This is a genomic window from Tindallia californiensis, from assembly GCF_900107405.1.
In the GTDB taxonomy this organism is placed as follows: Bacteria; Bacillota; Clostridia; order Peptostreptococcales; family Tindalliaceae; genus Tindallia; species Tindallia californiensis.
In genome coordinates this window covers 1-57,671 of sequence record NZ_FNPV01000002.1, presented here as the reverse complement: position 1 = coordinate 57,671, position 57,671 = coordinate 1, and the positions used below count along the sequence as shown (strand labels likewise).

Annotated in this window: 50 protein-coding genes, 1 tRNA gene and 1 pseudogene (1 of these 52 running past the window's edge); 38 read left to right on the top strand and 14 right to left on the bottom strand. The window is 36.3% G+C overall.

What is annotated here, in order from left to right; genetic code table 11:
• From der to BLV55_RS02410, 5 genes are all read left to right on the top strand, one after another.
• Positions 1-287, top strand: partial view of a ribosome biogenesis GTPase Der gene (der, locus tag BLV55_RS02430; RefSeq protein WP_093310713.1) — the 3' portion only. The gene continues 1,039 nt to the left of window position 1, outside the view; only the last 287 of its 1,326 coding nucleotides appear in the window; the start codon falls outside the window, past its left edge; the stop codon is at positions 285-287.
• Positions 284-901 carry a glycerol-3-phosphate 1-O-acyltransferase PlsY gene (gene plsY, locus BLV55_RS02425; protein WP_093310711.1) on the top strand — a complete coding sequence of 206 codons (618 nt, stop codon included), beginning with the start codon at positions 284-286 and terminating at the stop codon, positions 899-901. The genes der and plsY overlap by 4 nt, the downstream gene beginning before the upstream one ends.
• The gene (locus BLV55_RS02420) at positions 898-1,935 is read left to right on the top strand and encodes an NAD(P)H-dependent glycerol-3-phosphate dehydrogenase (RefSeq protein ID WP_093310708.1); all 1,038 of its coding nucleotides are present in this window, start codon (positions 898-900) and stop codon (positions 1,933-1,935) included. The genes plsY and BLV55_RS02420 overlap by 4 nt, the downstream gene beginning before the upstream one ends.
• Positions 1,936-2,000: 65 nt before the next feature.
• Positions 2,001-2,077, top strand: a tRNA-Pro gene (locus BLV55_RS02415).
• Positions 2,078-2,214: 137 nt separating this feature from the next.
• Positions 2,215-3,477 carry an L-lactate MFS transporter gene (locus tag BLV55_RS02410; protein WP_093310707.1) on the top strand — a complete coding sequence of 421 codons (1,263 nt, stop codon included), beginning with the start codon at positions 2,215-2,217 and terminating at the stop codon, positions 3,475-3,477.
• A gap of 156 nt (positions 3,478-3,633) precedes the next feature.
• On the opposite strand, the gene BLV55_RS02405 is transcribed toward BLV55_RS02410, so the two are convergent.
• Positions 3,634-3,912, bottom strand: coding sequence for an acylphosphatase (locus tag BLV55_RS02405; protein ID WP_093310705.1), 279 nt, complete (start codon positions 3,910-3,912; stop codon positions 3,634-3,636).
• Between the two features lie 130 nt (positions 3,913-4,042).
• On the opposite strand from BLV55_RS02405, the gene BLV55_RS02400 reads away from it, so the two are divergent.
• The 9 genes from BLV55_RS02400 to BLV55_RS02360 all read left to right on the top strand — a co-directional run bounded on the left by BLV55_RS02400 (position 4,043) and on the right by BLV55_RS02360 (position 10,145).
• Positions 4,043-4,516, top strand: coding sequence for a peroxiredoxin (locus BLV55_RS02400; RefSeq protein WP_093310703.1), 474 nt, complete (start codon positions 4,043-4,045; stop codon positions 4,514-4,516).
• Positions 4,517-4,627: 111 nt separating this feature from the next.
• Positions 4,628-5,938: a biotin/lipoyl attachment domain-containing protein gene (locus BLV55_RS02395; RefSeq protein WP_093310700.1), complete on the top strand. Its 1,311-nt coding sequence runs from the start codon at positions 4,628-4,630 to the stop codon at positions 5,936-5,938.
• A gap of 30 nt (positions 5,939-5,968) precedes the next feature.
• On the top strand, positions 5,969-6,661 hold the full coding sequence (locus BLV55_RS02390; RefSeq protein ID WP_093310697.1) for a YggS family pyridoxal phosphate-dependent enzyme: 693 nt from the start codon (positions 5,969-5,971) through the stop codon (positions 6,659-6,661).
• A gap of 15 nt (positions 6,662-6,676) precedes the next feature.
• The gene (locus BLV55_RS02385) at positions 6,677-7,129 is read left to right on the top strand and encodes a cell division protein SepF (RefSeq protein ID WP_093310695.1); all 453 of its coding nucleotides are present in this window, start codon (positions 6,677-6,679) and stop codon (positions 7,127-7,129) included.
• 14 nt (positions 7,130-7,143) lie between these two features.
• Positions 7,144-7,419 (top strand): YggT family protein, encoded by a 276-nt coding sequence (locus BLV55_RS02380; protein ID WP_093310692.1) that lies wholly within the window; start codon positions 7,144-7,146, stop codon positions 7,417-7,419.
• Positions 7,420-7,452: 33 nt separating this feature from the next.
• A complete protein-coding gene (locus tag BLV55_RS02375; RefSeq protein WP_093310690.1) occupies positions 7,453-8,235 on the top strand; it encodes a YlmH family RNA-binding protein in 783 nt (260 codons plus the stop codon).
• A gap of 18 nt (positions 8,236-8,253) precedes the next feature.
• Positions 8,254-8,793 (top strand): DivIVA domain-containing protein, encoded by a 540-nt coding sequence (locus BLV55_RS02370; protein ID WP_093310688.1) that lies wholly within the window; start codon positions 8,254-8,256, stop codon positions 8,791-8,793.
• The gene (gene lspA, locus BLV55_RS02365; RefSeq protein ID WP_093310686.1) at positions 8,790-9,236 is read left to right on the top strand and encodes a signal peptidase II; all 447 of its coding nucleotides are present in this window, start codon (positions 8,790-8,792) and stop codon (positions 9,234-9,236) included. The genes BLV55_RS02370 and lspA overlap by 4 nt, the downstream gene beginning before the upstream one ends.
• 3 nt (positions 9,237-9,239) lie before the next feature.
• Positions 9,240-10,145: an RluA family pseudouridine synthase gene (locus tag BLV55_RS02360; protein ID WP_093310683.1), complete on the top strand. Its 906-nt coding sequence runs from the start codon at positions 9,240-9,242 to the stop codon at positions 10,143-10,145.
• A 108-nt stretch (positions 10,146-10,253) separates the two neighbouring features.
• Here the strand turns inward: BLV55_RS02360 and BLV55_RS02355 are convergent, their stop codons facing one another.
• Positions 10,254-11,492 carry an FprA family A-type flavoprotein gene (locus BLV55_RS02355; RefSeq protein ID WP_093310680.1) on the bottom strand — a complete coding sequence of 413 codons (1,239 nt, stop codon included), beginning with the start codon at positions 11,490-11,492 and terminating at the stop codon, positions 10,254-10,256.
• A 141-nt stretch (positions 11,493-11,633) separates the two neighbouring features.
• On the opposite strand from BLV55_RS02355, the gene BLV55_RS02350 reads away from it, so the two are divergent.
• Positions 11,634-12,164 (top strand): nitroreductase family protein, encoded by a 531-nt coding sequence (locus BLV55_RS02350; protein WP_093310678.1) that lies wholly within the window; start codon positions 11,634-11,636, stop codon positions 12,162-12,164.
• Between the two features lie 48 nt (positions 12,165-12,212).
• Here the strand turns inward: BLV55_RS02350 and BLV55_RS02345 are convergent.
• A pseudogene (locus BLV55_RS02345) lies at positions 12,213-12,854 on the bottom strand (polysaccharide deacetylase family protein); the annotation flags it as partial.
• A 44-nt stretch (positions 12,855-12,898) separates the two neighbouring features.
• Positions 12,899-13,201, bottom strand: coding sequence for a hypothetical protein (locus BLV55_RS02340; RefSeq protein ID WP_093310671.1), 303 nt, complete (start codon positions 13,199-13,201; stop codon positions 12,899-12,901).
• A 260-nt stretch (positions 13,202-13,461) separates the two neighbouring features.
• Here BLV55_RS02340 and BLV55_RS02335 point away from each other — a divergent pair, with 260 nt between their 5' ends.
• The 7 genes from BLV55_RS02335 to BLV55_RS02305 all read left to right on the top strand — a co-directional run bounded on the left by BLV55_RS02335 (position 13,462) and on the right by BLV55_RS02305 (position 21,770).
• Positions 13,462-14,616: an MFS transporter gene (locus BLV55_RS02335; RefSeq protein ID WP_093310669.1), complete on the top strand. Its 1,155-nt coding sequence runs from the start codon at positions 13,462-13,464 to the stop codon at positions 14,614-14,616.
• Between the two features lie 129 nt (positions 14,617-14,745).
• Positions 14,746-15,810, top strand: coding sequence for a GerMN domain-containing protein (locus BLV55_RS02330; RefSeq protein ID WP_093310665.1), 1,065 nt, complete (start codon positions 14,746-14,748; stop codon positions 15,808-15,810).
• Positions 15,811-15,987: 177 nt separating this feature from the next.
• Entirely contained in the window at positions 15,988-17,709 is a 1,722-nt protein-coding gene (locus tag BLV55_RS02325) for a 2-oxoacid:acceptor oxidoreductase subunit alpha (protein WP_093310662.1), read from the top strand.
• Positions 17,710-17,712: 3 nt separating this feature from the next.
• Positions 17,713-18,576 (top strand): 2-oxoacid:ferredoxin oxidoreductase subunit beta, encoded by an 864-nt coding sequence (locus BLV55_RS02320; RefSeq protein ID WP_093310659.1) that lies wholly within the window; start codon positions 17,713-17,715, stop codon positions 18,574-18,576.
• 184 nt (positions 18,577-18,760) lie between these two features.
• A complete protein-coding gene (locus tag BLV55_RS02315; protein WP_093310656.1) occupies positions 18,761-19,147 on the top strand; it encodes an FMN-binding protein in 387 nt (128 codons plus the stop codon).
• Between the two features lie 25 nt (positions 19,148-19,172).
• A complete protein-coding gene (locus tag BLV55_RS02310) occupies positions 19,173-20,186 on the top strand; it encodes a sodium:calcium antiporter (RefSeq protein WP_093310653.1) in 1,014 nt (337 codons plus the stop codon).
• 15 nt (positions 20,187-20,201) lie between these two features.
• Positions 20,202-21,770: an NAD(P)H-hydrate dehydratase gene (locus tag BLV55_RS02305; RefSeq protein ID WP_207646009.1), complete on the top strand. Its 1,569-nt coding sequence runs from the start codon at positions 20,202-20,204 to the stop codon at positions 21,768-21,770.
• 109 nt (positions 21,771-21,879) lie between these two features.
• Here BLV55_RS02305 and BLV55_RS02300 read toward each other — a convergent pair whose 3' ends face one another.
• The 3 genes from BLV55_RS02300 to BLV55_RS02290 are packed head-to-tail and all read right to left on the bottom strand — an operon-like array spanning position 21,880 to position 23,876.
• Positions 21,880-22,386 carry a ferritin-like domain-containing protein gene (locus BLV55_RS02300; protein WP_093310647.1) on the bottom strand — a complete coding sequence of 169 codons (507 nt, stop codon included), beginning with the start codon at positions 22,384-22,386 and terminating at the stop codon, positions 21,880-21,882.
• A gap of 10 nt (positions 22,387-22,396) precedes the next feature.
• Entirely contained in the window at positions 22,397-22,846 is a 450-nt protein-coding gene (locus BLV55_RS02295; protein WP_093310645.1) for a flagellar basal body-associated FliL family protein, read from the bottom strand.
• Positions 22,847-22,880: 34 nt separating this feature from the next.
• Positions 22,881-23,876, bottom strand: coding sequence for a dihydroorotate dehydrogenase-like protein (locus BLV55_RS02290; RefSeq protein WP_176968221.1), 996 nt, complete (start codon positions 23,874-23,876; stop codon positions 22,881-22,883).
• A 198-nt stretch (positions 23,877-24,074) separates the two neighbouring features.
• On the opposite strand from BLV55_RS02290, the gene BLV55_RS02285 reads away from it, so the two are divergent.
• From BLV55_RS02285 to BLV55_RS02265, 5 genes are all read left to right on the top strand, one after another.
• A complete protein-coding gene (locus tag BLV55_RS02285; protein ID WP_093310640.1) occupies positions 24,075-25,025 on the top strand; it encodes a DnaJ C-terminal domain-containing protein in 951 nt (316 codons plus the stop codon).
• 11 nt (positions 25,026-25,036) lie between these two features.
• Positions 25,037-27,652 carry an ATP-dependent chaperone ClpB gene (gene clpB, locus BLV55_RS02280; RefSeq protein ID WP_093310637.1) on the top strand — a complete coding sequence of 872 codons (2,616 nt, stop codon included), beginning with the start codon at positions 25,037-25,039 and terminating at the stop codon, positions 27,650-27,652.
• A gap of 86 nt (positions 27,653-27,738) precedes the next feature.
• A complete protein-coding gene (gene amrS, locus BLV55_RS02275) occupies positions 27,739-28,584 on the top strand; it encodes an AmmeMemoRadiSam system radical SAM enzyme (RefSeq protein ID WP_093310635.1) in 846 nt (281 codons plus the stop codon).
• A gap of 30 nt (positions 28,585-28,614) precedes the next feature.
• On the top strand, positions 28,615-29,931 hold the full coding sequence (gene amrA / locus BLV55_RS02270) for an AmmeMemoRadiSam system protein A (RefSeq protein WP_176968220.1): 1,317 nt from the start codon (positions 28,615-28,617) through the stop codon (positions 29,929-29,931).
• A gap of 28 nt (positions 29,932-29,959) precedes the next feature.
• Positions 29,960-30,706 (top strand): DUF368 domain-containing protein, encoded by a 747-nt coding sequence (locus BLV55_RS02265; RefSeq protein ID WP_093310629.1) that lies wholly within the window; start codon positions 29,960-29,962, stop codon positions 30,704-30,706.
• A gap of 2 nt (positions 30,707-30,708) precedes the next feature.
• Here the strand turns inward: BLV55_RS02265 and BLV55_RS02260 are convergent, their stop codons facing one another.
• Positions 30,709-31,647 carry an OmpA family protein gene (locus BLV55_RS02260; RefSeq protein WP_093310626.1) on the bottom strand — a complete coding sequence of 313 codons (939 nt, stop codon included), beginning with the start codon at positions 31,645-31,647 and terminating at the stop codon, positions 30,709-30,711.
• Between the two features lie 37 nt (positions 31,648-31,684).
• Entirely contained in the window at positions 31,685-32,629 is a 945-nt protein-coding gene (locus BLV55_RS02255) for a hypothetical protein (RefSeq protein WP_093310623.1), read from the bottom strand.
• A gap of 123 nt (positions 32,630-32,752) precedes the next feature.
• On the opposite strand from BLV55_RS02255, the gene BLV55_RS02250 reads away from it, so the two are divergent.
• The 4 genes from BLV55_RS02250 to BLV55_RS02235 all read left to right on the top strand — a co-directional run bounded on the left by BLV55_RS02250 (position 32,753) and on the right by BLV55_RS02235 (position 39,637).
• A complete protein-coding gene (locus tag BLV55_RS02250; protein WP_207646008.1) occupies positions 32,753-33,493 on the top strand; it encodes an NAD-dependent deacylase in 741 nt (246 codons plus the stop codon).
• The gene (recJ, locus tag BLV55_RS02245; protein ID WP_093310621.1) at positions 33,490-35,226 is read left to right on the top strand and encodes a single-stranded-DNA-specific exonuclease RecJ; all 1,737 of its coding nucleotides are present in this window, start codon (positions 33,490-33,492) and stop codon (positions 35,224-35,226) included. Before BLV55_RS02250 ends, recJ begins: the two co-directional genes overlap by 4 nt.
• A 104-nt stretch (positions 35,227-35,330) precedes the next feature.
• Positions 35,331-36,608, top strand: coding sequence for an amidohydrolase (locus tag BLV55_RS02240; protein ID WP_093310618.1), 1,278 nt, complete (start codon positions 35,331-35,333; stop codon positions 36,606-36,608).
• Positions 36,609-36,703: 95 nt separating this feature from the next.
• Entirely contained in the window at positions 36,704-39,637 is a 2,934-nt protein-coding gene (locus tag BLV55_RS02235; RefSeq protein WP_093310617.1) for an insulinase family protein, read from the top strand.
• 23 nt (positions 39,638-39,660) lie between these two features.
• Here BLV55_RS02235 and BLV55_RS02230 read toward each other — a convergent pair whose 3' ends face one another.
• Genes BLV55_RS02230 through BLV55_RS02220 form a run of 3 tightly spaced genes read right to left on the bottom strand, consistent with a single transcriptional unit; the run spans position 39,661 to position 46,896 of the window.
• The gene (locus BLV55_RS02230) at positions 39,661-40,710 is read right to left on the bottom strand and encodes a flavodoxin family protein (RefSeq protein WP_242870005.1); all 1,050 of its coding nucleotides are present in this window, start codon (positions 40,708-40,710) and stop codon (positions 39,661-39,663) included.
• A complete protein-coding gene (locus tag BLV55_RS02225; protein ID WP_093310614.1) occupies positions 40,710-41,981 on the bottom strand; it encodes a Rossmann-fold NAD(P)-binding domain-containing protein in 1,272 nt (423 codons plus the stop codon). The genes BLV55_RS02230 and BLV55_RS02225 overlap by 1 nt, the downstream gene beginning before the upstream one ends.
• Positions 41,982-41,997: 16 nt before the next feature.
• Positions 41,998-46,896, bottom strand: a complete 4,899-nt coding sequence (locus tag BLV55_RS02220; protein ID WP_242870004.1) for a cytidyltransferase — start codon at positions 46,894-46,896, stop codon at positions 41,998-42,000.
• A 252-nt stretch (positions 46,897-47,148) separates the two neighbouring features.
• On the opposite strand from BLV55_RS02220, the gene BLV55_RS02215 reads away from it, so the two are divergent.
• The 4 genes from BLV55_RS02215 to argS all read left to right on the top strand — a co-directional run bounded on the left by BLV55_RS02215 (position 47,149) and on the right by argS (position 52,214).
• On the top strand, positions 47,149-49,533 hold the full coding sequence (locus tag BLV55_RS02215) for an endonuclease MutS2 (RefSeq protein WP_093310612.1): 2,385 nt from the start codon (positions 47,149-47,151) through the stop codon (positions 49,531-49,533).
• A 23-nt stretch (positions 49,534-49,556) separates the two neighbouring features.
• On the top strand, positions 49,557-49,751 hold the full coding sequence (locus BLV55_RS02210) for a 2-thiouracil desulfurase family protein (RefSeq protein WP_093310610.1): 195 nt from the start codon (positions 49,557-49,559) through the stop codon (positions 49,749-49,751).
• Between the two features lie 85 nt (positions 49,752-49,836).
• On the top strand, positions 49,837-50,463 hold the full coding sequence (locus BLV55_RS02205; protein ID WP_176968219.1) for a GerMN domain-containing protein: 627 nt from the start codon (positions 49,837-49,839) through the stop codon (positions 50,461-50,463).
• 41 nt (positions 50,464-50,504) lie between these two features.
• On the top strand, positions 50,505-52,214 hold the full coding sequence (gene argS, locus BLV55_RS02200) for an arginine--tRNA ligase (protein WP_093310607.1): 1,710 nt from the start codon (positions 50,505-50,507) through the stop codon (positions 52,212-52,214).
• A 60-nt stretch (positions 52,215-52,274) separates the two neighbouring features.
• Here argS and BLV55_RS02195 read toward each other — a convergent pair whose 3' ends face one another.
• Together BLV55_RS02195 and BLV55_RS02190 are read right to left on the bottom strand one after the other, a co-directional pair.
• Positions 52,275-52,472: a hypothetical protein gene (locus BLV55_RS02195; RefSeq protein WP_093310605.1), complete on the bottom strand. Its 198-nt coding sequence runs from the start codon at positions 52,470-52,472 to the stop codon at positions 52,275-52,277.
• Between the two features lie 86 nt (positions 52,473-52,558).
• Complete coding sequence (locus BLV55_RS02190) at positions 52,559-53,155, bottom strand: zinc dependent phospholipase C family protein (protein ID WP_176968218.1); 597 nt, start codon at positions 53,153-53,155, stop codon at positions 52,559-52,561.
• 102 nt (positions 53,156-53,257) lie between these two features.
• On the opposite strand from BLV55_RS02190, the gene BLV55_RS02185 reads away from it, so the two are divergent.
• From BLV55_RS02185 to BLV55_RS02175, 3 genes are all read left to right on the top strand, one after another.
• Positions 53,258-55,087 (top strand): B12-binding domain-containing radical SAM protein, encoded by a 1,830-nt coding sequence (locus BLV55_RS02185; RefSeq protein ID WP_176968217.1) that lies wholly within the window; start codon positions 53,258-53,260, stop codon positions 55,085-55,087.
• A gap of 39 nt (positions 55,088-55,126) precedes the next feature.
• Positions 55,127-56,263: a tetratricopeptide repeat protein gene (locus tag BLV55_RS02180; protein ID WP_093310599.1), complete on the top strand. Its 1,137-nt coding sequence runs from the start codon at positions 55,127-55,129 to the stop codon at positions 56,261-56,263.
• 67 nt (positions 56,264-56,330) lie between these two features.
• Complete coding sequence (locus BLV55_RS02175) at positions 56,331-57,245, top strand: bifunctional enoyl-CoA hydratase/phosphate acetyltransferase (RefSeq protein ID WP_093310597.1); 915 nt, start codon at positions 56,331-56,333, stop codon at positions 57,243-57,245.
• Positions 57,246-57,671: the final 426 nt, after the last annotated feature.

The window sequence follows — 57,671 nt, the reverse complement described above, 5'->3', positions numbered from 1 at the left end:
TTTCCAATCAACACACCATGAGGGTACAAACAGGCGTGCTAAATGAGGTGATAGCGGAAGCCACACTGATGAACCAACCACCTTCTGATAAAGGAAAAAGACTAAAAATTTATTATGGTACCCAGGTATCCGTGAGACCTCCTTCCTTTGTACTATTTGTTAATGATAAAGAATTAATGCATTTTTCCTATCTTCGCTATATTGAAAATAAAATCAGGGAAAGCTTTAGTTTTGAAGGAACGCCGATTAAAATGATTTGCCGAGAAAAACCTGGGGGAAGCAGATGATGATCGCCTTAGTTATTATTCTTATTTCTTACGGAATTGGAACGATTTCACCAGCCTATATACTTGTGAGGCTATGGACAGGAAACGATATTCGTGAATACGGTAGTGGCAATGCAGGAACAACAAATGTCATGAGAATTTTAGGCGCCAAGGCAGCTGTTTTTGTACTTTTAATGGATCTGCTAAAAGGCGTCATTGCCGTTTATTTGGGACGTTATATGGGAGGAGAAGCCTTAGCGGCTACAGCTGGATTATCGGCTGTAATTGGGCATAATTGGCCAGTTACAATGAAGCTAAAAGGAGGGAAGGGTGTTGCGACAAGTATTGGCGTAGGGTTGATGATCAATCCTTTCTACGTATGGATTTGTATTGCCCTATCAATCTTTATCATCACTTTTTCTAAATATGTGTCATTAGCATCCATAACGGCCATACCCCTATGGACGGTTTTATTGGCAATCACCGGTTCACCCATTGAACATGTGATATTAGGCATCGCCTTAAGTAGCCTTGTGATTTATAGACATTATGCTAATATCTTAAGAATTTATAAAGGAACAGAAAATCGATTTTCATTAAAAACGAAACTTAGCAAAGAGGAGCGTTCAAAATGAATTCCTATCAGGTGACGATTTTAGGAGCTGGTAGCTGGGGAACGGCATTAGCAACAGTATTGAATAAAAATGGACACAATGTAAAACTTTGGATGAGAAATGAAGATCAAAAAGAAAATATCTTAAAAAATCGTGTTAACCATGCTTATCTTCCGGACGTTTTACTCTCGGAAAAGATTTGCCCTGAAACAAATATTAAAAAGGCTTTGAAGAATGCAGAAGTTATTATTATTGCAATTCCAACACAACAGATTAGGGAAGTTCTTCGAGAAAACAAAAGTTTGTTCCCTGAGAATGCATTGATCATTAATGTTTCAAAAGGAATTGAAAAAAACACTTACTTTACCATATCTCAGATTATCAAAGAAGAATTAGGAAGTTATGATTTTTGCGTTGTTTCAGGTCCTTCACATGCAGAGGAGGTGGCGATGAAACTACCAACAACACTCGTTGCGGCATCTTCCAGAAGAATACTAGCTGAAAAAGCACAGAATATGCTTATGAATGAGTATCTGCGTGTTTATACAAACCCTGATGTAACTGGTGTTGAACTAGCCGGTGCTCTTAAAAATGTCATTGCTTTTGGTGCAGGAGTGATTGATGGCATCGGATATGGTGACAATGCAAAAGCAGCACTAATGACGCGTGGAATTACAGAGATGGCTAGATTAGGAAGTGTTATGGGGTCAAGTTTGAACACGTTTGCTGGTTTATCAGGCATTGGTGACTTAATTGTAACGTGCACTAGCATGCATAGTCGTAATCGAAGAGCTGGTATTTTAGTTGGTCAAGGAAAGTCTATGAATGAAGCTCTAGAAGAAGTAGGAATGGTTGTAGAAGGTGTATCAACAGCACAAGCCGTTTATGAGTTGGGAAAGAAATACCAGATAGATCTTCCCATTACCAGTGCTATTTATCAAGTTCTATATGAAAATAAAAACGTTGAAGAAGCCGTATTGCATCTAATGACTCGAAGTAAGAAAAACGAGATGGAAGAAATTGTTGAGTATAGACCTGTTGAATGGGATGTATAAAAAGTCCTTGCATCTTAACGAGAATTCATTTATAATATCCTTGTGTTCAAAATGCAATGCCAGCTCGGGCTGTGGCGCAGTTTGGTAGCGTGCATGACTGGGGGTCATGAGGTCGCAGGTTCAAGTCCTGTCAGCCCGACCATTATTATTATTTAAGCTGCAAAGCGGAATGTTTTGCAGCTTTTGATGTTTAAAGTTTCAATTATCTTTTACTTTTCTAGTCAAAGATTTTCTGGTATGATAGCTAAGAAACAAAACTAATTTACTAGGAGGAGTTTGATGGGAGAGAAAAAGTTTCATCCGGGTTGGCCTGTTACCATAGCAGGCGTTGGAGTTAACTTGATGTTAGGAGTATTGTATACATGGGGCGTTATTTCAGCTGCTTTGATCGATCAACTAGGTTGGACAGCAACCATATCTCAGGTGCCTTATATGTTTGCCTGTGCAATGTTTGCTTTTTCTATGGTTCCGGGTGGCAGACTTCAAGATAGGCTTGGGCCTAAACCGGTTATTATGGCATCAGCTGTTATGGTAGGGATAGGGTTTATTATTTCTGGGTTATTTCTTACTCCGGTCGGTCTGACTATTTTTTTTGGAATTATAGCCGGTATGGGGATTGGGACAGGTTATGCAGCACCAACACCGGCCGCTGTAAAGTGGTTTAGTGCAAAAAAGAGAGGGCTTATTTCAGGAGTGGTTGTCAGTGGATTCGGACTAGCACCTCTGTATATTGCACCATTAACCAATTTTTTATTAAGCACTTATGGAATCCAAAGAACTTTTTTTATACTGGGTGGAGCTTTTTTAATTCTTATCATGATTTTAGCACAATTCATTAAAAACCCTCCTCATGGATATAGTCCGCCGGATGAAGAACCTTCTGAAATCCAGCAGAAAGTTTCAGTAGAATCAGCTAAAGTAAAAGTAGATTACGAATGGCATGAAGTGTTAAAAACAAAACAATTTTACCAGCTTTGGATCATGTTTTCTTTTGGTACTTTTGCCGGACTGTTGATTATCGGTCAGCTTTCTAAAATAGGCTTGGAGCAAGCTGGAATGCAAAATGCCTATATACTCGTCGGAATTTATGCGATTTTCAACTTTGCTGGTAGAATCGGTTGTGGAGTTTTATCGGATAAATTTGGTAGAATGCGGACACTCTTAGCAATGTTTGTTTTGCAGGTAATTGTATACGCCTTTTTTGCGACATTCACTACTCCACCAATTTTAATGATGGGAGTATCGGTTGTAGGATTTACTTTTGGAGGAATGTTGACGTTGTTCCCTTCGGCAACCGTAGATTATTTTGGAATTAAAAACTTTGGCATGAACTATGGAATGGTTATTACGGCTTGGGGAATCGGTGGTGTTCTTGGGCCTTTATTGGGGGGGATCGTCCGTGATGTTACAGGAACTTATGGGATTAGCTATTTAGTATCAGGAGTACTGAGCGCGACAGGGGCTATTCTAACACTCATTACAAAGCCACCTAAAGAAGAACCTATCAAAGAGGAAATAGAGCCAGAAACAGTAACTCCATAACTGGCAAATGACGGAGAAGTGGCTATAGATGATCGCGGCTGAAATGAGCGGCAAAAAATACGGCTGGGGATCATCTGTAGACACTTTTTTGCAAGACAGACTTTGTTAAAAGGCTGGCTTACTCATAGGTGAGTAATGATATTTGCGGATCATTGCTTAGCAGGTTGCACGCACAATAAAGCCATGGATGCTTTCGTCACGTTTTTGAGGCGATACAGTTAAATCCTCTATAACGGCTTGTGATGGCCCTGTTTTTACCCAAGACTTCATTAGGTTGACCTGTTCTTTATCTCCCTGAACAAAAATCTCAACAGATCCATCCTTTCTATTTCTAACCCATCCTTCAAGATTTAAATCGAGAGCTCGCTCTCTTGTGCTATATCTAAAAGCAACGCCTTGAACGGTTCCTCTGACAATCATATGCAGTGCTGGCATTTTTTCATCTCCTAACTATTTTACTATACTGATGTATCTATACCCTTTCTGTTACTCAGTTCACTTTTTGTTTTTGGTTGAATATCTTCGTTTATAGAGGGTAATAGATAGCATCAGGAGGTGTGTTGGTATGAAAAAAATAGAACTAATGGAAAAAGTGCCTGATTTTGAAAGGCTAGATCAGGAAGAAAACAAGATTAAACTAAGTGATTTTGAAGGAAAAAAAGTATTGCTGTACTTTTATCCAAAAGATAACACACCGGGATGAACAACAGAAGCCTCTGAGTTCAGAGACTTATACGAACAGTTTCAGTCATTGAATACAGTCATACTAGGTGTGAGTCGGGATTCATTAAAATCACATCAGAAATTTTCACAAAAACACAATCTACCATTTTCTTTACTGGTAGATGATGATGAGTTTTTACACAATCAGTTTGATGTTATTAAAGAAAAGAAACTATTTGGAAAAAAGGGGTTAGGGACGGAGCGTTCAACTTTCTTGATAAATGAAATGGGTATATTGATAGAGGAATACCGAAAAGTCAAAGCGAAAGGCCATGCAGAAGAAATGCTGAAAAAGATTGAAATAATGGAAAAATAGAATGAGAGACAGGATTGTTTAACGAAATTATCGGTTAAACATACCTGTCTTTTTTATTATATGGTACAATAGGTTCGGTAACTAGTATTACAAAGTAAGTGGTGATAATTAATGGCAGAAAAAAAACATAAAACCTCCTCAAAACCAAGAAAAAAGAAGTATGCTGTTTTCATTTTAGTGATAATGCCTGCTATCCTAATTGTAAGCATGTTTTTTGTATTGCGATTGGGACCTGTCATTAGTCATTTTCGAGTAAATACAACGATTGTTGAATTCGGAACGTTGGAAACAATACTACAGGTGGAGGCTGTTGTTGCGAGAGAAGAAACGCGATATTCATTTCCGTCGACCGGACGGATTAACTGGAATGTAGTTAGTGGAGAAAAGGTAGGAAAACAACAAAAAATAGCCGATATCATTGTATCGGAATCGGATCAATCGATGTTGATGGAGATTGAAATGATAGATATGAGAATTCAGACATTGGAATCAGGAGAAGAGGTAGAATCATTTTCTGAAAATGCTACACATCAATTGAATAATCGTATCGATCACTTAGTGTCTGATTTATCACAAAATGTACAAATGAATCAATATGAACTTGCATTTAAAAATCGGTATGTTCTTGAAGAAACAGTTCAGCAACTAAAAACGATACAGGCTAGCAAAGATCTTCCTGAAATGAGTATTGAAGAGTTAAAACGACGGAAGGAAACGATTCAGCAAGAAATTCAGTCTCAATCTAATGAAATAAGAGCCGAAGAATCCGGCGTATATTCTTTTGGGAGTGATGATTTAGAAAAAAACTTATCAGTAGAAGGATTAGATCAAGAAGCAATAGTAGACATTTTTTCCAAAAGCCCGCCGGATATCAAAAGTATGCAAGAAAACGATGAGTACTATCGAATTATCCATCAGCATAATTGGAAGTTAATTGCGAGAGTTCCTGAAGATTATCTGCCATTTTATGAAGTCGGGGTGCGGGCACAAATTAGAGATATTTATCAACAAAGAGTCATTAGGGGTACGGTGAAGGATGTTATCGAATCGGAAGAAGGCTATTTCGTTGTTTTTAAGCTTAATCAGCCATTAGAAGGATGGCATAATCAAAGATTTTTGGAAGTAGAGTTGATCCCCCGAAAGTTTGATGGGTTGAAAGTCCCTGTATCAGCACTGATAGAAAAGAATGGTATTGAGGGAGTTTATCGTGTTGACTTAAATGGGTATGCCGTATTTATGCCCACTGAGGAAATAGGAAGAGCCTACGGAACGGTTGTCGTAAAAGAAGGTAGAATTGAACTTCCAATGAGGATAGTAGGGAATAACCAGGAGGACGAAGTGGAAATGGTGGACACTCTTAGAAGATATGATCAAATTATTGTCAATCCAGAGAATATTGAAGAAGGACAACGTGTTAGATAATAGGAAGGATAATAGGAAAGGAAAGATAAAATGAGTATTTCTAATAATATAATGGTACTGGAGAATCGAATTCAGGAAGCGCTACAAAAGTCAGCGGATCCTAGTAAAAAAATACAGGTAATAGGGGTTACAAAAACAATTAAACCAGAAACCATTCAGGAAGCCATGGATCTTGGAATAAATCATTTGGGTGAAAATAAAGTGCAAGAACTTTTAACAAAATATGAAACCATAGGACCAGCTCCGCAATGGCATATGATTGGACATTTGCAAAGAAATAAAGTAAAATATATAGTTGATAAAGTTAGCCTTATTCATTCTTTAGACTCATTATCCTTGGCAGAGGAAATAAGCAAAAGGGCAAGTAAAATAAACCGAACCATCGATGTTTTGGTTCAAGTAAATGTGTCGGGAGAAGAGAGTAAATTTGGAGTTGAGCCTAACGAAGCCATGTCTCTTGCTAAACAAATAGAGTCTATGAATAATGTTCGTATAAAAGGTCTCATGACGATGGCACCATTTACAGCAAATGAAGCTATCACAAGGGATTGTTTTAAAAAATTATTTGAATTAAACGAGAAAATGAAAGAGTTAAACCTAGCTCATGCGCATATGGAATACTTAAGCATGGGTATGTCAAACGATTTTGAAATCGCACTGGAAGAAGGTTCGAATATGATAAGAATAGGAAGTGCGATATTTGGTAATCGCAAGTATGATTAAGAGAGGAAGGTTATTATGGCAGAAAAGTTTGTTGATAAAGTGAAGCATTTTATGGGTTTAGATGTTTTTGAAGAAGAAGAAGATGAGGACGTTTATCCGGAACCCCTCTATCCATCGCAAGAAGAAGTTCGAGGAGATAATCAGCCCAAGGCTAATAAAGTTGTTAACATTCATACAACAAGTCAGATGAAAGTAGTTATTTTTGAACCCAGTGCTTACGATGAAGTTCAAAATATAGTAGATAATTTAAAAAATAGAAAGCCTGTTATTGTCAACTTGGAGACACTGGAATCGGATGTAGCCAGAAAAATATTCGAGTTTTTGAATGGAGCTATCTATGCCCTGGATGGAAGCATTCAAAAAGTTTCCTCTGAAATATTTATTCTTGCTCCTAACAATGTTGAAATAGCAGGTAACATTAAAGAAGAGCTTAAAAGCAAAGGGGTATTTCCCTGGCAAAACAGATAAAGGAGAGTGGAAGTTTGTTTTCGACAACGACAATTATAATGGCCGTAGACTATTTCGCTAGATTATTAAACTTTTTTATTTTAGTGCGGGTGATTTTCTCATGGATCCGCGTAAATCCTTATAGTGCTGCTGGTCAGTTTATTTATGGAGTAACAGAGCCAATATTAGCACCAATAAGAGGACTTATTCAGGATGTTTTTAAGTATCAGGGAATGATTGATTTTTCACCTATCCTTGGGATTGTAATGATTAATATGGTATCTAATTTTGTGATTAATATTTTAAGATAAGAGACACTATAGAGTGGAAGGTTTGACGTTATTATGAAAGATAATGAACTGAATTTCATTACGGATGAGCATGTAAGAAATATATGGAAAAAGATATTAGACCAGGCAGATCGAGCTGTGAAACAGTATCAAACAACCAATACTTCTTTTTTAACGCCTGCAGAATGGAGTTATTCATCCGAGATATTAAGGTTGGTGCCTAATTTGCATTGGACTTTGGACGGGGGTCATGAACAGACAGAACGAAAACGGCTAAGTATGAGGCATGAAGACTTGGCTGGAGTTCCTCAAGAGTCGTGTATAGATATACTGTCGATTCGATCCACCTCTAAATTTCGCTCATTGACTCACCGGGATTACTTGGGTTCGATTCTTTCGCTAGGATTAAAAAGAGAAAAACTGGGTGATGTGATCGTTTATGATCATGAAGCGGTTGTATTTGTTGCTAGGGAAGTATCCGAATTCATTAGGCTTCATCTTAATAAAATAGCAAGCTGTTCCGTTGAAGTTTCTCAAATAAGACCCGATAATGTGCTAATAGAAGAACCTGAGTATAAGTTGGTGAAAGGCACTGTAGCTTCCCTTAGAGCTGATTCTGTCATTGCGCTGGCATATGCTGTTTCTCGAGCCAATGCTCAAGCAATGTTCAAACAAGATAAGGTGAAAATTAACTGGAAACAAAATAGCAAAACAAATGATGAACTCAAAATAAATGACACAATATCTGTTTCTGGAAAGGGAAGAGCTGTCGTACTAGATATTGGCAGGGTAACGAAATCAAATAGAAGGCATATTACCATTGGACGTAAAAGCTAAGTGACGGGAGGAAGAATCATGATTACACCTCTGGATATTCAGAATAAAGAATTCAAGAAAAGCGTTAGAGGATATAACGAAGCGGAGGTAGATGCCTTTCTTGATGAAATAATGGCTGATTATGAAGTGCTTTATAAAGAAAACCTGGAAATGAAGGAAAAGCTGGAAATTGATGAGAAGCAAGTTGAAAAATACAAACAAATGGAAGATACACTGAAGGAAACATTGGTAGTTGCTCAATCAACAGCGGAAGAGTTAAGGGTAAATGCCATGAAAAAATCAGATGTTATTATTCAAGAAGCAGAGTTGAAGGCAAAAGGTATTATGAATGAAGCTAAGGCAGAAGTGGATAAACTTTATCAACAACATGATGAAATGCTTAGACAGCTACAAATTTTCAAGACTCGATATCGTACTTTGCTACAATCACAGATGGATTCATTATTAGTAGATGCAACATCTTTGGCTGACGAACTGTCTACACAGAAAACACCACCCCCAAAAAATGAAAAAGGAGATAAGATACTATCGGAAGACAGGAGAGAAGTTGCTGAATGAAATGGCTTATTATTTTTACAACAATTCTGCTAGATCAACTGTCCAAGAGATTTGCTGTTCTTTATTTGAAAGAATTAGAGCGGATACCTGTGATAGAAGGATTTTTTCATTTGCGATATTTGGAAAATCGTGGCGCTGCTTTTGGTCTCTTGCAGGACCGGCAGCTATTCTTTTTAGTGATTACAACTGTAATTGTCGGATGGATATTTTGGTTTCTTATTAAAAATCCAAAGATGAATCGACTTCTGGTGATATCCTTAAGTCTTATTTCGGGAGGAGCAATAGGTAATTTTATTGACCGTCTTTTTTTTGGATATGTTGTCGATTTTTTTGATTTTTTGGTATGGCCTGTCTTTAATATTGCTGATATTGCAATTGTCATAGGGCAAGTGTTATTAATATATTTTATCATTAAAGATAAGCCGATTAACGAAGGGATGTAGTACATGGGTAAAAAACAGTTTAAAGCGGAAGAGCATCATGACGGCATAAGGCTAGATCAGTTCTTGGTTACTCAAATGGAAGAGCATAGTCGCAGTTTTCTTCAAAAATGCATCAAAGAACATAAAGTACTTGTCAATGATAGGATTCAGAAAAATCGTCATGTGATAAAAAAAGGTGATATTATTTCTGTTGATCTGGTAGAACCAGAAGAACTTCAGGTAGAAGCTGAAAACATACCGATTGATATTGTTTATGAAGATGATTTTTTAGTGGTCGTAAATAAACCTCAAAATCTGGTTGTTCATCCATCGGCAGGTCATTGGCAAGGTACGTTGGTGAACGCTTTACTATTCCATTGTAAAGAGGGGTTGTCGGGGATCAATGGGATTATTCGCCCGGGAATTGTGCATAGGATAGATAAGGACACCTCTGGGCTTTTGGTGGTTGCTAAAACAGACCAGGCCCATAAACATCTTGCAAAACAGCTTTCAGAGCATACTATGTTACGAAGCTATAAAGCCGTTGTTCGTGGCATTATAGAGGAAGATGAGTTGAAAATTGATGCGCCGATAGGTAGGCATAAGGTTCAAAGAAAGAAAATGGCTGTTGTAAAAGAAGGAAAACCGGCAATAACGAATATAAAGGTTTTGCAGCGGTATAAAAACCACACATTGATCCATGCAAGCTTAGAAACTGGGAGAACACATCAAATACGCGTTCACATGGCATATAGTGGACATCCGGTTGTTGGAGATGAATTATATTCTCGACCGGAAAAGCATTTTAACCTTAAGGGACAGGCGTTGCATGCTTATGAATTAGGATTTGTTCATCCGGAAACAAACAAATTGGTTCACTTCAATGCTCCTTTACCACCGTATTTCGAAGCCTTGTTAAAAATGATTTAGATAGTTAGAAAAAGCGGTTAGAAAGGAAAAAATTTCCTTTCTAACCGCTTAATAGTTTGTTACTATTTACAATGTGAAAACAACACATTGAATGCTATTCGCTCATACCTAGTAGATGGTGCTAGAAAAAGCATTGCGATTTGGCTGTCTTTCTTCTAATAGTAAGTCAGCCATTTCATCAGCGATTACTTGACATTTATCAAAATCAGCTTCTTTTGGAGAAGAGAGAGCTTCGACAGATTCGCCTACCTGCTTCCATTTAGTTTTTTCGGCAAATTTATTTAAGTTTGAAACGCCACCGCCACTCCAGGAAGCCGTTCCAAAAATGCCAAGGAATCGATTTTTGATCTGTGAATTGTCAATTTTGCTAACCAATGCTTCCATTGTTGGAAACATTCCGGTATTGTAAGCACAACTTCCAAGGATAATCCCTTTAAACCTCCAAATGTCGCTGATTATATAGGACATATGTGTTTTAGAGGCATCATAAATTCTAATATTTTTGATGCCTCTATCAGATAATCGTCGAGCAATAGAGTCGGCCATTTGCTGAGTGTTTCCATACATGGACCCATAGGCAATAACAACACCTTCCTCTGTCTCGCCTTTAGACCAGCAGTCATAGTAGCGAATAATGTGTTCAGGTGAAGTTCTCCATACAGGACCATGGGTAGGAGCAATAACAGATATTTCAATGTTTAAGTCATTTATTTTTTTGAGTGCCTTTTGAACCATAGATCCATATTTGCCTACAATATTGGAATAGTATCGTCGAGTTTCATCCATATAAAATTCTAAGTTAACCTCATCATCAAATACACCACCATCTAAAGAACCGAAACCTCCAAAAGCATCGCCGGAAAAAAGAATTTTTTGTGAAGTCTCGTATGTCATCATGGTTTCAGGCCAATGTACCATAGGGGTCATGACAAATAGCAATTCATGTTTGCCTAATGGCAGCGTATCGCCTTCCCCAACTTCATGATAAGTATCCATGGGACCATAAAAGTTTTCTAGTATTTCAAATGTCTTCTTATTACCAACAATTTGTAGATTAGGATATCTTGCTTTTAATGCTTTAACAGCACCAGAGTGGTCAGGCTCCATATGGTTAATAATGAGATAATCAACGTCTTTGTCTCCTATAAGACTTTGAATCTTCTCCAAGTATTCATTGATTTTTGTGTTTTTAACCGTATCAAATACGGCTACTTTATCATCATTGATCAGATAAGAATTATACGAAACCCCCTTATCTAAAGGCCATAAGTTTTCAAAAAGGTATGTTTCGCGATCGTTGACTCCTATATAATAAGTGGAGTCAGATATATTAACCGTTGTTAGCATGCATAAACCTCCTTTGATTTTTTATCTATCCTATTATATCATATTAAGCAAGGAAAATTATATTCGTTCCTTTTATTCCTTGAAAGTAGGTTGAAGGCACTTTAGTTAGTAAATGAATAACCAAAGAAGGGGAGATGAAATATGTTAAAAACATTAAAAGAAAGAAGAAGCATCCGAAAATATGCTGAAAAGCCAATAGAGAAGGAAAAAATTGAAAACCTTCTTAAAGCAGCTCTTTTAGCACCATCCTCAAAAAAAAGTCAGCCTTGGGAATTTATTGTTATTGATGATAAAGAAATACTTTCAGAGCTTTCTCGCTCTAAAGAAAAAGGGGCAGGGTTTGTTAAGGGAGCTCCTGCGGCTATTTTAGTAATGGCTGATCCTGAAAAAAGTGATGTATGGATAGAAGATACTTCTATTGCCGCTACACTTATTCAACTTCAAGCGCATTCCATGGGGCTTGGATCTTGTTGGATACAAGTAAGGAATCGAAAATGCAATGAGGAGCTAACAGCAGAACAATTTATTAAAAATCTTTTATCGATTCCAGATAAAATTTGTGTAGAAGCGTTCATTACAGTAGGGTATCCAGATGAATCAAAACGACCTTACGAAGAAGAAGAGCTGAACTGGAATGTTGTTTTCAGTAATCAATATGGCATCAAAAAGTAGTAAAGGATCAGCTGTGTTAGTGGCGCGCAGCTGATCTTTATTGTTGTTCTAGAATAAAAGATAGTTAAAGTGAACGTAAAAAGAATCAGGAGTAAGAACATCGAAACGATAGCCAAGGTTGTCAAGTCTTCGTATAATAGTGGGTAGAGCTTCAACCGTAGTTGATTTTGCACCAGAGTCATGGAATAAAATAATGGCATTCTGATGACCAGAAACATGTTTTAAGGTGTTTTGTATAATAATGTCTGTATCTAAAGTAACAGCAGCAGCGTCTGTAGAGCTGGCGTTCCAATCGAAGTAGGGAAGCTCTTTTTCTCTCAAAAGTTGTTTTATTTCGATCATCAGATAGGGATTATCCTGTTGAACCCGACGATAGATTTGATTATTTGAGCCCGCTGGAAAACGAAAAACTTCAGGCCGGAAACCTGTAGATGTTTCAAGAAAGTCTTGAAGTTTTTCGACATCTTCCATAAAAGCTTCGGGAGATTGGTATATTTTTTCATAATCATGGCTATAAGTGTGATTTCCTAGCTGATGACCTTCGTTGACAATTCGTTGATACATTTGATGAGAAAAATCCGTATCATATCCATTAACAAAAAAGGTGGCAGGGACATTGTGTTGCTGAAGAATGTTAAGGATTCTGGCTGTGTTATGGCTAGGCCCATCGTCAAAAGTGAGGTATACTGTTTTTTCATCCTTTACATTGCCAGTTCTAACACCGCCTCCATGTCTTAAAGTAACTTTTTTTTTAGCTGTTCATTTTCTTCTTTTAATGCACTGGCTTCTTCTTCGAGTTCTTTATAAATTTCATGAGATCTTAAAAGATCTTGTTGTAAAGAATCCGTTATTTCATAGAGATTTTCTTTATCTTGCTCTATTTGTTCCGTAAGATTGGTTAGCGCATTAAGCTGATAAGAGTGATGCTCTTGCAAAGATTTGTTAGAAACAAATAAATGCAAGGAAAAAAGCGTATTGATAGATAGTAAAACAACCATAATGAGGTTAAAGCTAGGATGATGAAATAGTTTTTTCATTTAAATGAATCCTTTCTATTGGTGATAAAAGATAATCTTGCTAGAAGCTATGATAAATTGATTTGAATAGCCTGTCAAGAAAAAGTATTAGAACTGATGCTGGATTGACAATAAATTTTATTCTATTAAAATGAAGGATGTAATAATAAAGACAGAAAGGTCGATATACCCTACCTTTTTTTAGCAGATGGACTGTGGTGAGGGTGAGATAGAAAAAACTTGCGAAGATTATGAGAAGCTAAAATTGAAAGAGAACGGAAGTGGTTAGCATCAAGAGTCAGTTCAGATTATTATACACATCGATTTATTTTGCTATCGGTGCTTTAACATCATTACTGGTATTATATCTTGAAACTATTGGTTTTTCTGGAACACAGACGGGTATGATCATGGCCTCTGGTTCTTTGGTACTTATTTTTTCTCAACCTTTTTGGGGAGTTGTATGTGACAAAACACAAAAGACATTGCTAGTGCTAAGAGTAACCTTGATTATGGCTGGGTTACTAGCGGTTTTATTAGCCTACATTTATCAGTTTTATCTTTTTTTGGTAGTCTATTGTTTCATGCATTTTTTTCAAGGAGCCAATGCTCCCATATCAGACACTTTAGCGATAAATGCATCTAACAGAGAAGGTTCAAATTTTGGTGCTTTACGGCAATATGGCGCCATCGGATTTGCGATTGCTGTTTTTATTGTAAGCAATGTAAGCGAATATTTAGGGTTAAATGTTATTTTCTTTTTTTATTTTTTTGCCTATTTAATTCCAGCTATTTTTTTTCGTGCAAAAATTGAAGTAACTGATAGAAAATTTCAAATGAATTTATTAACCGGCCTAAAAACATTAGTCAAAATTCCTGAGTTTAAGTATATTCTTGTAGCTACTTTTTTTATTTTTGGTCCTATTGTTGCCAATAATAATTATTTTAGTTTGTTATTTCGTTATAGTGGAGGCTCACTAGCTGGTGTAGGCATAGCTTTTTTACTTTTTGCAGGAAGCGAAGCTCCTTTTATGAGGCTTTCAAATCAATTTGTAAAAAAAATAGGGATAGAAAATACGTTAATAGTAGCGGCGGTTATTTCTATGTTTCGTTGGTTTTGGTATGCTAGTGGCCCATCGCCAACATTTATGCTAGGCTTATTTTTACTCCAGGGGCTTTCGGTCGGAGTGTATATTGTGACGGCCGCTCAGTTTGTTACGGATCATTCGATACCTGAGCTGAGAGTAACGGCAATGACCATTTACTCATCAGCAGGAATAGGTCTTGGTGGCATATTTTGCCAAATGATGGGTGGGGTACTATTAGATCGGTATAATGTATTGGCAATCTACAAATTCTTTGGAATTTCTAGTATTATTGGATTGTTTTACCTGTATGTTATTAAAAATAAGAAGAAGGCGTATCACCCTGATTAAAGTAACGGTTGAAAACTAATGGATTAGAAGTATTTACGTAAAATAAGAAATAAGTTGTACTTGCATAGCATCGTAAATAAAGGGTATTATATATAACGGTAGCATCAATAAATAGGAGGTGCATCAAGAATGAAATATTACAAGAATCATGCTAGGATTATGATGCTCATGGTGATGGTAGCGGTGGTTATGATGGCATGTGGTTCAGGAGATGAAACATCAGAAGATATAGTTGATACAGAAAAAAATGAACAAACAGTGGAAGCTTTTTTTCCTTTTCTGGCAGATACAAGACTTATCTATGAAGGAGAAGGCAGTGAATATGCCGATGCGGTTGTTTATTATGACTATATAGATAATAATCAAGCTCAAAGAAGAAGGCAAACGGCTGGTACTACCATAGGAGAAATTATTCATCGTGAAGAAGGCGTTGTTACACTACGTTATTCGGAAGAAGAATTTTACTCATTTTTTTCATTATTTGAAGAAGAACCTAATCGAGAAGAAATTCTGCTTAAGGAGCCACTAGAAGTTGGAAATGAATGGGTGTTGGAAGACGGTAGAAAAAGAAGCATTAATGATGTTTCGGTTCCAATAAAGACAAAGCATGGTGACTTTGATGCCATTGAAGTAGTTACTGAATCAGATGAAGCGGTACAGATACATTACTATGCGCAGGATATTGGTCTTGTAAAAAGTGTTTTTAAGGCAAATGGTGATGAAACTGGTATTGTTACTCAGCTAGCAGCAATTGAAGAAAACATCCCTTGGGAAGTGAATGTGAGAATATATTATCCTGAATGGGAAGATGAAGGAAGTCTCTATCAAAGCTATTTGATGGAAGTCAGAACCAATGAATCAGTCGAAAAAAAACTAACTGACTACTTGCAAAAAGAACCACCTGTTGAAACAGCAGCGGCAACACTACAAGAATCGATGATGATTAACAGCCTTGAAAGAAATAAAGACGAGCAACAGGTAAAAGTCGATTTTAATGCAGCGATTACAGAAGTTGGTATGGGCAGCGACTTTGAAAGTCAAATGTTACAATCGATTACAAACACACTGGCTTACTATTTTAATGTTGAAAGCGTTGTGATCAGTGTTGAAGATGGACCTTACGAAACAGGTCACTTTTATCTTGGACCAGAAGATTTTTTAGTTCCGGATAATGAAAATGCAGAAAAAATATAACGTATCATTGAAAACATAACGTATTATTCAAATCGTCAAATCTGTTTATTGGTTAAACGGATTTGACGATTTTTCTGTGTTAAAAACAAAAAAATGATTTGAAATTCGCTGATTTGGTATCAATACTCATGAGATATAATACAGCATGTTTAATAATGCTGAGAGGAGGATCTATTGTTGAGAAAAAACTATACTATTTTAATTGGAGGCATACAAGGAGAAGGCGTCATTAGCACTGGAATAAATCTGATGAAAGCGTTATCGAAAAAAGGTTATTATACTTTAGGGGAAAGAAAGTTTTCCTCTAGGATTAAAGGTGGAAACACGCATATTATTATCACCATATCAAATGAACCGGTAAACTGCATAGAAAGTTCTTTTGACCTTATTCTGGCAATGGATCAAGAAAGTGTTTATGAGAATGTACATCGTCTACACTCAAAAGGAATGATACTACATGATCAAGCCATTGAGATAGAGGTAGATAAGAAGGAAACTCAGCAGCAGATTTCTTTACCTATTTCACAAATCGCTAAAGATCAAGGAAAGCTTTTTATGAAGAATACCAGCGCTATTGGATTTTTAGGTAAAGTACTTGGTATTACATATCAAGAACTTGAAAGAGCAGTGGTTGAAGCATATGGTGCAAAAGGAGAAGATATACTTAGCGAGAATTTAACTGTCTTGCATGATTCTTTTGAAAATGATGCATGTCGAAAAGCAGCTTTTTTTGAAACAAATATACCCATGTCTGGATCTGAAAACTCAAAAATGATAATGATTGGAAATGAAGGAATTGCACTAGGAGCTGTCATGGCTGGTTGTCGTTTTATGGCGGGATATCCTATTACACCAGCTTCAGATGTGATGGAAAATTTATCGATCTTTTTTCAAAAAACAGGAGGGAAAATTGTTCAGACAGAAGATGAAATTTCGGCTATGGCAATGTCTATAGGAGCATCCTATAGTGGCGTTAGAAGCATGACAGCCACTTCAGGACCGGGAATGACTTTGATGGGTGAAGGTATGGGGCTTGCAGGAATGACAGAAACACCTATTGTGATTGTTGATGCACAAAGAGCAGGACCCAGTACTGGAATGCCAACGAAAACAGAGCAAAGTGATGTAGCCTTTCTCTATTATGCTGGTCATGGAGAATTTTCTTCCGTTATTTTGACACCATCATCGATTGAAGAATGCTATGAGCTGACGATTCATGCCTTTGAAATAGCAGATTATTATCAGTGTCCAGTGATTATTTTAACAGATTTACATTTAAGTCTATCGCCTAAAACCATTGACGCAATTCCTTATAATAGCCAAATAATTAATAAAGGAAAATTAGCAGAAAAAGAAAAATTAAAAGATTTTGCAGATGGTGGGTTTCCAAGATACCAACTAACAGAAGATGGTATTTCGCCTCGTGCTTTTCCTGGCACCTTTGGTGGACAACACCAAGTTACTGGATTAGAACATAACGAGCTGGGGCGACCATCTGATAAACCAGATAATAGAATTAAAATGATGAAAAAACGAATGCATAAAACGGATGCGTTAATGGAAAATGAAGAAATTATCATAGAGGGCGAAGGTGGAGATGTTTTATTTCTAGCTTTTGGATCGGTTTATGGAGTGATCAAAGAAGCAAGGCTGCGTATAGATTTTTCCGTAGATGTTGCAAGAATAAGACAAATTAAACCGTTACCATTGAAACAACTGGAAAGAATTATGAATAACTATAAAAAAATAATCATCGTTGAAGAAAACTTTAACGGACAATTGGCTCAAATCATTCGTCAAGAGCTTCGTCAACAAGAAAAGATCATTAGTATAACGCGATATGACGGCGAAAACTTCACGCTCGAAGAGATGATGGAATCAATGAAAAGGTGGTGCTAGAAAATGGAACTTAAAGATTACAGTAGTGGACTGAATCCTACCTGGTGTAAAGGATGCGGAGATTTCTCGGTGTTGAGATCTCTACAGGCAGCTGTAGCAAGACTTGAGATAGCGAGAGAAAACTTAGCGGTAGTTAGTGGGATTGGCTGTTCAGGAAGAATTTCTGGTTATATGAATGCCTATTCTTTTCATAGCGTACATGGGAGAAGTCTGCCGGTTGCTCAGGGAATTAAGCTTTCTAATTCAAAGTTATCGGTTATTGCTGCCGGGGGTGATGGTGACGGTTTTGCTATTGGTACCAGTCATACCATACATGCGATCCGGAGAAATATAGATATGACCTATATTGTCATGAATAATCAGGTGTATGGCCTAACAAAAGGCCATGTATCTCCAGTTAGTCATCAAGGGTTTCAAACAAAAATGACTCCTGATGGTTCTGTTGATATGCCAATAGAACCTGGAATGCTAGCGTTAGGTGCAGGGATATCATTTTATGCACAAGGCTTTTCAGCCTATCAGGAAGAATTAATTGAAATGATCATGCAAGCAATTCAACATCCTGGTTTTTCCTTGGTACAAGTGTTTAGTCCATGTGTGACCTATAATAAAGTGAATACCTATCAATGGTTTCGTGATAAACTGCAAAGAGCAGAAGATCTTAGGGAGGGAAGTATCTCAGATCGTATGACGGCGGCTGATATACTTACAAAAAGTAAAGGCTTATGTACTGGGATCATTATACAAAATAAAAACAAACCATCTTACCATACCCTTCACAATGAAAAAGAAGAAAACTTGTTTTCTCACCAACCTTGTATATCCGAAAAAGAATTTCATCAGCTTACAAAAGCATATATGGTGTAATGAGTACATCCTCTTATGAAAGACTCTGCTTGATATCATCCGATATCAGTAGAGTTTTTTCATTGAAAAACAGAAGGAAAAGTAGGTTCTAAACAAAAGGCATATAGCTAATTGAAAAAAATCAGCTCATATGAGAGAATAGATACAGTAGCGAAAGAACCTAAATTCTGAAAGAGGTGCTTTTATGAGCAGAAACATAAAGATATTTTTAGCAGTGATTATATTAGTCTTGATTATATATCCGTTTGCAAAAAGAGGATATGAAATGCACCAATATAGTCGGGCCGTTAGTCAAATCACCTTAAGCGGAAAAGATATTTCTGAAGTGGAAGACGGTATTTATGAGGGAAAATACGATGCTGTTTTAGTTAAAGCAAAGGTGATTGTGCATATGATCGATGGAGAAATACAGGATATAGAATATGAACATATACATGAGAGAGGTGCCAGAGGCGAACAAGTGATAGAAAATGTACTAGAAGAGCAGTCTCTTCAAGTAGACACGATTACTGGTGCAACAGACAGTAGCCTCGTGCTGTTGAAAGCAATTGATAAAGCACTTTTTGATTAATAATGAAAGTAGAATGGAGAGAGAAATGGAGTATCTTTTATTTTTTATTAGTGCGGTCATAGTAGTGCTTGCAGGAACTAGACTAACAGCGTATGGCGATATTATAGCAACACACACACCACTAGGATATACACTAGTAGGAACTGTTTTAATAGCAGCAGTTACAAGCCTTCCGGAGATCTCCAGTAGTGTATCCGCTTCATTGATTGGCTCTCCAGATCTTGCTTTTGGAAATGTTTTAGGAAGCAATGGATTTAATCTGGTAATTATCGCTATTGCGGATATTGTCCAAGGTCCGGGAAGTTTATTGCGAATGGTACGTGAAAGTCATATTCTTTCATCTATTTTTGGTATTATCCTTACAGTGATTAGTATGATGGGAATCCTTATTGCTCCTTATCATATGTTTGAGTTTACAATAGGCTGGATTAGCAGTTTTAGCATCATTATTATGATTACATATATGATGGCAATGACAATGATGGTAAGATATGAAAACAGATTTACTATTAATGCAAATACTCAACTAGATTCAGAAAAAAAAGCAAAGAATCAGGATATGGTCAAGAGCACAATCCTTAAGTTTGTCATTATGGCTGTTTTTATCGTTGTAGCGGGTATACAACTATCGGTTAACGCTAATATTATTGCTGAAAAGTCGGGATTGGGACAAACGTTTGTAGGTACTCTTTTGATGGCAGGTGCCACCTCTTTACCAGAATTAGTGGCCACTATAGCGGCGATTCGTATCGGTGCTTATGATATGGCGGTTGGAAATGTATTAGGTAGTAACTTGCTCAATATGTTGATTATATCAATTTCAGATATGACCTACCTTAAAGGATCTGTTTTTATCGATGTAAGTCAAGAACATTTGTTGACAGCCGCTACCACCATTTTATTGAGTGGAATGGTGGTCATCGGATTATTTTACCGTTCAAAAAGAAGCTTTATGAAGATGGGCTGGGATTCTATTTTGATATTAATAGGATATATGGCGATGTTGTATCTCTTGTTTCAAATTTCCGTATCATTCTGATAGGGGGACTAAATGATGAAAGTGTTATATAGTGAGCAAATGAACACACTTGATCAAAAGGCTGTGACTGAGTATAAAATCCCAGGGTTGATATTAATGGAACATGCAAGTTTAGCTCTCGAAAAGGAAACAATAAAACAACTGCAAAAGGCAGCGGTGAACAAGGTGATCATCTGCTGTGGAATGGGAAATAACGGAGGAGATGGCTTAGCACTTGCAAGACAGTTGTTAAAGAAAAAAATAGAGATTACCGTTTTTTTATTGGGTAATCCTCAACAATTAAAAAAAGATTCTCAAGATAATTACATAATGATAAGCAAACAACTAGATAATATTTATTGCTTGAGAAGTAATATTCAAGATGCAAAGAATAAAATGGTGGAAATGTTTCAAAAGGAATTGCAAAAAGCCGATTTAATAGTGGATGCATTACTGGGGACAGGATTAGATAGGCCTATCGAAGGCATCTATGACCTATTTATCCAAGCTATTAATGAGTCGCTTTGTACCGTAATGGCGGTTGATATTCCATCGGGAATACAGGGAAATACGGGCAAAATTTTATCCAGAGCAGTGCAAGCAGATAGTACAGTTACTTTTCAGTTACCAAAAGTAGGGAATGTTACATATCCAGGTGCTTATAACAACGGTAAACTTATTGTAGCCGATATCGGTATTCCAGAAAAACTGATTGATACAAGTGAGTTTGCTGCTAGAATTTCTGATGCAGAGTTGGTTAATAAATGGGTACGAAGATATAGAAAAGATGATCACAAAGGGTGTGGCGGAACCGTATTAATCATTGCTGGTGTAAAAGGAATGACAGGTGCTACGGTGCTTGCCGCGAAATCTGCTATGAAAAGTGGTGCCGGATTGGTGAGGATAGCCTGTGAAGAATCATTTGTTCAACTATTTGAACAAATGATTCATGAAACGACGACTATCGGTTATCCTACAGATGAAGATGGTCATTTACTGGAATGTGCAAAAACTATTTTACAGAACCAAATGGATTTGGCAGACGTAGTGGTAATGGGACCCGGATGGGGTTCAAGCAAGAGAAGAAGGACACAACTTGAATTTTTGTTGCAAAAATGTCAAAAACCCTTGATACTAGATGCGGATGCATTGAATATTCTGTCAGATAACATGGAGTTATTTATGCACAATAATAAGCAATGGGTATTAACTCCACATCCTGGAGAAATGGCTCGATTAACTGGCTTGTCTGCAGAAAAGGTGAATCAAAACCGATTAGACGTTGCTAAGAATTTTGCCGAAAAATGGAATACCACTTTGGTGCTAAAAGGTGCCAATACAATAATAGTAAATGAAAAACAGGAAACTTGGACTAATACAACTGGTAATCCTGGGATGGCAACAGGAGGAAGTGGCGATGTTTTAGCAGGAATAATAGCGTCTTTATGTTGTCGAACAGAAACTGTTTTACAATCAGCTGTTGCAGGTGCGTTTTTACATGGGCTAACCGGTGATCTGGTAGCTGATGAAAGAGGAAGATTTGGCATGACATCCGGAGATTTAATCGAATATCTACCCGCTATAATGAAAAAAATAATCGAGTGACCTAAGGGGCACTCGATTATTTTTATTTTAGATAAGGAAAGAATATGCACACCCGATACAACGGATGCGAAGCGTCTTTGTTCAGATCTGATACGGTATTTACATTAGCCTAGAAAGGCGAAAAACCTTGATCAAACCAGTTGTTTTGCATGGCTTCCTGATATTCTTCATGAAAGAGTCGACGATGTTCATTTTCCCACTCGCATAATGTTAACAATATTTTTTTACCGATTGGATCCTTGGTTTGATCCGCTGCCTTTTGATAGTATTCAGCAAAATCGTTTTCAATTAAATACGCCATTCTTAAAATGGATAAATCAGCATGACTATGAAGCTTATCAGCACTGAAATTCTCAGTTTCTTTTCTTTTGGTGAATAGTAACTGATCAGGATTTTGTTCTAATTTATCACTAAGATCTAACCATTTACCCTTTTCATTTAACGAATCATATTGGGCTTTGAGAATTTCATAGTGCTCTTTTTCAGTTTGAGCTAAGGATTTGAATAAAAGCTTTGCTGTTTCATTTTCTGCCTGATCCATAAAGCTTTCATAGAATTTTTGTCCTTGAAGTTCCATCGTCATGGCAAATTCAATAATACTTTTTTCTGTATTCATGGTAATCCTCCTATTGTACAATCATTTGGTCATAATAAATATTGACTGGCTTTATTGATAATTCACTTTGTAAGTTCTCAACTAATTTGTTCTGAAGTTCATTAAGGCCATGCGGGTCAAGCATTGATTCAGCAGGAATTGAATTGATTGTTTGTGAAATAATCGCTTTAGAACGTTCTGGATAGCGGTTGATTTCACGCATATCATTCCGTGTTTCCAACTCTAAAACAACGGTCATTTTAACGTAGGCCCTTCGTCCAGCATCTTCTGTTTTTGCAGCTTGTGTGAGAACTTCAATGGGTACGGTATAAGGAGATATAGTTTCTCTTGTCTCCCTTGATGAATCATCTAGCGTGTAAACAATGTAAAAGGTAGTTAATGCAGCGAAGACGGCAATAAAGAAGAGAAATAGAATTAATGCTATTTCTTTCTTTTTTTGCTTTGTGTTAGTGCGTTTCATTATGAATCATATCCTTCATCAAGAGATGGTATTTCTAAAAAAAGCTACTTTTTTTCAAGAGCATTTCGATGTATTGAACTCTTTCATAGGCCCAAGGATCCCTCAAATTACTCTTACTCATTTTACCACAAAAATCACTAATGCTGAGATATTCTTTTAATTCCATCCATTTATTAATCCCTTGATTTATTTTAGTAATTTGATCAATTCCATTCTTGTAAAGAGCACTAACCACCTGAACAGACTTAGAACCTACCAGGATGGCCTTAACAGCTTCTTCATAGTCAAGAATACCGTTACTAGCTGTAAGAGGAGAATCGATTCGATCGCTCAGAAGAGCAATCCATTGAATGGCTAATAGATCATCTTGAACACCACTGAAAGAAAAAGTAACAGACTCTGTTTCGCTCATAATATCAATATCAGGTTGAAAAAAACGGTTAAACAACGTAAAGCCATCCGCACCTGCATGGTTGAGGTCTGTAATGACGTTAGTAAGATGTGTATAATAAGGACTCAATTTAATGCCTACAGGTATGTTTACAGTATTTTTAACATGTTTAATAACTTCAATTTGATTGTTTATGATATCTTCAGCGGTAACATTTGGTTGTGATGGCAACGAATAAAAATTCAGCTCTAATCCATCAACACCAGCCTTTTCAAGATCCTTTGCAAAAGAAGTCCAGCCATTCATTGTAACAGCGTTAAGACTTGCAATGACAGGGATAGAAACTTCTTGTTTGATTTTTTTGACCATTTGAATATGTGCCGCATCGCCAGAATGTTCGAGATGTGGAAAATGAGTAATCATTTCGGCATGTAAATCATTGTATCGTTCTAACTGCTCACTCAGTTGATGTTTTTCAAGTTGAATCTCTTCTTCAAAAAGCGACTTCACTATAACAGCACCGGCACCTGCATTTTCAAGATCCTTAACTTTATCTGGTCTTGCTGTTAATGTGCATGCTCCAACGACTACCGGACTTTTAATGGGAATACCATATACTTCAGTTTGTAGAGTAGACACGAAAAACCCCTCCATTTCATTAGTATGACAAGCAAAAATACACCTTATTTCTTTATCTACCTAAATAATAATAGAATAAACAACATCGCCTATAGATATTTTTGAGAAAGTATTATTCATCAGAAAGGATTGATTTTTTCAATGGAAATGGTATAATTAAAATAACAAAGGTCAAAGAAGGTCTAAGAGGGTGGTGTCATGAAATACAAAGACTATTATAAAATATTAGGCATCAGTAAAGAAGCTTCACAATCGGAAATTAAAAAGGCATATCGACAACTTGCTAAAAAATATCATCCAGATAAACATCCAGATAATCAAGAAATGGAGAAGCGATTTAAAGAAATAAATGAAGCCTATGAAGTTCTTGGTGATGAAGAAAAACGTAAAAAATTTGATCAGTTAGATCGCTATCATGGGTTTCAAAATGGTACTGATATTGATCCTGACCAATTTGGCTTCGAATTCACAGGTGCTGGATTTAAAAACAAAAATCATCAAAGCAATAGTGATTTCAGCGATTTTTTTAATCTCTTCTTTCAAGGGGGAGACTTTGGCGAGTTTCATAAAAGTGATTTTTTTAGCGGAACAGGTTACTACTCTCCAAAATCCGATCAAGAACCAGTTGATATAGAGGCTGAGTTGGAAATTTCGCTAGATGAAGCTTATAACGGAAAAGAAAAACAGTTTACTCTTTTTTATGGGAATGAAGAAAAGACCTTATCTGTAAAAATTCCTCAAGGGATAACATCTGGTGAGCGAGTGAGATTGAGGGATCAAGGGAAAAGAAGTAATGAGGGACGTCGAAAAGGAGACTTGATACTAACGATAGTGGTTAAGGATGACAGGCATAGGAAGTTGGAAGGGTTAAATCTTCATCAAATTGTTTATATTTCGCCATGGGAGGCAGCTTTTGGTGCTGAAATACTGATTAACTCTTTATCAGGTAATGTCAGAGTTAAAGTTCCACCGGGAAGTCAGTCTGGAAAAAAGCTTAAACTCTCAAAGAAGGGATATAAAAATAGGGCTGGCATAAAAGGAGATTTAATTATTGAGTTAATGATTAAAAACCCAGAAGTGTTAACGATGAAAGAAAGAGAATTGTACAAGCAATTACAAGATGTTTCTCAATACAATCCAAGAAAATAGGAGGCGACAGGATGAATGTAGAAAAATTCACGCAAAAATCTCAAGAAGCTATCATGAAATCTCAAGAAATTGCTTTAGAAAAAAATCATCAATATGTGGAGACAGAACATCTGCATCTAGGATTATTAATACAAGAAAACGGCTTAATTCCTACACTGATTCAACATATGGGTATTCCGGTTCGTCAAATAATTCAAGAAATAGAAAAAGAAGTAAATAGCCTGCCAGTAGTTACCGGATCTGGAGCTAAAGAAGTCTATATAACAAGAAGCTTTAATCAAACCCTTATTCAATCTGAAAAAATAGCAAAAGAATTTAAGGATGACTACGTAGCGGTTGAGCATATTTATTTAGCTTTGATAAGGGGAAAAGAGCTATCCTCAGCGAAACACTTCAAACACTTCAACATCACAGAATCATTATTTTTGAAAGCATTAAACGAAGTGAGAGGTAATCAACGTGTTACAAATCAAAATCCAGAGGACACATATAGTCCATTAGAGAAGTATGGAAGAGATTTAGTGGAAATGGCAAGACAAGGAAAACTGGACCCTGTCATTGGTAGAGATACTGAAATAAGAAGAGTTATTCGTATCTTGAGCAGAAGAACCAAGAACAACCCAGTACTAATAGGGGATCCCGGTGTTGGGAAAACGGCTATAGCAGAAGGATTAGCACAACGTATTGTAAAAGGAGATGTTCCGGAAGGCTTAAAAGATAAAACAATATTTGCTCTTGATATGGGAGCCCTTATAGCTGGTGCTAAATATAGAGGAGAGTTTGAAGAACGATTGAAAGCAGTACTAAAAGAGATAGAAAAATCCGATGGCAAGATTCTTCTGTTTGTTGATGAAATCCACAATATCGTTGGTGCTGGCAAAACAGAAGGCTCTATGGATGCTGGTAATCTTTTAAAACCTATGCTAGCGAGGGGAGAATTACATTGCATTGGAGCCACGACGTTAGATGAACATCGAAAATATATTGAAAAAGATGCCGCCTTAGAAAGAAGGTTTCAAAAGGTATTGATTGATGCACCGGACGTTGAAACAACCATCTCTATTTTAAGAGGATTAAAAGAAAGATTTGAAATTCATCATGGAGTCAGGATTACGGACAATGCATTAGTATCCTGTGCCGTTTTATCAGATCGATATATAACAGATCGCTTTTTACCAGATAAAGCGATTGATTTAATGGATGAAGCGGCAGCTATGATTCGCACGGAAATTGACAGCATGCCTTCGGAGCTAGATGAAATACAAAGACGAGTAATGCAACTGGAGATAGAAAAAGAAGCACTAAAAAAAGAAAAGGATTCCGTCTCTAAAGAAAGACTGGAAGAGTTAGAAAAAGAAATACATCGCTTAAAAGAACAGCAAGAGCATTTGCGAGCAAGATGGCAACAGGAAAAAGATGCCCTGAGTAAAGAGAAAGAACTGAAAAGTGAGCTGGAAAATGTTAGACAATCTATAGAAAATGCTGAAAGAAAGTATGATCTTGAAGAATTAGCTAGATTGCGGTACGGCGTTTTACCTGAAATAGAAAAAAAAATAAAGACTCAACAAAGCAAACTGGAAGCATATGGTGACGCCAGAATGTTGAAAGAAGAAGTAACAGAATGTGAAATAAGCGAAATTATCTCCAAATGGACAGGCATACCAATCACTCGTTTGTTAGAAAGTGAAAAAGAAAAGCTTTTGAATATGGAAGAAATACTGCATAAACGTGTAATCGGACAAAATGAAGCGGTAACAGCAGTTAGTGATGCTGTTATTAGAGCAAGATCTGGACTAAAGGATCTTCACAAACCAATGGGCTCTTTCTTGTTTTTAGGACCAACAGGAGTTGGGAAAACTGAGCTTGCAAAAGCATTGGCGGAGTCGCTGTTTGACAGCGAGAATAACATGGTGCGCATTGATATGAGTGAATATATGGAAAAATTCTCTGTATCCAGATTGATAGGAGCTCCTCCGGGTTATATTGGATATGAAGAAGGTGGACAGTTAACAGAAGCGGTGCGTCGAAAACCATATAGTGTTATCCTTTTGGATGAAATAGAAAAAGCCCATGCAGATGTATTTCATATTTTATTGCAAGTCTTAGATGATGGAAGGTTAACGGATAGTCATGGAAAGACGATAGATTTTAGAAATACGTTGGTGATCATGACTTCTAATCTTGGCAGTCACCATATACTTGATGGTCTTACAACGGATGCTTCTATTACAGAAGAGACACGGACTTTAGTATATAAGGAATTAAAAGCTTTGTTTAGGCCAGAGTTTCTTAATCGAATTGATGAAACTGTTTTATTCAAGCCTTTAGAAAAAGAAGAAATATATCGGATTATTGATTTAGCTGTTCTTCAAATAGAAAAACGGCTTGAAGAACAAAATATCAAAATAAAAATAGACGTAGATGCAAAAAATTACTTGGTAGAGAAGGGATATTCAGCTATTTATGGTGCACGGCCCATCAAACGCTTAATACAGAAAGAAATGGAAACGGGAATTGGAAAAATGATCTTAAAAGGACAAGTACCGATAGGCAGTTGTATAAATGTTTCAAGTGAAGATCATCGGTTGAGTTATCGGATAGAAAAAGATAATATTAAAAAGATATAAACAAATGTACTTCCTCTGATTTAATGATAGAATTAGACCAGAGGATCTTTTTTTTATCTGGAGATATAATAGGGAGCTGCTAATAAATGTTAGAAGCCATGCATTACAAAAAAAATCATAACAGTGGAGCGACGACATGTATGCTATGTCCCCATCGATGTGTGATCACGCAAGGAAATAGAGGGCAATGCGGTGCTAGAGAGAATAATGGAGGTGACCTTCTATCCTTAAATTATGGTGAGGTGACAGCCATTAATATCGACCCTGTAGAAAAAAAACCCTTATTTCACTTTATGCCAGGTAGTAGGACATTATCGGTAGGCAGCTTTGGATGCAATTTCAAGTGTCCTTATTGTCAAAACCATACCATTGCCTTTGAAAAACCAACAACAAAAGAAATGTCCCCAGAAACCTTAGTAAATCAAGCTAAAGAACTTACGATTCCAAGCATATCGTATACCTATAATGAACCTACTATTTATTACGAATATGTTTATCATACGGCTTTGCTGGCCCAAAAACATGGTCTAAAGAATATTCTTGTGACCAATGGATATATAGAAAAGATCCCGTTAATCGAACTATTAAAGTATATCGATGCGGTAAATATTGATCTAAAAGCATTTAATAACGATACCTATCAAAAAATATGTCATGGTAGCTTAGATCCAGTGTTAAGAACGATTAAAAAGTCATATCAGGAATGCCATATGGAAATTACGGTTTTATTAGTACCAGGAATGCATAGAGAATTAGAACTTAAAAAAATGTTTCAGTGGATAGCCACTATTTCCGACAGGATACCTGTTCATTTGAGTCGATACTTTCCTAAATATCGATATACGGCTCCGCCGACCTCCATCTCATGGATGAACAAAGCGAAGGCACTAGCCGAAGAGTACTTGAAAAACGTATATTTAGGAAATGTATAATGAATTCAATAAGAGAAGGGAGAAGATATGATGTCGCCAGTTATTGGAGTTTCGTACTTACCGCATCCACCGATTATTGTTCCGGAAGTAGGCAAAGAGAAAGCAGAGGATGCGTCTCAAACCATTGAAGGCGTTAGACGAGTCGTAAGATGTACGGCTGAAAAAAAACCAGAAACCATTGTTGTATTGACTCCGCATGCTCAACAAAATTGTGTTTTCAGTATTGCTTCAAACCAACAATGGCATGCTGATTTGTCCAGGTTTGGATGTCCGGAAGCTAAACTTTTTCTTAAAAACAACACTGATTTAGTAGATAAAATTACATCTCGAATTGGTTTATCAAGGTTAGAAATGGACTTGGATCACGGAGCCTTTGTGCCACTTTACTATATGAGCAAAGAAATGGAAGATCTTAAAATAGTGTTAATAGGAGTGGGACCGTATCCTTTGGATACCATCACAAGCATTGCTTCGAGTTTGGGCAATTTACTGAATCAGTATAATGAAAATATGGTTCTGCTAGCAAGCGGCGACTTAAGTCACCGGCTCAAAAGTGATGGACCTTATGGCCTACATCCTTCTGGAGCTATTTTTGATGAAATGGTTGTGAATGCTTTTAAAAGTAATCGTTTAGATCGGCTCAAAAAAATAAATGGAATGACTCGAGAAGAAGCAGCTGAATGTGGATTAAATCCATTTATAGTAGCTAACGAAATAACAAAAAATCATATAGAAAACATTCAGCTGTTCTCCTACGAAGCTCCTTTTGGTGTAGGCTATCTTACGGCTTTTGCTAATTGCAAAACGGTTTCTAAGCATCCATATGTAAAACTGGCAGCCGAATCAATAAAGCAATATGTGGAAAATCGAAAAATGCTGGATTCTACTAAATACCTTTCTTTTTTAATGGATGAAAAAGCGTTGAAAAAAGAAAGAGAAAGACGGGCAGGTACATTTGTATCAATTTATAAGAATAATATTTTGCGAGGATGCATCGGTACGATCATGCCATCGTATGAAAATTTACCTTTAGAGATAAGTCAAAATGCCATCGCGGCGGCAACGGAAGATCCAAGATTTCTTCCCATAGAAGTGGAGGAACTTGAAGATATTACCATCAAAGTAGATGTTCTCGGAGAAATGGAAAGTGTCCAGAAGATGAGTGATTTAGATCCTAAGATATACGGCGTTATGGTAGTGTCTTCCCATAAAAAAGGGGTGCTGTTGCCTGATTTAGAAGGAGTAGAAAAAGTGGAGCAGCAACTTGATATTGCTAAAAAGAAAGCTGGAATAAGCAAGGAGGAAACAATGAAGATCTATCGATTTAAAGTAACGAGGTTTAATTAAACATCTATTTTGTTTGAGGGGTGGCTGAATGCTTCTTTTTGTGCAAGGGGTAGTTTTAGGTTTTATTATGGTTTTGCCAGGTATGAGTGGAGGAACTTTATTCGTTATTTTTGGAATTTATGAGCAACTAGTACGAGATTTAGTCAATCGCATTTTCAAGCCTTATATACCGCTTCTACTAGGCATTATGGCGGGTATTTTTGCCAGTGGATTTTTATTTGCGTGGTTTTTTACGAAATATAGAGATCAAACATCTGTTTTTTTACTGGGATGTTTACTGGCATCAATACGAGCGGTTTTGAACTGTTGTCCTGGTATTAATAATAGAAGAGTAATCTTTATGAGTATAGGAGTTGTTATAGGCTTTTCGCTCGGTAACGATCCGATCGGGTCAACCAGTGTGATGGAAGAGATTAGTGGAATATACTTGTTTGTTGCAGGGGCATTATCAAGTGCTACGATGGTGCTGCCAGGATTACCTGGCAGCTCTGTTTTGATTGTCATGGGTGTTTATGATACGGTTCTGTTTTATCTGAGTGAGTTGGTTATTCCTAAATTAGCTATTTTTGGTATTGGAAGTATCATTGGAATGGTGTTGCTGGTTCATGCACTGGAAAAGCTTTACGATCAACATCGAGCCATCATATCTTATTTTTTTGCAGGCTTAATCCTCGGCTCAGCAAGGACTTTGCTACCTCACTCATTTGAACTGGAAGGAATCGCCTTTTTTATGATTGGCTTTATCCCTGTATGGAAATGGAGTGAGGGAAAGTAATTTTATTCAAAAATATCCATAGAATCTTCCAAATATGTTTCAATAATATTTTGCACCTGATCGTCCTTTAAGATAATAGATATTTCGATTCGTCTATTTTGAGAACGGCCAGAAGCTGTCCGATTGGAAGCGATAGGTCGAAACTCAGAGTATCCTGTGGCAGCAAAAAAGTCAGCATATTTTCTTTCTAAATTAGGGTTAGCATTCATCATGTGATTCACAACAGAAGTAGCACGCCTGGTAGATAAATCTCGGTTATATTCCGCGCTTCCAGTGTTGTCTGTATGTCCTTGGATACTAATGGCATCAATGTTGTTTCTGGTTGACCGATCGTCTAATACTCTCTCAAAAGCAATTGCAAGTTGGTCTAATAATTCAATGCCTTCTCTTTTGACGGTAGCAGAATTATAGTCAAAAACTAATCCTTCATTGATGATGATATTGCCATTAGCGGCAATGCTTACTAAGGGATCGCCTTCAGAAGTAGCGGAGCCAAGTTCCGTTTCGATAGATGTTTTTACTCTCTCTAATACATCAAGACGCAGAACAGCAACGCTTTCTAAACGGGTTCTAAGATCTCCCAATTCACGATTACTTTCGGCAATGATTTCTCGTTGTTCCTCTATTTGCTCTTCTGATAATTGAAGTGCGATTTCGCCAGCTTCTACTTCTGCTTTAACTTCTTCGAGTCTATCTTCAATAAGTCTCAAATTATCTTCTGCCTGACTTATTTCCACATTAGCCTGTTCAAGTCTTCTTTGAGTGTCAATAACTTGTTGCTCAGCAAATTCAAGATTCTTTCCTGAAATAATATTCTGGATATAGGCAAGAAGCATTAGGAAAAACAAAACTAATGCAATGGTAGAAATAATATCCGTGAAAGAGGGCCAAAAGTTTTCTGCTTCTGACTGTTTTCTGAAGTTTCGTCTTCTAATTTTCATGGTTTAACCGCCTTTCTGCTGATATCTTCACTAAACACTAATCATTCTCTAACTTTTTATTAGTAGATTTAATGACTTCAGTCAGATCAGCAAATCCAACATTCATTCGATCAATATTACTTCGTAAGTGATGGTTAAATTCAGAAAAGTCACGAGTGTTTTCTCGGAACTTATCAATGGATTGATCAAATTGAGAAATGCTTTTCAATAATTGATCAGATGCATTTCCAATTTCGGCTGTTGCTGCTTGTAATGGTCCCTGAAAACCATCAACAACAAAATGGAAGCTGCTTTCCATTTTTGTGGAGAAATCATTTAAGGTAGTTTGCAGTGCGTTGCTAAGCATGGCATATTCGCTCTCTGTTTCTTTTGACAGTTCCAAAGCAACTACATTATCCAAATATTCTTCGATATCTACAAATAGCCTTTCTCGTGCTGACTCGATATTGCTAAAAATATGGATAATAGTAAGAATGACAGAACAGGATATGGCGAATAAGGAGGTGACAAACGCGACAGACATGCCTCGGACAGATTCGATAAGTCCACCGATGATAGAGTCCATACTTGTTAGCATTTCAACATTTTCGCCTGCACTTAAAAGCTCAACAAGCTTTCCGATGGATAGTGTTAACCCATAAAAAGTACCAAGAAGGCCTAAGATAATCATAAGAGAAACAGCATTTTTCGTAAAGCGTTCAGCGATGGATAATGATCGGAATTCATTATTAAAAAAACGCTCAATAATTGCTTGGGTATTTACTTGATGATGATTGCCTGTAGCCGCTTCCTTGTAGTTTTCAACAATCGCCTTTAGGACAGGGTGACCTTGACCTTTAGCTTTGATTTCATCTAGGTTGATACCAAGTTGCCGATACTTATTTCTAACAGTAAAAGAAATAATGATCGAACTAAAAAAAATCGCTAAAATAAAAATAATAATAATTAACGCTAGCGGATTGAGCTGACTTAAAATACTCATTAAAAACTCCTCCTATTCAGTGATTCTAACTTTTCTTTATGGTAATATAATAAATAGCCTTACCTATTATAACACAACAATAGAGTAAAAAATCAAGTTTAAAGGAAAGGAGATGCGTTAGGGATGATGGTTCAAGATTCTGATATTCAACAACTGGCCCGATGGATCGATGAATCAAAAAAAACAGTCATTTTCACGGGTGCTGGAATGTCAACGGAAAGTGGAATACCTGATTTTAGGTCTGATCAAGGCCTGTGGACAAAAACAGATCCAATGGAAGTAGCGACCGTAGAGGCGATGAATCATCGATATGATCTTTTTCATGAGTTTTATTCTATACGTATTAAAAATGTACAAAAGAAAAAACCACATACGGGTTATTCTGTATTAGCTGAATGGGAAAAAAACGAAAACGTGGTGGCTGTAGCGACACAAAATGTTGACAGGTATCACCGAAAAGCAGGAAGTCATAATGTGTACGAGTTGCATGGAGCCTTAGAAGCTGTACGATGCATCCGTGCTGGACATTCTGCTTCTGTCGAAGATTTTTTGGATCAGAAACCATGTTCTCAATGTGGCAGTTCTTTAAGACCAGGGGTTGTCTTATTTGGAGAAATGTTACCACAACAGTCTTGGGAAAACGCATTAAACCAGATACAGCAGTCGGACCTATTAATGATTATTGGAACTAGCTTACAGGTACATCCAGTGAATATGCTTCCCTCAATGGCTAAAGGGAAAACAGTACTCATCAATCGGGATGATATACAAGGATCTTATCACTTTGATCTTACTCTGAAGGGCTCAGCAGAAAAAATACTTAACGATGTGAATCGAAGAATTAAGGAGCAAAAAAATCAATGAATTTTAATGAAAAAAAATGGAATTACTTGCAAAACGAATCGCCGCTACCAGGTGCTTATAATCCATATATAGAAAAAATTCTAATGCTTAAAGGCATTAAGGATATTGAGGAAATGGATGAATTCCTTTCAGAAAAACCTATCAGGACATATGATCCTGGCAAGTTATACAATATGGATAAAGTAGTTGATCGTATTAAAATGGCTTTAGATCGTCAGGAAAAAATTGTTTTCTATGGTGATTATGACGTTGATGGGATTACATCCGTTGCACTTTTGATTGATTTTTTCTATCCTTTATCAAAAAAGATTGATTATTATATTCCTATGAGAAGAGGCGAGGGCTATGGTCTAAACAAGGAAGCTATCGATGAATTAAAAAAAGAATACCAAGCTGATTTAATGATTACGGTAGATTGTGGCATTAGCGCTGTGGAAGAAATCCAGTATGCGAAGAACCAGGGGATAGATGTTATTGTAACGGATCATCATTCTCCAGGAAAAGAGATGCCTGACTGTCTGATTATCAATCCAAAAAATCAAGATTGCCAGTATCCATACAAAAACTTATGTGGGTGTGCGGTTGCCTTTAAGGTAGCACAGGCATTACAGGTGTCATTGAATCTTCCTAAAACACACTTAAATAAACTATTGGATTTAGTTGCATTAGCAACTATTTGCGATGTGGTTCCGTTAGAAAATGAAAATAGAACTCTAGTAAAATATGGCCTCAGGTTAATCAATCGAAAGAAAAGAACTGGCATCAGGGTATTGCTTGAACAAATAGGCATGAGCCATAAAGAAATAACGGCAGGTCATGTTGGTTTTATGATCGGACCACATTTCAATGCTTCTGGTCGCATGGACGATGCAGCATTAGGTGTAAGACTGCTTATGACACAAAGTGATTCAGTAGCCCGAAAAATTGCAACAGATCTTATAAAACTGAATAAAGAAAGACGGCATACACAAGATGTTGGCCTGGAGATTTGTAAAAATCTAGTAGATAAACACTTTTTACAAGATTTATTCCTTACAGTAGAAGCTCCGGACTTACATGAAGGTGTTATAGGGATTATAGCAGGTCGGCTTAGGGACTTATATTATAGACCGATCCTTGTTTTAACACCATCTGAAGAAGATCCGGACATTTATACTGGAAGTGGTAGAAGTGTGGAAGGGTTTCATCTTTTTAATGCATTATCAGAACTAGATCATTTAATGATCAAATTTGGTGGACATGCTAATGCATGTGGCTTAAAAATTAAGCGTGAAAACATTGATGTTTTAAGGAACAAATTGAATCAATGCATAGAAAAAGAGCTTAAGAAAAATCCTGATTTATTGAAAAAGAAAATAAATATATACGCTGAAATGACACCAGAGCATGTGGATGAAGAATTAATTGATCAGTTAAAAAGATTGGAACCTTATGGAATGGGAAATGAAAAGCCAATGTTTATGATGAAGGATCTATCTTTGTGTAAGGATAGTCCTGTACAGTCACTTGGGAAAGAAAATCAGCATGTTAAAATAAATCAATTTTATCAAGGTGAAAATTTGATCAGTGGAAATATTGAAATCATTGGTTTTGGGTATACAGAGGATGCGGGTAAAATTTTCAAAGAATCTACTTTTTTTGATTTAGTTTTTTTCCCTCAAATGAATGAGTGGAAAGGAAAAAAAACAAAACAGCTATTGATAGGGGATATGAGAGCGTCAGATAAGCGGTGATAATCGTGGATAAACAGGCCGAACAGCATTAAAAGTGCAAGTTCACATGGAAGGTCTAAATCGTAGCATATAGGTTAAACGATAAGAAGATAAGGAGTGGGGATATGAAAAAATTGATTAAAAATGCAACCATACTCACCATGGAATCAAATCGGTTGGTGAAAGGTGATATAGGGATTGAAAAAGATAGAATTAGCTTTATTGGGAAAATGCCTGATCATTTTGATCCTGAATATGAAATTGATGCAAGAAATCATATGGTAATGCCGGGAATGATTAACGCTCATTCGCATGGTGCGATGTCACTTTTGAGAAATTATGCAGATGATATACCGTTCTGGGAGTGGTTAACAGAAAAAGTATGGCCCATCGAAGCTAAAATGAACAGCAATGATGTATATTGGGGAACGATGATTAGCATTGCGGAAATGATACGCTCTGGTACTACGGCATATGCCGATATGTATTTTCACTCAGAAGAAACAGCGAAAGCGTCTTTAGAAGCAGGGATAAGATGCTCTATTGCAAAAGGCCTTGTAGGATCCTCAGAAGAAGATGAACAGCGTATGGCGGATACACGCACTCTTTATAAAGAATGGAACGGAGCTGGTGATGGAATTATCAGCGTGATGGCAGGGCCTCATGCTCCATACACTTGTGATGCCAGTTTCTTAGGAAAAGTCATGAATCTTTCTGATGAACTAAATATACCGATACACATTCATCTTTCGGAAAGTGAGAAGGAAATAGAAGAAAGCATAAAAAAGCATGGAAAGTCTCCTATTGCTCACGTTCACAGTCTGGGTCTTTTCAAACATCACGTACTGGCAGCACATTGCGTTTACTTAATGCCAGGAGATATTCAACTTTTAAGGGAAGAAAATATTTATGTCGCACATAATCCGCTCAGCAATTTGAAACTAGGGAACGGAATAGCGTCGATCCACGAAATGAAAGAGGCAGGAGTGAATATTGCGCTGGGAACAGATAGTTCCTGCAGTAACAACAACCTAAATCTTTTTGAAGAAATGAAAATGGCATCCTTGTTAGCTAAAGGAAAAACAACAGATTCTACGGTTTTGTCAGCTTTTGAAACATTGCAAATGGCAACGAAAAATGGAGCAAGAGCGTTAAACTTAGAAGAAAGTATTGGCGTATTAAAAGTTGGAGGAAAAGCAGATCTTATTCTTATTAATATGGATCAACCTCATTGGTATCCTCATCAAAACCTAATATCATCCTTAGTATATTCCTCCCATGGTTCAGATGTAGAGACGGTCATCATAAATGGAAAAGTGGTTATGGAAAAGAAAGAGTTTAAGACCATCGACTTAGAAAAAATCAAATACGAATCAAAAAAAATAGTTGAACGAATATACTAAATCAGGAAACAGGCATAAAATTTTATTATTATTGTGTTGCTTAATAGGTACAAGCATAAGGAAATGGATTGAAAAATGAGAGGAGAAAAACCTTAATGGAATTAGTCTATAATAAAGAGTATCATGGATTTATATTGGAAGAAAAGAAGGCATTAAATGATTTGAACGCAGATGGATACCTATTCAGTCATAAAAAAAGTGGTGCTAAACTATTTTACTTATCGTGCCAAGATGATAACAAGGTTTTTTCTGTAACCTTTAGAACACCACCGCGAAGTAATAATGGACTGCCACATATATTGGAACACTCTGTACTATGTGGATCAAGAAAATATCCATTAAAAGATCCTTTTGTAGAACTGGCAAAAGGATCAATGAATACGTTTTTGAACGCCATGACATTTTCTGATAAGACGATGTATCCTGTAGCAAGTAGAAATAAACAAGATTTTATGAACTTAATGGATGTGTATTTAGATAGCGTTTTTTATCCTAATATATACGAACGGCCAGAAATATTACAGCAAGAAGGTTGGCATTATGAGTGGAAGCAGGATGAGGAAGAGTTGTCGATCAAAGGAGTAGTGTACAATGAAATGAAAGGCGCTTTTTCTTCTCCGGAGCAGATGCTGTTTCGAAAAACGCAGGAATCTTTATTTCCAGATACTCCCTATGGATACGAGTCGGGGGGGGATCCACAGTATATTCCATCGCTAACTCAAAAAGAATTTATCGAATACCATAAAGAATACTATCATCCTTCTAATGCTTATTTTTATTTCTATGGCGATGGAGATATATTGGAACATCTTGAATACTTGGACAAAGAGTATCTGAAAGAGTTTGATGCAATAAAAACAAACTCATCAATAAATTGGCAGCAACCGTTTACTGAGCCAGTGACAAAAGTGATTCAATACCCTATATCATCAGAAGAAAAAGCGAACAATAAAACATACCTTAGTTTGAATACTGTAGTGGGAAATTCAAAAGATCCAGAGCTTCATCTTGCAATGGATATGCTTAACACGATTCTTTTGGGAACACCGGCAGCGCCCTTGAAGAAAAAATTAATTGAGGCTGAAGTAGGAAGAGATGTTTTTGGGTACTACGATGGTTCGATACAGCAACCAGTTTTTGGGATTGTGGCAAAAAACAGTAATGAAGCATTGGCAGATCAGTTTCAAAAAGTTATTTTTGAAACATTAAAAGACCTTGTTCGGAATGGCATAGATAAAGCATTAATTGAATCAGTTATTAATGCCCATGAGTTCAAATTACGAGAAGCCGATTTTGGACGTTATCCCAAAGGATTGATTTATGGGATGAAGCTAATGGAAAGCTGGCTTTACGATGCTGGCCCTTACATCCATTTGGAGTATAGCCCGGTTTTGGAGAGGATAAAAAAATCTCTTAGTGAACCTTATTTCGAAAAACTTATTCAAACTTATTTATTAGAAAATACCCATTGTAGCTTTATTAAAGTGATTCCTGAACCAGGCCTTAATGATAAAAAAGAACAAGCGATAGCAGAAGCACTAAACCAACAAAAGAGCAAAATGTCTCCAGAAGAAGTTGCTGAACTAGTTGAAGAAAATGCTAAATTGGAAGCATGGCAAAATCAGGAAGCGTCCGTTGAAGAAATAGAGTCGATCCCATTACTTTCCATTAACGATTTAGAATCAGAACCTGAAAAAATACCGATGCAGGTTTCGCATTTGGGACGAGTGCCAGTATTGAAACATCCATTATTTACGAATAATATAGTGTACACGAACTTATACTTTGATGTGAGTCAGCTAACCCTTGAAGAAATGCCGACAGTTGGGTTATTAATTAGTCTATTAGGAAAGCTAAGCACTGAAAGCTTTCATTATGAAGACCTGTCTAATGAAATATACTTGCATACTGGTGGCATTGGGTTTAGTGTGGAAGGTTTTTCACAAAATGGAGATCCAACAGAGTATGCGCCTAAAGTTCAACTTCAGGCACGAGCATTAACCCACAAAAGCAAGGAAATGTGGTTTCTAATAGAAGAAATAGGAATGAGAACGAAATGGACAGAAAAGAAAAGAATAAGAGAAGTGATAAGAGAGATTAAATCTCGACTTGAGATGAGTATCCTTCAAGAAGGACATATGGTGTCAGCTAAAAGAGCACTTTCCTATCTATCACCGATAGCTCAGTTTCAGGAACTAGTTTCTGGGATAGAGTTTTATCATTATATTTCAGAGCTAGAGGAAAATTATGATAATAGGTATGAAAAGCTCATGACAGAATTCAAAGGACTACAGCATAAAATATTTAATAGAAGCAACTTAACGGTAAGCCTTACAGCAGAAGATGACGATATAGAAAAAATGGAAAACTATCTGACGCATTACTTTCGAGAATTGGATCAGACTGAGCCAACAGAGTCAGCAAAAAGTATTCGATCAACGAATCCAAGAAAAAATGAAGGTATGTACCTGTCAAGTGATGTTCAATATGTAGCAAAAGCAGGAAATCTTATAAAAGCTGGTTATAAGTATACGGGAAGCTTACAAGTACTCAAAACCATGATAAGTTTAGATTATTTATGGAAAAAAGTAAGAGTAGTTGGTGGAGCTTATGGAGCGATGGCCGGTTTTCAGCGTAACGGAAATATGTATTTGGTTTCTTATCGAGATCCTAATTTGGAAGAGACACTGCAAGTATACAAGGATTTAATTGAGTATGTTTCGAATTTTTCAGCGGATGAGAGAGAAATGAGGAAGTATATTATTGGAACAATGAGTCGGATCGATGCGCCTCTAACCCCTGCCATGAAAGCAGAAAAATCAGATGCTCATTATTTTTCCGGTATTACGCAAGAAGATTTATACGAAGAAAGGCAAGCTATTTTATCAACCACTCCGGAGACTATTACATCGCTTGCTGATATGCTTCAGGAAAGTCTTCGTGAAGAATATATTTGTGTGGTAGGAAATGAAAATAAAATTAAAAAAGCACAGGGAATCTTCCAAAGGCTTGTCCCGGTGCTAAGATAAAATAAGCAGGTAACAATGAGGTCTTAAAAAGATATCTCTTTCATCATATGAGCGGCGAAGTTTGCCGCTTTTTTTTCAATAGAAGGAACTTCCAAAATACTTCCGGGTTCATAAGCGGTAGCTGTGAGACAGAAAAAAGGAGAAAGGTGAAATCCCTTGTTAATGTTTAAGGCACCAATTAGTTGCCTGGCAACAGAGTCACTGCCCGAGTTGCCAGACACAATAATTGAAAAAACATATTTATCATAAAAAGACATTGTTCGATATAATGCCGTCATTCGATTTATGACAGCTGTTAAATTTGCTGAGATGGCATCATTATAATTTGGACATAGCCATAGTAATGCATTGGCTTTTTCCATTGAAGGTAAAATTTCTTTGATCATATCCCCGCCGTAAAAACAGCTCTTTTGTTTGCCATAGTATAGGCATGTCTGATATTGGCAACCAATACAGTCGATCAAAGTACCATTTTCCACGTGGAATTCTTCAACTTGAGCGGATGATAAACTTTGTTTCACCATGTTCCAGAGCTGAAAAGTATTAGATGTTTTTTTTGAACTGGCATGTAAAACAGTAATTCTAGGATTACTGGAACGAACTTTATCATTATTTAGTAAGCGAAGCAAAGCTTGCTTACCTATCTGGTAAACTAGTTTTTCTCTGGAAACACCAGAAGTTTTCTCCCAGCGCCATAAATTTTCAAGGTCTTTAGTCATTTCTAGTAAAGGATGGCCAATAAAGCGACAACCCTTCTGATTTAGAATAAAAATAAGACTGGTTGCGAAAGACTTAGTAAACCACTCGTTGTTGCTTTTAACAACCAGCATCGCTGTACACTCTCTAAAAACAAAAGGGTTTATTGACTCTATCGTTTTCAACAGGTTCAAAAGGGAAAGATTGTTTCCCCACTCGTCTAATTGAATAAAAAAAACAAGGCGATTCATTGCAAGAATCTTTTGCTTAGATAAATCTGAAGAGCAAGTTAAGACTTCACAAGGAATACCATCTAATAATTGATCGGCATAATATTTCAATTCCTCGGATATTTCAGGCATAATGGCAGTAATCATTATATTTCATCCAACTTTCGCCATGTGTTTTGAAGTTCTGTAAAAACATCTTCAGGTAAGGAATAGGATTCCCAGAAGTTCCCATAAGAGCTGACATAATTTCGACAACCAAAATAAACACCACCGAGAAAGACCGTACTATAATGCCAAGATCCATTTATTGCAGCAATTAAAGAATAACAGCCTGATGATAGAGCAGGAGCAATATAAGGCTTATAACCAGCTTTACGCACCGACAGGTTAGCGGTTAATGTTTGCTGTGTTAAAGTGCGGGATAATTCTTTGTTATATTTGATGATTGAATCCATGATAAACAAACCCTTACCGTGTGGGCCAAAAGCTCTGCCTTCCGTGTGATAGTGCTTTGTTTCCGGATGTTTTGCAGCATAATAGTTTGCTCTGGCATTCATAACACCAAGGCCAAAACCTTTGACTTGATCAGGAAGTAAACCATTAAAATCAAACTCACCTTTTTCGTTATAATTACTGGATATATAGGCAATTTTGCAAAGTTGATCTACTGGATCAGAAACCACAGCAAATAACCCCTTAAATCCGGCTGAACGTGCTTTTTTTGCATAAGCACGAATAATGTCAGCGTTAGCATCTAGTTGAGCCATTCTAACGTCGGTTATGCCACTGTTTATGTCTGGAATATTTTTTGCAATGCAGAAAACAAATATGTCACATTGAAAAAGCTCATTTTCAGAAATGCTTTCTACGATAGGATATTGAAGATAATTCAAGTCAGCAATTTGATTAGATTCCTGCTCCCAACGTTGCATTTTGAATGGGGATAAATCATAAATACCTATTGAAGAAACATGGTTTACTCCATGCATCCGAAGACCTGTAAGCAAGGTACCACCAACATCACCAAGACCGGCAATATGAACCCTTCCTCCTGGAATGGTTTTTCTATTGATTTGCTCTTTCCATCGAGGATGGTTTCTATTTAATGTGTACAGCTGGCCACGATTAATACGGTCGTATATCCAAGGGTTATTGGTAAGAATATCGCTTACATGAGATGGGTCGTTATTGTTCTTAAAAGGATACTTTTGAATAAAATGCAAAGATTCTTTTTTAGCTGTAAGCTGCCAAGGCTCTGTAACACCCATAGTGACATAACTCCGGACAGGGTGTCTTTCCACTAACCAGTAGAGTGGCATTTCTGAGTTCATTGCCTGGTTCTTGTTACAGGATTTTAATGATGAAATTTTTTGTGTAGATATTAAAATACAGTTGTTTTCCTCATAAAAATAGAGCAAGTTTATTTCCTCCTGTCTAAGATGTGATGACCATTAGTTCTAGTCGTTGTAATAACTCAAGATCTTTTTTCAGGTGTTCTGATGGAGCAATACTAAAGTCGTATTTCATATAAGGACCATTATCTGGGTAACGTGGGTAGATGAAAACTTCACCTAGCATGGACAGTGTTAATTTTCGTTCGTACAGTTTTTGGTACTCTTTTTCTAGCACATGAAGGATCGCGATGGAATTTTCGATGCATACTTGGGACATATTATACAGCTGGCGATTAGAAACACCTTTAATAAAGCTGGGGGATGTATAAGGAAGAATCTGATTAATGGAAGGCATTAAATTGCTGTTTGGATACGAACCTCTCCACAAATAGTCTCCGCCGATAAATGGATATAACAGTGCCTCGTTAAACCAAAGCCGCAGTTTAGGAATAAAATAGGCGCTATCAACAGCACGATTTTGAATTTCCATTAATTCTTTTCCACGTCCAGATAATAAACCAACAACAATTTTTTTTACGGCTAGGTTCTCTTCTTTTAATAATGGATCTAACCCCCGAATTCGATAACCTTTATTAAGCAAATCATCAACAAGAATAACAGGCTTATTAAAGGAGTTTATCATTCGTATCTGATGCTTTAAGTCCAGATAGTAAGGAAAAGATCTAATCGTAAAACTCTTCATATCCGGATTAAACATTCGCTCTGTATGAAGGGATTTTGTTACTGTGTTTGGAACGATGGTTCTGTTTAACACATTACCAAAAGGCACGCACATTGCTTCTCCTAATTTGCGAGGGTTTAGGGGAACTGGTGGAACCTCATTTTCATGACATATTTTCTTTATCAAGGTTTCATCAATAATGCTTCGATCAAAAGAAAGCGTTAAATGACCGGGATACAATTCGGTTAATACTTTCTGCATGCGTTTTCTGGTATGATTAATCGCTTTTTGTACATTGTGATTACTTTTAAAGGGCTCTTTAATGATTGTCATAATATCAAGATTTAAGGTACAGGGATTGGACATATTAACTGTTAAAACAGGCTCTTTATCACTGCCATAATCCAGCTCAATAAATCCATGTAGTTGTAGAATATCAAACACTTCCGAAGGGGTATTCTGATCAATCTTATTTTGAAAAATAGCATATCCATAATCATTTTTCAATGCATAGGCAAGCGTTTCGGTTAAGATAATTTGATACAAGTTATCATACTGATGATGTTGATTAGCAAAAATTCCATCGATAGCTATAATTCGGCCATTGTATTCTTCTCTTACGTAACCGGAAATTTCTCTGTTCTTAAATTCTTGATAAATTTGTTCAGAAGGTACCCAATGGATCGCTGCATAGGCAAGAACCTTACCGTTTTGCTTAACATCTCTGATAAGAATTAATCGGCCGTTAGGTTTTCTGAAAATAGCTTCTACGTTTTTAAAAGAGTGATTATAATCGTCATGAAAGCTTGAGACAATACTATTGATAAGTTCGTAAGTAAAATGATCTCTAATGTCTATATCCAGAGATATGGTTTGAATAAGGGATTTATATTGCGGCTCATTTCGATATAAGTTTTGTTTGTAAATGAAATGTTGGCAAAGAGGATCGATCATTTTTGAAATATCCCGGTTTTCATCTATATAACTACGGATTTGTGAAGAACTAATATCCTCATACTGTGGAGCTAAATTGAGCCGAATAACGGGTTTACTGATTTTATCTACCAGCTGGTTGAGCCTTGAATGATGGTCTGGAGAATAGTCAGCATTTCGACGCTCGAATAAAATATGGCCAAAATCAAGGATAGGTGAATCTTTATTGGATCGATAAGCAGAAGCGTTGATGAGCACATCACTTCCAGCCACTAAATACACCTCTGATATTTGAAACAATGATTTTAATTTTTTCAAGTCAGTGTTATTTGCAAGGTTAATTGGCAATTCTTCAGGGAAAATAAAAACATGCAATTCATCAGCGATAGACATGTTAGCAATGTTTTTTCTAACCAGATTAGGTTGAGTTCTTTTGGACCACGAGAACTCGTCGATAGCTAAATACACTTCAAACCCTTTGTTTCGAATAGCGGTAGTGATTTCTTTATGGCCCAATGTGAAGGGATCAAAAGAACCTGGGAAAAAAGCAATTTTATCCGGAACAGGAACCTCTATTGGTGCATGAAAAAATGCAAAATCAGAAATAAAACGATAAATATGGTTTAGGCTAGAGGAGTTCGTTAAAAACAATAAATCATGTTCTTCAATTTCTCTGGTTAATGTTAACATTTTTTTAGCAATCATCTTAAAAAGAAGCTCTTTTTCTTTCAGTGTTAAGAGCGTTGACCCAAAAATATCTTTTCCTAAAACACTGAAAGAAATTTGTTGAATTTGTAGTTGATTATGAACAAGACCATTCAGTAAAACGCCCATCATTTTCCGAAGTCTGTTATCATATTCATCTTCAGATTCATTGAAAAACTCCTGGTATTTTGGGAAATTCTCCACAAATATACCAATAGTTTTTATAAGTAAAGAGTTGATTTCTGAATTACCTTGCTTGATTTTTTCTGTTAAATCCATCAATATTTCGTCAATTTCTACTTGTTTTAGATAAATAATAATTTGACCAAGGTAGTCCGGGATATACTTTGTATGTTGCGCACCATCAATTTCTAAAGCCCGGAGTAATTCGATCGCCACATCGTTTCGTTGTTCCATTGGCAACTCGGGGAATAACTTGACCAGTGATTCACCTGCTTGTATTCGAACATTCTCGACGCTGCTCACCTTTAGGAGATTGCAAAAATGCATTGCTGTATAAAGTTTATTGAGAGTTGGATTTTGACTTAGATAATCCAATAATAATTCCACGTGAATTCGTTTTGTAACCCAATTAGTAGCCGTTTTTAGGTTGGTTAAATGGATATCAGGTACTTTGTGAACATCCAGCTCATAAAATTCTTGATAGGGTCTGATTTTAGCGTCTTCAGCGAACAACTTCTTAGCGATGCGAAGCATCATATAGTTTTCTGCAGGAACTGGAGACTTTGCGGGCTTATCTGTAAAAATACTTTTAACAAACTCAATTTGCTGGCTATCATGAGGAAAATAATCAATCAAATAGTTTAATGATTCGAGAACGGACATTCTAAGGTCAAGGTCTTCACGAAGTGAAGGATGTTTTAAGGAGGAACGTATATAATCAAAAAAAACATTTAATGTTGGATCGCCTGGATATACGGGAATCTCGGGGATTGTTTGTAAAAAATTAATATCCAAAACCTGAGAATAATCTTGAGACTCCAGAAAAAATTCAACGATAATATCTTTATACTGACTAATATCTTTTTGGTCGCAGCAGGAGAAAAGTTGTGAAACCATATAGGTTAAACTATACTGAATCCAATGAGTATGAAGATCGGTTATTTTATGGTCTGGAAAGATAAAAAGCTTCATATATTCACTCAATAAATCAAAGCTGGTAATGTCCGGTGGAGGAAGCTCTACATCTCCTGGAAGTTCTTTTCGGTAATTTTCATCAAACTGGCTAATGATTTGTCCGATCAACTCAGCACACTGCCTACGAATATCCTCTTCTGGATGAGTGAGTTTTTCATAAAAAAATCTCATGGAGACAATCTTTTGTTTTTGTGTGAAATATGCATTATATTCTTGGAAAAGATCCAAGTATTTACGTAAAATCTTATCGTTTTTTTCGTTTCGAGCCAGTTCAATAATTTCGCTTAATGAATCTTCATCTCGAAATCGATATAGCAGGTGAATATTATGGTGAATAGCAAAATATTTAAGGTTTTGGGTTACGTCAGTTCCATGCATTAGCGAATAATATTTTTTTTGTGTGTTTGTACGAGTTTTCATGGGCAAAGAGGGATCTGTTTGTATTCCCAAGTCGATCATATAATCTTCAAAATCCTTCAATTTTGCGTAAACACGTTGATATCTTTTTTCTTTGGCTTCATCCAGGTTGTCTAACTTACTAAGGATCACTGAGAAAGAATCAGCAAGGCTGAAATAAGACATGGTGAAAGGATTTTCAACAGTGGATTTGTTTTTTACGCGAAAATCAGCATAAATTAATATCAAGGATTCGAGTGGAAGATTTTCCAACTCCAAATCCCACACAGAATGATTTAATGCGACATGACCAATATTAAAAATTTCTCTATTTTTGAACCATTGCTCTGTATAATAATAATGTAAGTAAGCAACCCTGCTTGCTTCAAAACTTCTACATCCAAATTTTCCTAAATCATGACCCGCCGCCGCTCCAGATACCCTACCAACATCGACAGGAATGCCGAGTTCGAAAAGTTGTTTTGCAATAAGAACAGCCAGATAATGAACACCACAGATATGGTCAAGTGTATTATGATGGGTCACTTCAAAATTTAAGCGCATCATTTCATGAATATACTCTTTTTCAAAAGCTAGTAAAAATTGCCTATATTCTTTTGATTGAGATGTATTTGCACCAAGTTCCTCAACACTTAAGCGAAGAGGGTGTTTTCCCTGAAAAGACGCTTGATCATTTGTTTTCTTTATTTCTGTAACAACTTTCAGTCCTTCTAAATAGAACAAGCAGCCTTGGGAATACTGATCGTCTAATTCAGTTTCAACGGCATGTGGGAATGACATGGATAAGGCATATTGATATAAATAGTTAAGGGGATCCTTAGGAGGTGCTTGATTCCAAAGATTAAGAATGATCGGTTTCAAAAGGTTATAAACAGTTTTACAGCTATAATCAGCATCAGCAATCATCTTTTTCATTTTTTTTATAACAGAGGGTTCTTTCAAAAAAGAATCAATTTCACTTGCTTCGATTTCTATATTCTCTAGTAAAGATGCATTTAACAAGCGAGTACTCAACATCTTATGAAAATCTTGATAAGTCTTCAATTTGAAAGCTCCTTTCTTTTTTGTGAACAGTTTGATAGGGTGCCTATTTCTTTATTATAATTCATTTTACCCAATGAAAGAAGAAAGGACTCAGAATAATCGTGATATATCAACTGGAAAATTATCCAGAGTGGACAGAATGAGTATCGCAAACCTTTTTTTAAGAAGGTGAATATGCTACAATAGTGTCGGTAATGTTCGATTATAAGCAGTGCTACGTCATCGGATAAATATCACCATAAGGAGAAAACTATGAACTCCAAATCCATAAAATTACTTGAATTTACTAAAATTAAAAAAAGATTGGCTGAGTTATGCCTATCAGGTTTAGGCTCGGAGTTAGCGGAAGGATTAAAGCCCAAAACAAACTTTTACGATATTCAAGAACTACAAAAAGAAACGGCGGAAGCTGAAACTATTCGATTGCAAAAAGGTAGCATGCCTTTATCTGAGTTAAAAGATATATTAGGGTTACTAAAAAAGGCGGAATTAGGTTCGGTATTGGATTTAAATCAATTGCTTATAATAAAAAAACAACTTACAACGGTGAGAAAATGCAAGGCATTTATGAATGCTTATGGAAATAAAGATCATATACCAATTTTCATGTCAAATGTACAGTTGTTAGAAGTGGACAAAGAATTAGAAGAACGACTTGAAAGCTGTATTGTTAGCGAAACGGAATTGTCAGATCATGCCAGCCCTGCGCTAAGGCAAATCAGAAGAAAAATACAACAGAAAAATGAAGGGATTCGTTCAAAATTAAACAGTTTTATTCAGTCCAGTAAAAACCAAAAATATCTACAAGAAGCAATTATTACCATTAGGCAGGAAAGGTTTGTGGTACCGGTAAAACAAGAGTATAAATCCATGGTTCCGGGAATGGTTCATGATCAATCCTCTTCAGGTGCTACATTATTTATTGAACCCATGCCTATTGTAGAAATGAATAATGCGTTAAAGGAACTTAAAATAAGTGAAGGGATTGAAGTAGACAGAATACTACTAGAGCTAACGGGTGAGGTTGCTTCGATAGCCGATATGTTAAGACAAAATCAAGCAACAATGAAAAAGATGGACTTTATGATGGCTAAGGGAGAAATGGCTGTTCAGATGAAAGCCATAGAACCGGTTTTGGTGAAAGAGAGACAAATACACTTTAAAAATGCCAGGCACCCTTTGCTAAAAGATCAAGAAGTAGTTCCTATTACAATAAAACTAGGTGATCCACAGCATGCACTTGTTATCACCGGACCAAATACAGGTGGAAAAACGGTTACTTTAAAAACAGTAGGATTATTCGTTTTAATGACACAAAGTGGGTTACATATTCCGGCAGATGTAGGTAGTCGGATGGGCACTTTTGATGAAGTTTTTGCAGATATAGGTGATGAACAAAGCATTGAGCAAAGTTTAAGTACTTTTTCCTCGCATATGAAAAACATCGTAGAAATACTAAGAAATGTTACTGGGAATTCTTTAGTATTATTAGATGAATTAGGAGCGGGCACGGATCCAACGGAGGGTGCTGCGTTAGCGATGTCTATTCTTACCTATTTAATCAACAAGCGTTCACTTGTTCTGGCTACGACACATTACAGTGAGCTGAAACAATATGCTTTAATGAACGATGAGACAGAAAATGCTTCTGTAGAATTCGATATTAAAACACTGAGTCCTACATATCGATTACTCATTGGAATACCAGGAAAGTCGAATGCATTTGAAATATCATCAAAATTAGGTTTGGATCAACATGTTATTGAACAAGCAAAAACATTTTTAACAAAGGATAGTATTGATTTTGAAGATATATTAAGGTCAATCGAAGAAAATAAAATCTTGGCCGAAGCTGAATCGGAAAAAGCAATACAATTAAGACGGCAACTTTTAGAACGTGAGAGAATTATTTCTGAGCGTGAGAATAAAATACAAATACAACAGGACGAATTGATTGCAAAAGCAAAGAGAGAAGCGTATCAGTTGGTGGAAGATGCTAAGAAAGAAGCGGACAGGTTGATTGAAGAAATAAGAAAAATAAGAGAACAATCGACTGTGGTAACTGGAAATAAATCGGCAGAGAGAGTGAGAAGTCGACTGAGAGAGAAGTTGTCAGAATTGGAGGTAGATGGTTCCTATCACCTGCTGGGCGAATCTGTTGATGTGGAAGAATCAAATAAACCGGTAAAAGAAGGGGATGAAGTAAAGATTCCTTCACTAAATCAAACAGGATCGGTAATCTCTATTGATCATGACAAAAAAGAAGCTTTAGTGCAAATCGGTGTGATGAAGATGTCATTACCAATCAAAAAATTAGTCAAAACATACCGAGAACAACAAAAGAGTAAAAAAGGACTCCAGAGAATTATTCAGCATAAAACGGAACATACGACAAAAGAATGTGATTTAAGAGGAAAAGATTTGGAAGAGGCCATGTATATTGTGGATAAATATTTAGACGATTCATTTCTCAGCGGGCATGAAGAAATTACCATTATTCATGGAGTAGGGACAGGTGTTTTGAAGCAAGGAATTCAAAAGAAATTAAAGAAACATAGGCTAGTCAAGGGTTATAGGGATGGCATTTATGGCGAAGGCGGTGCTGGAGTTACCATTGTGAAGCTTAATAGATCTTGACCTATATAAAGGAGTGGTTTATGATGATTGCAGTTAGTGCATGCCTTTTAGGTATTCCTTGTCGATACGATGGAAAAGCCAAACATTATCCTCAAATAATGAGCAAACTGAAGGACAAAGAAATAATTTCAATCTGTCCTGAAGTGTTAGGAGGGTTGCCAGTGCCCAGAAAGCCGGCAGAAATCATGAATGGCACTGGCAGTCAAGTGCTATGTTAGCGGCTCATGGGATTAATGTATTAGCGAGCACGAAATAGAGAAAACAAGATAATAATAAGATATGGACATGATAAGGAGAATTAAAATGTTAAATTATTCCAGATTGCAAAAAGCACTGTGTTTTCTTATAATAATTTCTGTTGTTTTCTTTATAGGATGTAGAAATAACGATACTGAGACAGAAGAAACAGAACAAGAAACATCTCAATCAGAAGCACAAAATGAACAAGAATCTGAAATGAAACAAGAATCTGAAGAATCTGACGAAGGTAAGAATAATGATCGAATACAGTATGTGTTATACTTAAAACATCAAGATCAGCCCTTTGTATTTTCAGATTCCCATCAAATAGCTTCTAACGACGAACGACTTCAAAATAAAAGTTTATCTCTGTTCGTCCTTGAGGAACTATTAAGCCAAGAAGGGATCGGAGAACTTATCAATCCGATTCCTAAAGAAACAAAAATTTTATCCGTGGAAAATGATGGTAGAACGGCTGTTGTGAATTTATCTGAAGATTTTGTCCAGAATATATCCGGTACTCATGAAGATATCGAGGCTACTATCGCTGTAATTGTTAATAGTTTAATAACATTGCCAGAAAATGACCGAGTCCGACTACTAATTGACGGTAATCAAGTTGATCAGATTCAAGGATTGCCAATTCAAGAAGAATATGAGTTTATTACGAGCTATTATCCAGATAAATAAGCAGTATACAAATGATATTGAAAATAATAGGAGGAAAATAAATGAACCCCTTTAAACAAATGATTGCTGAAAACATAGCAGAGAGTCTAGAACACCAATCTGCTCAAGAGATTATGCAATGGATAGAAAAACCACCGAACAGTGACTTGGGCGATTATGCGTTTCCTTGCTTTAAATTGTCTAAAGCATTGAGGAAAGCACCTCAAAGTATTGCATTGGAAATATCTGAAGCAATAAAAAAAGATGATGTGTTTTTAAAAACAGAAGCCATCGGTGGGTACCTGAATTTCTATTTCAATAGAAAAAAACTGGCAGAAAAAGTGCTGAGTGAAGTGATAAATCGAAAAGAAAAATTTGCATCCAGTAATGAAGGCGCAGGTAAAACGATTTGTATCGATTTCTCCGCACCAAATATTGCAAAACCCTTTCATGTTGGTCATTTGCGGTCAACGGTTATTGGAAGTTCTTTATATAAAATATATAGCCATATGGGTTATGAATGCGTTGGAATCAACCATCTTGGGGATTGGGGAACTCAATTTGGAAAAGTAATTGTGGCTTATAAGAATTGGGGAAATCAGGAAAGAATAGAAAAAGAGCCAATCCAAGGACTTCTGGATCTTTATGTAAAGTTTCATGATGAATCCGAAAAGACTCCGGAACTGGAAGATGAGGCGAGAGAATGGTTTGTGAAAATGGAAAAAGGCGATAAGGAAGCACTGTCTTTATGGAAGTGGTTCAGTGAAGAAACGATTAAAGAGTTGAAAAAAATATACAGTTTACTGGGCGTTCGTTTTGATCATTATACTGGTGAAAGTTTCTATAACGACAAAATGAAACCTATTTTGGATGAACTTCATCAAAAAAATCTCTTAGAAGACAGTCAAGGTGCTGTTTTAGTAAACCTGGAATCTTACAATATGCCTCCTTGCTTAGTGCAAAAGAAAGATGGTAGCACCCTTTATGCAACTCGTGATATAACAGCAGCAATTTACCGGAAAAACACCTTTGATTTTACAAAATGCTTGTATCTAACGGATTACTCTCAAAATCTTCATTTTGCACAATGGTTTAAGGTAATAGAATTAATGGGTTATGAGTGGGCGGCTGATTTAGAACATGTTCCGTTTGGGAGAGTAACTCATGAAGGAAAAAGAATTCAAAGTAGAAAAGGTACAGTGGTATTACTGGAAGAAGTTATAGAGGGTGCGATAGAGAGAGTTTTTAATATTATTGAGGAAAAGAACCCGGAATTGCCTAATAAAAAAGAAGTGGCGGTTGATGTAGGAGTTGGGGCAGTTATCTTTAATGATTTGAGTCATAATCGAATTAAAGATATTTCTTTTTCATGGGATACAGCTTTTAGTTTTGATGGAGAGACAGGTCCTTATGTTCAGTATACACATGCACGAGCTGTAAGCGTATTAAGAAAAGCAGGCATAGATTTGGAAGAAAAAACATTTCAAATAGAGGGCTCTTATTTGGAAGATGAAGTTTCTAATCAGGTAATAAGACAACTGGAAACCTTTGAAGACGCTATTAGGGATGCCATGAACAAAAATGAACCTTCAATCTTAACACGACATGTTGTGGATTTAGCTCAGAGTTTTAATCGATTTTATCATGACCATCCCATTCTAGTAGATGATGCCAAGGTAAAAGAGACTCGGTTAGCACTGGTTGTTTCTGTTAAAGAAGTTCTTCACCTGGGATTGAGTTTATTAGGAATTAAAGCGCCGGATCGTATGTAAAAAAAACTCTTGTTGGGGTTGCCAACAAGAGTTTTTTTCAAGCATCTCTACTGTGTTTTTTTAAGAATCTTGCATACTGGAAAATAGTTCTTCGACACTTATTTCAGATAGATCTGTTAACTGTTGAATCAAATCATCCTTTAAGAGAACAAATTCCTGGATATTAGTATGCTCGCCAGTGTACTCCAGTGCCTGTAATATCATTAAGAAATCTTTTTTGGAAATGTTTTCAATAGAAATATAATCAAAATTTTCCATAACTCCCTCGCTTTCTTACCTAAATTTGGTATTAAATAGTAATGTCATAAGTATTGTATCTAAATGATAGGCGGGATGCAAGGTTATTATGCAGCAACTTTATAGATCTCTTTATAACTTAAAGCATGTTGAAGCATTAGTAAAGAAATGGATTTAACAGCAAAGAGAGAACTGTTGACATCATTATCCATACTCTCTTCATTAGCTTCATAGCGTGCATGCAAATGATCTAAATACCTTTTAATCTGGCTTAGATCTGTGAAGTTGATATTTTGGTTGAGTTCAAAAGCATGAGTCTGAAAAGGTTCTTTTTCTTTGAAGCTTTTGTGTAATGATCCTTCATATTTTAGATGCTCCCAAAAATGATTCTGATAGGTAGCCCGATCATTATGAGGGATGCAGAAATAGTCAGCAATATAATGCGTAATAACTCCGATTTTTTGTGATAAGTAGGATATATACGGCTGGTTATTCGTTAATGTGCTATTAGATATGGTTTGAATTTCATCACAAATAACATCAAAGGATTGTGGTTTAAAATGTTTGAGTTTAGGAATTCCAGAGAAGATATCAGGCTTTATACTTCCATAAACGAGTTGAGTTTTATCAAGAGTAAGGTTCAGGGTACGGTTAACTTCATGATATATCTCATTGGCAATAATAACGTGCGTTTGCGGTATCAAATAAAATATCCACCTTTCAATTAAGATTAACTGTGGTACATTATATCCAAAATTTTATTTACATGCAATAGGTTTACATAAAATTGATTTGAGGTGATTAGAGTGAAAATATTACTAATTGGAATTAATGCTAAGTTTATCCATACAAACCTGGCGATTCGATATTTAGCAAAGGGTTTATCACAAGAAAGCATCGAAAATGAACTTGTAGAGTATACAATAAATCAGCATATGGAAGATATTTTGCAAGAAATCTATTTGAAAAACTGTGATATTGTTGGTTTTTCCTGTTATATCTGGAACATTGAACTAATCAAAAAAATAGTATCCAGCTTGAAAAAATTAAAGCCTGACCTAATGATTCTTCTGGGAGGACCGGAAGTATCCTGCGAACCTTATCAATTCATGGTGGAGAATGAGGGGGTAGATTTGATTTTAATGGGGGATGGGGAAGAAAGACTTCCGAAATTAATTCATGCTATCAGCAACTACGATGATTATTCTGAACTTCCAGGCCTTGTTTTTAGAGCAAAAGGTGATATCTTTGTTAATGAAATACCTTATGAAAACAAAGATAATAAATTATTACAGCTACCGGATCCTTATACAATGGAGGATGAATTTCATCCAGAGAAAATATATTACTACGAAACATCGCGAGGATGTCCATATCAATGTAGTTTTTGTTTGTCTGGATCACAAAACAAGCTTTCCTATTTGCCGATGCATCAATTAAAAAAGGTGTTATTACAATTGATTTCAAAAAAAGTAAAACAAGTGAAGCTCGTAGACAGAACTTTTAATAGCGATGGTGGAAGAGCCTATGAAATATTTGATTTTTTAATTCGTAATGATAATGGATACACTAATTTTCATTTTGAAATTGGTGGAGAACTAATAAACAATGAACTAATGAGTGTACTTGAGCTAGCTTCACCAGGGCTTTTTCAGTTTGAGATAGGAATACAATCCACCAATGAAGAGACATTGCAGGAAATCAATCGAAATCCTCGGCAACAAAAATTGATGAATAACATTCAAAAGCTTATAGAACTAAAAACAATACATATTCACGTTGACTTAATTGCGGGCCTTCCGTATGAAAGCTATTTTCAATTTAGAGAGTCTTTCGATAGCATTTTTGACCTTAAAGCAGACATGATACAGCTTGGGTTTTTGAAACTAATAAAAGGATCGGAGATTAAGCAACGCCGACAAGAATATGGATATATTTTTATGGAACATCCTCCATATGAAGTGCTTTCTAATGATTGGATTTCCTATTCGGAAATAATACGTCTAAAGAATATTGAAAAAATGCTCAATCTATTTTGGAACTCAGGAAGTATGAGGTATACGCTAGAATTTATTAGTTTGCAACCAACGGTTAGTATGTTTCGTATTTTTGATGACATGAGCCGTGATTGGCATCAGAATAAAGATATAATGAGTAACTATAAGTATGATGAAACAATAGAGTTTCTAGAATCTTTTCTAATGAGCCGTTTTGCGGAAATCCATAAAGAGATATACTATTTGATGCATTTGGATTATTACAAAAAAAGCAAACGACACAAAGCTTGGTATGGACAGAACGAAGAAAAATACCCGGTAATGCTTTCTAAGGAAGACACACATTTAATACTTCATGATGAAGCATTTGTTAGAAACTATTTACCTCAATTTTTCAAAGAACCAGTTAAAAAATTCATTTCTAAAGTGCAAATAATGTTAGTACCTTCTGATTTAGAATCTGTAATGATACCTTTTATAAAGAACATTGGTTGTTGGGAGGTTAATAAGAACAACTCAGACTATTATCAACTAAATGAACTATTAGAAAACCATTCACTATTACTTTTTCAATATGAAAAAAATCAATTTAAGAGATTATCAGAATACGGTATAAAAATGATTAGAAAAAAACAGTAGGCTTAGAATTATAAATGAATCGATAATGGGGGAGAACTGATGAGCTCAGACAAATTATTTTGCTTTTTAAAGCCATTCACTGAGAATTTAACGTTCATAACATTAAAACCAGGAACAACGCTAGGGTTAGAGAATTATCAAGTGCCAGCTGATGGCCTTGATGTTCCTCTTATTACACTGTCTTTAGCTGAAAACATTAAAAGGCATCAGGAAGATAAAGTGATCAATAGCTCAATGATCATAAAAGGAATCGGTTATTTACTGGGGATCGACACCTCCTTCTCTAAAAGAATGGAGTATGAAAAATTGATTGCAGCTAGTGGATTGTCAGCTTCTCAAATATGGTTAAAGGAAGCCATCGATTGTCAAAAAGAAGAACAGTTTGAAGAAGCTCTTATTTTTGCGCGGGCTGTATCGTTATTTGAGCCTGAAACGGAGGAGGCGCTGTTATTGACAGGTGTCTCATCTTATCAGGTAGCCTCGAGGTTAGAATCAGAAAATATCCATAGGAAAAATCTTATATCCGAATCCTTATTGTATTTAGAGTTATTATATGAAAAGGGTATAAAGAATCCACTATGCAACTATTATCTGGGATTGCTATATCGCGAAAGTAAAACTTACAATAAAGCAATGGAAGTTTGGAAGGAAGCCGAAAGTATGGAAATGAGTGAAGAGGAAAAAGCATTACTGGTGAAACAGATAGAAGTAGTGGGTGATCTAGCCATTTATGAAAATGGCTACCAGGCAGCTTTGCAAAACAAAGGTGCAGAAGCTTTAGAGTGGTTATTACCATTGGTTGAGAGACACCAGTCCTGGTGGAATCTACATTTTTTTGTAGGATTAGCCTATGAACAAACGGGTAGTTTGATGGAAGCGATCAAGTATTACGATAAAGTGATAGAGATTAAAGGATATCATGAAGAGACATATCTTCAATTAATAAATATTTATCTGATAATAGAAGAACCTCAAAAGGCATTGTCTATGATGGAAGAGCTTCTGAGGAGGAATAAAAACAGTTTAGAAATGAAATGCAAAGCTGCTCTGATAGCTTGCGTAGCATCCCAATATCAGCGATCAAAATCTCTGGTTGAGGAAGTAGAAAAATTAGATCCGAATTTCCATATGTTGAAAATAGTAAAGCAACAAATTCAGACACTTTCTAAATCATAGCAAGAGTGCTATAATAAATATACAAAAAAATAGCAAGCCTTAAAAAATATTATGTGAGGTGAAAACAATGGTGCGTTGTTTAGAAGATTTGTTGAATATACCAAATCCAAATATAAAAATGAGATTGGCAGTAGCGGCGGCTGAAGATTCTGATGTAATGAAAGCGGTAAATGAAGCTAAGAAACTAGACATAATCGAACCGATATTGTTTGGGAATAAATCTAAAATAGAAGAAATAGCGATACAGATTGGGATGGGACTAGAAAATATCGAAGTATGCGATTGTGCTGATTTAATAGAATCAGCTGAAAAGGCAGTGGGGTCTGTATCAATAGGAAATGCTCAGTTCTTAATGAAAGGTCTTGTAGATACATCTATTTTATTAAAAGCGGTATTAAAAAAAGAAAGGGGATTAAGGACTGATAGATTGTTGAGTCATGTAATGGTTTATTCTCCAAAAACATATCATAAACTATTGTTTTTAACAGATGGTGGAATGAATATTTCTCCAAACCTTAAGGAGAAAGAACAAATTATTATGAATGCAATTGAAGTAGCAAGAGCTTTAGGTGTTAGTCCTGTGAAAATTGCTTGTTTAGCAGCCAAAGAAAAAGTTGATGATAAGATGGAAGCAACTATAGATGCAGCCAACTTGGTAAAACGTGGAAAAGAAGGAATCTTTGGTAATGATTCGATCGTTGGTGGTCCGATGGCATTAGACCTTGCCGTTTCGAAAGAAGCAAGTAGGATTAAGCGATATGAGAGTCAGATAGCTGGAGATACAGATATACTGATGGTTCCTAATATCGAAATGGGCAATGGTATAGGGAAAACCTTGACATATATGGCTCAGGCAGAATCAGCAGGAATTATCATGGGAGCTAAAATTCCCATTGTATTAGTATCCCGAGCCGATGAATTTAAATCAAAACTTTATTCGATAGCTTTGGGAAGCATGATAGCTAGAAACAGTAACGCTTAATGAGAGTTCATAAAAATAGAAGCCTGTGGTGCTCACTGTTGGAAATTCTTGACAAGTTCCAAACTATATGCTATATTCATTCTTGCCCCTTGAAGTGGGCACCAGAAAAAAAGAAAAATAAACCATTGACATGAAGCGATAAAGATGGTAAAGTAATAAAGTCGCTAAAACACAGCGACGGCAACGAATGCGAAGCGAAAAACAAGATAAAAAAAGGTATTGACATCGAAAGCAGAGCATGGTAAGATAATCAAGTCGCTTAAGAGCGGCAAGAAATAAGCAAAGAGAGTTCTTTGAAAACTGAACAGCAGAGAGAACGAAACCACACGTTAAAACGTGATGGAAAACGCAAGCAAAAGCTTGGGTACAGGAAGAATTTATATAAGAGTTTGATCCTGGCTCAGGATGAACGCTGGCGGCGTGCCT

Excerpts from the sequence above, each read along its gene's own strand:
- plsY (WP_093310711.1), top strand. The coding sequence starts at position 284 with ATGATGATCGCCTTAGTTATTATTCTTATTTCTTACGGAATTGGAACG.
- BLV55_RS02420 (WP_093310708.1), top strand. The coding sequence starts at position 898 with ATGAATTCCTATCAGGTGACGATTTTAGGAGCTGGTAGCTGGGGAACG.
- BLV55_RS02410 (WP_093310707.1), top strand. The coding sequence starts at position 2,215 with ATGGGAGAGAAAAAGTTTCATCCGGGTTGGCCTGTTACCATAGCAGGC.
- BLV55_RS02405 (WP_093310705.1), bottom strand. The coding sequence starts at position 3,912 with ATGCCAGCACTGCATATGATTGTCAGAGGAACCGTTCAAGGCGTTGCT.
- BLV55_RS02395 (WP_093310700.1), top strand. The coding sequence starts at position 4,628 with ATGGCAGAAAAAAAACATAAAACCTCCTCAAAACCAAGAAAAAAGAAG.
- BLV55_RS02390 (WP_093310697.1), top strand. The coding sequence starts at position 5,969 with ATGAGTATTTCTAATAATATAATGGTACTGGAGAATCGAATTCAGGAA.
- BLV55_RS02385 (WP_093310695.1), top strand. The coding sequence starts at position 6,677 with ATGGCAGAAAAGTTTGTTGATAAAGTGAAGCATTTTATGGGTTTAGAT.
- BLV55_RS02375 (WP_093310690.1), top strand. The coding sequence starts at position 7,453 with ATGAAAGATAATGAACTGAATTTCATTACGGATGAGCATGTAAGAAAT.
- BLV55_RS02370 (WP_093310688.1), top strand. The coding sequence starts at position 8,254 with ATGATTACACCTCTGGATATTCAGAATAAAGAATTCAAGAAAAGCGTT.
- lspA (WP_093310686.1), top strand. The coding sequence starts at position 8,790 with ATGAAATGGCTTATTATTTTTACAACAATTCTGCTAGATCAACTGTCC.
- BLV55_RS02360 (WP_093310683.1), top strand. The coding sequence starts at position 9,240 with ATGGGTAAAAAACAGTTTAAAGCGGAAGAGCATCATGACGGCATAAGG.
- BLV55_RS02355 (WP_093310680.1), bottom strand. The coding sequence starts at position 11,492 with ATGCTAACAACGGTTAATATATCTGACTCCACTTATTATATAGGAGTC.
- BLV55_RS02350 (WP_093310678.1), top strand. The coding sequence starts at position 11,634 with ATGTTAAAAACATTAAAAGAAAGAAGAAGCATCCGAAAATATGCTGAA.
- BLV55_RS02340 (WP_093310671.1), bottom strand. The coding sequence starts at position 13,201 with ATGAAAAAACTATTTCATCATCCTAGCTTTAACCTCATTATGGTTGTT.
- BLV55_RS02330 (WP_093310665.1), top strand. The coding sequence starts at position 14,746 with ATGAAATATTACAAGAATCATGCTAGGATTATGATGCTCATGGTGATG.
- BLV55_RS02320 (WP_093310659.1), top strand. The coding sequence starts at position 17,713 with ATGGAACTTAAAGATTACAGTAGTGGACTGAATCCTACCTGGTGTAAA.
- BLV55_RS02315 (WP_093310656.1), top strand. The coding sequence starts at position 18,761 with ATGAGCAGAAACATAAAGATATTTTTAGCAGTGATTATATTAGTCTTG.
- BLV55_RS02310 (WP_093310653.1), top strand. The coding sequence starts at position 19,173 with ATGGAGTATCTTTTATTTTTTATTAGTGCGGTCATAGTAGTGCTTGCA.
- BLV55_RS02305 (WP_207646009.1), top strand. The coding sequence starts at position 20,202 with ATGAAAGTGTTATATAGTGAGCAAATGAACACACTTGATCAAAAGGCT.
- BLV55_RS02300 (WP_093310647.1), bottom strand. The coding sequence starts at position 22,386 with ATGAATACAGAAAAAAGTATTATTGAATTTGCCATGACGATGGAACTT.
- BLV55_RS02295 (WP_093310645.1), bottom strand. The coding sequence starts at position 22,846 with ATGAAACGCACTAACACAAAGCAAAAAAAGAAAGAAATAGCATTAATT.
- BLV55_RS02285 (WP_093310640.1), top strand. The coding sequence starts at position 24,075 with ATGAAATACAAAGACTATTATAAAATATTAGGCATCAGTAAAGAAGCT.
- clpB (WP_093310637.1), top strand. The coding sequence starts at position 25,037 with ATGAATGTAGAAAAATTCACGCAAAAATCTCAAGAAGCTATCATGAAA.
- amrS (WP_093310635.1), top strand. The coding sequence starts at position 27,739 with ATGTTAGAAGCCATGCATTACAAAAAAAATCATAACAGTGGAGCGACG.
- amrA (WP_176968220.1), top strand. The coding sequence starts at position 28,615 with ATGTCGCCAGTTATTGGAGTTTCGTACTTACCGCATCCACCGATTATT.
- BLV55_RS02265 (WP_093310629.1), top strand. The coding sequence starts at position 29,960 with ATGCTTCTTTTTGTGCAAGGGGTAGTTTTAGGTTTTATTATGGTTTTG.
- BLV55_RS02260 (WP_093310626.1), bottom strand. The coding sequence starts at position 31,647 with ATGAAAATTAGAAGACGAAACTTCAGAAAACAGTCAGAAGCAGAAAAC.
- BLV55_RS02255 (WP_093310623.1), bottom strand. The coding sequence starts at position 32,629 with ATGAGTATTTTAAGTCAGCTCAATCCGCTAGCGTTAATTATTATTATT.
- BLV55_RS02250 (WP_207646008.1), top strand. The coding sequence starts at position 32,753 with ATGATGGTTCAAGATTCTGATATTCAACAACTGGCCCGATGGATCGAT.
- recJ (WP_093310621.1), top strand. The coding sequence starts at position 33,490 with ATGAATTTTAATGAAAAAAAATGGAATTACTTGCAAAACGAATCGCCG.
- BLV55_RS02240 (WP_093310618.1), top strand. The coding sequence starts at position 35,331 with ATGAAAAAATTGATTAAAAATGCAACCATACTCACCATGGAATCAAAT.
- BLV55_RS02235 (WP_093310617.1), top strand. The coding sequence starts at position 36,704 with ATGGAATTAGTCTATAATAAAGAGTATCATGGATTTATATTGGAAGAA.
- BLV55_RS02230 (WP_242870005.1), bottom strand. The coding sequence starts at position 40,710 with ATGATTACTGCCATTATGCCTGAAATATCCGAGGAATTGAAATATTAT.
- BLV55_RS02215 (WP_093310612.1), top strand. The coding sequence starts at position 47,149 with ATGAACTCCAAATCCATAAAATTACTTGAATTTACTAAAATTAAAAAA.
- BLV55_RS02210 (WP_093310610.1), top strand. The coding sequence starts at position 49,557 with ATGATTGCAGTTAGTGCATGCCTTTTAGGTATTCCTTGTCGATACGAT.
- BLV55_RS02205 (WP_176968219.1), top strand. The coding sequence starts at position 49,837 with ATGTTAAATTATTCCAGATTGCAAAAAGCACTGTGTTTTCTTATAATA.
- argS (WP_093310607.1), top strand. The coding sequence starts at position 50,505 with ATGAACCCCTTTAAACAAATGATTGCTGAAAACATAGCAGAGAGTCTA.
- BLV55_RS02195 (WP_093310605.1), bottom strand. The coding sequence starts at position 52,472 with ATGGAAAATTTTGATTATATTTCTATTGAAAACATTTCCAAAAAAGAT.
- BLV55_RS02180 (WP_093310599.1), top strand. The coding sequence starts at position 55,127 with ATGAGCTCAGACAAATTATTTTGCTTTTTAAAGCCATTCACTGAGAAT.
- BLV55_RS02175 (WP_093310597.1), top strand. The coding sequence starts at position 56,331 with ATGGTGCGTTGTTTAGAAGATTTGTTGAATATACCAAATCCAAATATA.